Here is a 57,671-nt window from a genome sequence, read left to right on the forward strand (position 1 = left end):
AACGCCCAATGCATTGGGGACAGGAACTGCATGAAGAACATAATTTTTATCAGATTAGCAATGAACTTTACCGAAGTGAACAGCCAAGCGATGAACTGATGCCCTTATTAAAACAATATGCCATTAATGTGGTGATCAACCTGCGTTCACGCGATAAAGATACGGATATTTTGTCAAATGAAGACCTCAAGCTTAAACATGTTCCCATTCATACCTGGGCTATGAATCGCGAGGATTTGCTGAATGTGATGCAGTTAATCCAGCAGGCGCGACAAAATAATGAAAAAATACTTTTACACTGTTATCACGGTTCAGACCGTACCGGTGCCAGTGTGGCCATGTACCGGATTATTTTTCAGAACTGGAGTATTGAAGACGCAGTACGGGAAATGAAGCATGGCGGTTATGACTTTCATTCCATTTGGCGCAATATTGAAAAATTATTTACCCCTGAAAATGTAAAATGGATTCGCGAGCAACTCGCGAATCCATCTACAGAAACTTCGGTTAAGTAAGAGAGTTAACGCTTATCTAGCGGCACCCAATCATTCACCCAAGCTGATTTCATATTCAGGCTGGCATCAGACGCGATTTTCTTACGCAGTGCGTCTGCTGTTTCACGGTCTTTAGATGGACCGACCATGATACGCATACCTTTAGATGTCTGGCTCTTAGTGACCTTGTAGCCTTTGGCTCGCAGTTTGGCCGCAATGGCATCAGCATTGGCTTCATTGGCAGCCAGGGCCACCTGCACCATCCACTGCTTATCACTTTCACCTTCAAGGAGTTTACGGGCTTTTTCAGCTTCAGCCTTTTTCTTGGCCTCTTCTGCTTTATGTTTCTCTTCAGCTTTACGCTTTTCTTCTGCCTTACGTTTTTCCTCAGCAGCTTTATGCTCAGCTTCTTTTTTCTTCTCAGCCGCTTTGTGCTCTTCCTCGGCCTTACGTTTTGCTTCAGCTGCCTTATGCGCTTCTTCAGCTTTACGTTTCTCTTCTAGCTTACGTTTTTCTTCTGCAGCCTTCTGCTCTGCCTGTTTCTTGGCAGTATCAGCTGAAGTTTGGGCTTTTTGCTGCTCAAGCTTCTGCTGTTCTAACTTTTTTTGTGCAGCAGCCTTGTCTTCAGCCAGACGTTTTTGCTTTGTCTGTTCATCTTCTGCCAGCTCAGGCGGAATATTGTCTGAACTTTGCTGTCCCATACGATGGGCATTCAAAGCGGCATATTCTTCTGCCGCACGACGTGCTGCATCTGCCTCAGCCTGCTGTTGCATGGCTAAAAATTCAGCTGCACGAGCTTCCTGTTCAGCTACTGCTTTTTCGCGGTCACGACGCTGCTGTTCCAGCAGACGTTTTTCTGTTTCCACATCGACTGTTAAAGAACCTAATGAATTGTTGACTGTATCTTTTGATTCTACTTCTGCAGCCAGTGCCGGGTTTTGCTGACGATCCTGATGAATTTCATTTTGGCCTTTCAGGAGTAATGCTGCCAATAAAACACCACCACCTAGTAAAACAACGCCACCCATCCAGCGTTGTTTGTTATTCATTGACATTCTTCCAAATACTCCCATACCGCTTCTAAGGTATGAAATGATCCACATACCAAAATCAGCTGATTATTCTCTGTTTCATCCAGCGCTGATTTAAAAGCTAATTTTACATTGTCAAATTGTTCTATCAATTCACCTTGCAATGCATCAGTCAAAAGTGTGACCTCTGCCGCACGTGGTACAGATAATGGTGCAATTTTCCACAAATGAACAGTGTCTTTCAACAACTTGACGACAGAATTTATATCTTTATCTGCCAGCATGGAAAATACACAAATGACTTCTTTATATTTCTTTTTGTAATTTAAATAATTGCGTAATTGTTTTAACAGGAACTCTACCCCATGCGGGTTATGTCCAGCGTCAAAAATTACGGTCTTATTCTGAATTTCTCGGACTTCAAAGCGTCCCGGCAATTTAGCTGCCTGAATTCCTTCTGCAATCGCTGTCTGGTTGACTTCCAGACCACTCAGCAAGATCGCTGCAACCGCTGTCGAAATATTATCCAGAGCCAGTGAACCTGTCGGCAATTTTAAAGTCATACCTGACGATGCAAATGCCCAGGTTTTGCCATCTTCAAAAGCTTCAGAGAAATAATCACGGTTAACTGCATATAACGGCGCATTGCATTCAGCAGCTTTATCCAGAATGGCTTGCGGAATATCTTGCTGACCGCCAAAAATCACGGGAATACTCGGACGGATAATGCCAGCTTTTTCAAAGGCAATTTTTTCGATGGTATCACCAAGCCAGTCAGTATGATCCAATCCGATATTGGTGATGACCGCAACATCCGGATTAACCACATTGACCACATCCAGACGACCGCCTAGTCCCACTTCCAGCACCCACACATCACACAGTTCATTTTTAAAAATCACAAATGCAGCAAGTGTGGTTGCTTCAAAGAATGACAGGCTTAAATCGCATTCGCGACGTGCCCGATCGACTTCAACAAAAGCATCAATCAGCAACTGGTCTTCGACTTCAACCCCGCGTAATTTCACCCGTTCATTGAAGCGATATACGTGAGGAGACTGATACAGTCCGACCTTAAAACCCTGAGCATTAAGAATGGCAGCCAGAGTCGTGGTCGTTGAACCTTTACCATTGGTTCCGGCAACCGTCAGGACTTTAGCCTCCGGATTGATCACCCCCAGCTTTTCAGCCACAGGAATGACACGTTCCAGACCTAAATCAATTCCCGTAACGTGAACATGGCTCCAATAATCGAGCCATGTATCAAGTGAATCAGTTGCTAATGGTGCTGTATTCAAGGCAGGTTCATCAATTTCGTGATAATACGATAAACTGTATCACGTAATGCATGACGGTGAACAATCTGATCGATTACACCATGATCAAGCAAATATTCAGCGCGCTGGAACGGTTCGTCCAGTTTTTCACGCACGGTCTGCTCGATCACACGTTTACCCGCAAAACCAATCATCGCTTTCGGTTCAGCCAGATGCACATCACCCAGCATGGCTAAAGATGCAGTTACACCGCCGTAGACTGGATGGGTCAATACCACCACATAAGGCAGACCTGCTTCTTTCAAACGCTGAATCGCTGCTGAAGTACGTGCCATTTGCATCAAAGACAGCATGCCTTCCTGCATACGCGCGCCACCAGAAGCTGCAAAACAGATCAAAGGCTGATGTGTTTCAATCGCACGCTCTGCTGCCTGCACAAAACGGTCACCCACTACGGTACCCATAGAGCCGCCCATGAAGTCGAATTCAAATGCGGTTGCAATCATTGGCACGCCTTTCAGCAGACCTTGCATCACGATCAATGCTTCAGTTTCACCTGTTTTCTTTTGTGCTTCCGACATACGCTCTGGATAAGCTTTGCTGTCGACAAATTTCAGTGGATCTTTGGCAGTAAATTCCTGACCCATTTCAGTCTGTACCTGATCAAAGAACCAGTTCAGACGGTCACGTGCTTTCATTTTCAGATGTTCATCGCATTGTGGACAAACATAAGCATTAAATGACATTGCAGTACGTGTCACCAAAGCATGACATTCAGGGCACTCAATTGTTGGCTCTGTGAATGTCGCTTTTAGGGTGGTTTGCTCATCAGGTACATGAATGCCCGGAACAATACGCTCCGTCCATGGGGTCGATGGGCTCAGAATTTTGCCTGATTTCACTTGTTGACTCATACTATAACTCATCGAGCGCTGCTCGAAGCTCCTTGACTTTATTCACCGTCGCAATAACGGCTTGTTCTGGCGCGAGGGTTGCAAACTGTTTTACAAACGCACTTCCCACAATAACTGCATCGGCAGCAACACCCATCGCTTTCGCAGATGCAGCATCACTAATACCAAAACCAACGCCTACAGGAACATCTGTCTCTGTCTTAATTTTCTGAATACGTGCAGCGGCTTCAGATACATCCAATGTCGCAGCACCCGTCACACCTTTTAACGACACGTAGTAAATAAAGCCACTGGCCTGTTTTACTACATGCTGAATACGCTCATCAGTTGAGGTCGGAGCCAACAGGAAAATCTGATCCATTTCATATTTTTCCAGCACTTGACCCAGATCTTGAGCTTCTTCAGGAGGAAGATCGACCAGAAGCACGCCGTCGACACCGCATTCATAGGCATAAGCCACAAACTTTTCATAGCCAATGACTTCAACCGGATTGAGATAACCCATGAGTACCACTGGTGTTTCGCGGTCTTTCAAGCGAAATTCTTTCACCATGTGCAGTGCATCTAGGGTATTGGTGCCACCGGCCAGCGCGCGTTCAGCGGCCAGAGCAATCACCGGACCATCTGCCATTGGATCTGAAAAAGGAAGACCCAATTCAATCACGTCGACGCCAGCGTCCACCATCTGGTGCAGCAAAGGTACGGTTACCTCTGGATGCGGGTCACCAGCCATAACATAAGAAACTAAAGCTTTACGCTGTTGAGATTTAAGTTGTCCAAATCGTGTGGCTAAACGTGACATAGGGCTGAGCTTTCCTTAAGGTGTTTCAAACTTGAGACATTGACTATGTAGAAATACAAGACATCGCATTGTAACGCTATTTTTTGTACATTGAACAGTGTGCAACATCGACCTCTGGCATTTCAGTTCCTGTGCGAGGATTTCAGAACAACCCGAAGGAATCTATTTACGATTATTTTGATTTTTTTCTCAATGATCAAAGATGCCTAATTTTGGCATTCCCTAAAATGTTGAATATTTAGATAAACTTATTTTTATCATGGAAAAATTAATAAAAATGCAGATGTTAGCGCATTCGTTTAAAGTTTTCTGAAATTGCAAAACCTGTTTTATACTAGCCCCATTCTCTTATTTTTTTATCTCCTATGCAGACTGACTCTGAAGGTACAGTGCAGGCACGCGCCATTGCACTGTTGCCGCTTATTGTATTTTTAACCATCTTTTTAGGTAGCGGGATCTATCATTCTCTGATCGGAACTGAATTTGCGTTTTATCAGATTAAAGCGCCTGTTGCTGCCCTGCCCGCGATTATCTTGGCTGCATTAGTATATCGCGGCAAACTCAACCAGGGTATTGAAGAATTTCTTAAAGGTGCCAGCCATCCTAACCTGATTCTGATGTTCATGGTGTTTATGCTGGCCGGTGCTTTTGCCAGTGTAAGCAGTGCGATTGGCAGTGTTGATGCCACTGTACAAATGGGCCTGTCTGTTATTCCTCCGAGTTTTGTCTTACCGATGCTTTTTGTGATTTCGGCATTTATTGCGACAGCGATGGGTACCTCAATGGGAACTATTGCCGCCTGTGCACCGATTGCCTTTGGCTTTGCACAAGTAACCGGGATTCCGGTGGTTTATGCGATTGGCGCCGTAGTCGGTGGAGCAATGTTCGGTGATAACCTGTCCATGATTTCAGATACTACCATCGCTGCAACCAGCAGCCAGAAAGTTCAGTTACGTGACAAATTCAGAGTCAATGTCTGGATTGCTGTACCGGCTTCCATCGTTACGATTTTGATCTATATCTTCAATGCTGGCAGTTCTAGTCCAGTAGAATACAAGGACTTTAACTGGATCCTAGTCCTGCCTTATATTGCGGTCTTTTTACTAGCTTTTAGCCGTCTGCATGTTCTGGCTGTTTTAACCATTGGTGTCGTGTTATCGGGTTTATTTGGGCTATTTGCTACGCCAGATTTCAATATCCTCAAGCTGAACACTTCCATTTATGACGGCTTTGTTGGCATGTTTGAAGTGGCACTGTTATCCATGTTCCTGGGTGGCCTGTCTGCGATCATGCAACGTGAAGGTGGTTTACGCTGGCTGATCGAACGCATCTACGCGCTGACTCGCTTATTTAAAGTAGGCCGTCAACGTGCCGGTGAAATCGGGATCAGTTTCTTGGTGGTATTTTCCAACCTGTTTGTGGCAAATAACACTGTCGCGATTATTCTGGCTGGTGATATGGCCCGTGAAGTGGCGAAAGAATACGAGGTTGATCCAAAACGTGCTGCAGCCCTGATGGATATTTTCTCCTGTGTGGTACAAGGTCTGATTCCTTATGGCGCACAATTATTACTGGCTTGCTCAATTACTAAACTTTCTCCAGTCGAACTAATCGGGGGCGTGTATTACTGCTGGATTCTGGCAATATTTGCAGTGACCGCGATTGCTTTCCGGTACCCTAAATTAAAAACAGCTTAAATTAAGTCATGAGATAAAGCGGCCAATGATGGCCGTTTTTTTATGCCTGATCCTATTTTAACTGTTTTCTATATTGCAATAACGTCCTGCCTGTTGCCGCTTTATAAGCACGCGCCAAAGCCGACTGGTCAGAATAATCCAGTTGCTGGGCAATCTCGGTCAGGCTTAGGGGCTGATGCAATAAACTTTCACAGCGCTTGATCCTTTCCTGTTCCAACAGTTTTTTAAAAGATATGCCCTGTTCATTTAGCTGGCGTTGCAAAGTGCGGGTTGATACAAACAGTTGCTCGGCCAGCTGTTCAATTTTAATGGCCTGCTGTCTGCTTCTTAGATGCTCCGCGACCACTTTTTGGGCCTGAGTTAAAATACTTTCTACAGGCGGTTTGGCTGCAATCGCTTCTTCAGCCTGACGAATCAATAACTGTAATAGCATGGGATCGGCCTGTTCCGATTTCAGGTTCAGTCCTTGTATATCCAGTTCAAAGCCATAATCCTGCTGTGAAAACTGCACTTCCGCAGCATAGAATTTTTGATAGTGAATTCGGGCAATTTCTGGCGCATGGGCAAAGCGCACCCGACGCAAGAGCAAAGGATGATCCTGCAAAATAAAACGTCCCAATTGCACCATGGCTGCGATGGTCAGCTCATTCAGCAGGTTATAACGCTCATCCTGATAGATCCAATACAATTCAATACTCTGCGCATGCTGTCTTAGTTGTAATGGGACAAATTCACTCCCATCAATGACCAGTCGCTGAAAACGCATGATGTAGCCGATGATTTCAGGAATACTGCTGCTTTTGGAAACCATATAGCCCAACACACCAAAATGTTCTGGCCGAATACATTGCACAATTTCAAAAATTAACTGTGGACACGCTAGCTGTTTTTGGGTTCTTAACATGATGCTATTGAGAAAATCCAACGGAACTTGCGCATCAAAAGGCTGATCAATCAGTCCAATAAGCTGAGGTCGTAGATCTGCAAGAAACTCGGCGGTTAAAGGCTCTATATTTAAGCTACGCAAATAGGTGGCCCATAGTTGGATATAACCATTGGAGATTTTGATGTCCTGCATGAGCGCGCCCCTGTCTCTGCTGCGAATATATATTTTATTTTTCTTTGGCGTAAAATGTATAAAAATTGGCCATATCTGTCAAAACAATTTGTGCAATTCTGAACATACTGTCAGCATCTCCAGAAAAAGAATGAAAGCAGATGAACGCACCTTTAAAATCTTCCATACAGCCTGTGGTACGCAGCAATCTTGATTTTAAGCTGAGTGAAATTCCGCGTTACTGGTTTGGTGGCGATCCATTCCTGACCCGTATGTTTGATGCACTGAGTCTGACCTTTCCTGATGGTGAGCGTTATTTCATTCAGAGTGTGCGTCTGTTCCGCGACCAGATTAAAGATCCAGATCTGCAAAAACGGGTAGCTGATTTTATCCGTCAGGAAGCACAACATGGTATTGCCCATGACAAGATGAATAACCTGATGCGGGAACAAGGCATGCCGGTCGATCAGTTTATTCAGCGTCTGAACTACATGATGAACTATGACTTGAAGAACCGTTCGCCTGAGTACAATATTGCAGTCACTGCAGCAGCGGAACATTTGACCGCGCTCATGGCTGAAACTTTTTATGGGCAAAAAGATACTTTAAGAAATGCCCATCCTTTTGTTCGTGCCATGTTTGCCTGGCATGCGATTGAGGAAATGGAACATCGTGATGTTGCTTTTGATGTCATGAAAGATGTGGCAAAAACGCCAGAATGGCTGCGTCAATATACCCTGCTCATCACGACTTTTCTGATGTTTGGTTTTACCATTTACCGTGCCAATGTCATGCTCAAACATGATGGCTTTAGCCCGCTGCAACGCTTGCAAATGAATATCCGTGGCTTACCTTGGTTCTTTGGTAAAAAAGGCACTTTGACTCGTATAGGTAAACAGTATCGTGACTGGTTTAAAAAGGATTTCCATCCATCCCAGCACCCAGTGATTGCTCAATATGATGTTTGGGTAAAAACGCTGGCAGAAACCGGTGACCCGATTCAGGCAGGAGAAGCCTTCTGGCAAGCTGCAGAAGATTAAACCTAGAAATCAAAAAGCCTTCAAAATCGAAGGCTTTTTTAGATTTAGAAGTTGGAAAAATGAATTACCATTTGGCATAGTGCTGTTCTAAAAGTCCATATTCATTGACCAGTACAATATCTTGGCCATCCTGCCGGATAGTCCCTGATACTTTTGCCTGCCACTGGCTAAACTGGCTGCCGACCAGACGCAGATTCAGATTTTCATAACGGCGCCAGCCTGTGTGTACATTCAGGTTCAAGCAGCCATCTAATGACTGGATGTTCCAGCGTTCGTCAGATTCCTGCTGAAACAACACATCCGCCACAGGATAAATTTTGCCATTTACCCACAAACAGTTTTCATTACCAAAGCTTTCATTAACACCGGAAGCGAGATTGATCCCGATACGGTTATGATTGGCATCCCAGAAATTACAAGATAGCCAGAACCAGGCAGTTTCAGGACGCAAAAAGCCACAGGTATCATCCAGAGAGGCGAAGGTGCGCTCATTAAACTGGATGGTTTCACCCTGCTTATTTACGAAATAACCTTCACAACCCAAAGTGGTCAATTTCTGGGTATAGGTCCAGCCATTGATTCCGGTCGGACTGCACATACTCAGCGGATCTGTACCTGCACAGAAAATTCGGGCACTAAGCTTGATTTCACCATATTTGGTCACATGGATATAACGCACCCCATTGGCATGCTGGATATCAATCTGAAAGGGAGATTTGTGAAAATAACTATGATTAAATAATGGCTGTTCGTCTAGCACCGTATTGCGCGAGAAGAAATTGATCGCATTCCATTCCTGCACTTCGTTGGTACTATGGTTATAGATGTAGAAAAAACTGTGCCCAGCCCAAGCGATATCAGCAATCGCAAGGCCAATCGTATAATGTTCGTGTTGAATACTACAGAATTTAAATTTTTTATATTTTAGTTGCTTACGCCATCCCTTGAGTACATCACCATAGGGATTTTTGTACTGGTACGCATTGTAATCAATACTTTTTGGAATTTCTTTGAAACGTCCGTAACGTGGTTGTCCATTTTCCTGAATTAAATCCATTAAGACATTCCATCTCAATCAAAAACTATTTTTGCTTGAAGCTATTATGCCGATTATTGAGATTTGATAAAGAATTTTTTAAAACCGTTCGTCAGCTCTTCCGGCCAATTCTGCTTAAAATAACCATTTTAATTTTCTAAATGAGAAACTGATTTTTTGCTGTTTTATCCAAAACTTGAATAATTTTTATCCTATTTTGAACCAGATTGCTTCTTCCTATTACTCTCTAAAAATTTTCTTATCTATAAAAATAAAAAAATCGTGCTGAATAATTCAACACGATTTTTTCTTAATCCACCCTGCCCTCCTTTTAGAAAGAAGGGTTTTCTCCCCTCTTTGAAAAAGAGGGGCTAGGGGGAGATTTTACATCTCGACCATTTCTACACCATCAATACGGGCAACGGTCATCAAGTCTTTATCACCACGACCAGAAACGGTCGCAATAATGATTTGATCCTTGTCCATGGTTGGTGCAAGTTTAGTGACATAAGCCATCGCATGTGAACTTTCAAGCGCAGGAATAATCCCTTCGATCTTGGTTAGATCACGGAAACCTTGTAACGCTTCCTGGTCATTGATCGGCACGTAGTTCACGCGTTCCATATCTTTCAGGAAGCTGTGTTCCGGACCTACACCCGGATAATCCAGACCAGCAGAAATTGAATGCGTTTCAATGATCTGACCTTCTTTATCAGACATCAGATACGTACGGTTACCATGCAGTACACCGACGTGACCCGCATTCAGTGGTGCAGAGTGCTTGCCAGTTTCGATTCCTAAACCTGCAGCTTCAACACCATACATTTTCACATCCTGGTCGTTCAGGAATGGATAGAACAAGCCCATCGCATTTGAACCACCCCCCACACAAGCAACCAATGCATCTGGAAGGCGACCTGCCTGTTCCTGAATCTGACGGCGTGCTTCACGGCCAATAATGGACTGGAAATCACGAACCAATTGTGGATATGGGTGCGGACCTGCCACCGTACCAATCACATAATAAGTTGAGTCAACGTTGGTAACCCAGTCACGCATCGCTTCGTTCATGGCATCTTTTAATGTTTTAGAGCCACTTTCTACAGGGACAACTGTTGCACCTAGCAAACGCATACGGTAAACGTTCATCGCCTGACGTTTCACGTCTTCAGCACCCATGAACACCACACATTCAAGACCTAAACGCGCTGCGATGGTTGCAGTTGCTACACCATGCTGACCGGCACCTGTTTCCGCAATAATGCGTTTTTTGCCTGAAAGTTTAGCCAGTAAAGCCTGACCAATCGTATTGTTTACTTTATGCGAGCCGGTATGGTTCAGATCTTCACGCTTTAAGTAAATTTGCGCACCACCCAACTCTTTCGACCATCGCTCAGCATGATATAAAGGACTAGGACGACCTACGTAGTAGGCTAGATCACGGTCGAATTCTGCCAGAAACTGTTTATCATCTTTCATGCGGAAATAAAGCTTTTCCAGATCTTGTAAAGCCGCCATCAGAGTTTCTGACACAAAACGCCCGCCATGGATACCGAAATGTCCACGCTCATCCGGGAATTGGGTATAGTCAATCACGGGCTTGTTGTGATTAGTACTTTGCTGATCCACGATGGACTCCTTGCATAAAGCGTTCTATGAGTTGTTGGTCTTTTATACCTTTTGCGGATTCGACACCACCACTAACATCAACAGCATAAGCCTGTGTGGTGTGAATTGCCTCCTCGATATTGTCCGGGTTTAAACCCCCAGCCAGGATCAAGGGAATATCTAATTGAGGAAAGGTGCTCCAGTCAAAGCTGTATCCGGTGCCACCTTTTAAATCAGGATGCCAAGCGTCTAACAGTACTGCGCTGGCTCCTGCTGCCTGATAACGTTGAATTTCAGCGACTACGTCCAGATCAGGTTTGACCTGAATCGCTTTGTACCAGCGACGTCCAACTTGCTGGGCAATGGCCTGACATTGTTCAGGGCTTTCATCACCATGAAACTGTAGAATATCCAGCGGAACAGTTTTTAAAATATCCTGGATTTCATATGCCGTACTATTAACAAATAAGCCAACCACTTGAATATAAGCTGGCACTGCTTTGACCAGCGCTTCAGCCTGTGCCTGAGTCACGCTACGTGGACTCGGTGGATAGAACACGAATCCAATGGCATCACAGCCGGCATCAGCAACAGCCTGGACGTCTTCAACTCGGGTAATTCCACAGATTTTGGCACGGGTTCGCATATAATGTTGGCTCTGATTTACCAAGATATCAAGTAATCTATAAGATTGGGGTGAATCATTGTAATGCAAATCATCGATCTTGCGTAAAGTTCATACGGATTATTCTTGTTCTTGATTGTTTAAATCCTAAGCAAACTTTATACTTGCCACAATTTGCAACGAGTCAAGGCCTTAAGGCTTTAGGGAAGTTGGTGCAAATCCAACACTGCCCCCGCAACGGTAAAAAATGAAAAGCTTGTCTTTATAAATCTTCAGGATTTACACCACTGCATCAATATGTGGGAAGGTGGATAAATAAGTATGAGTTTCAATACTACATTTAAGTCCGGATACCTGCTTGTTGTGTTCTTTAACTCAATCATTCACGGGGAGTGAATGTATGGAGCACATCTTATGTCTATTCCATTTCAGCCTGCTGCCTTAGCAGGTTCTATCGCGTTTGCTTTGGGTTTTTCCTCATCAGTTCATGCTGCCGAGCAAAAAGTTGCACAAGCAGCTTTAGATACCATTGTGGTGACCGCTACCCGATCTGAAGAAAAAATTGAAAATGTGCCAGCGCGAATTTCAGTGATTGAACCTGCGACTCTTGAGCAATCCCCTATTGCCTCATTACCAAATTTATTGAAAAAAGAGGCTGCTTTAAACGTTGCTCAGCTAGGCGGTTATGGACAACAATCCTCTATTTTTATGCGAGGTACAAGTTCTTCACATACACTCGTTCTGCGTGATGGCATGCGATTGAATACCGCTTTAAGCAGTTCAGCCTCCTTACCTTTTATTGATACGACTGACATCAAGCAAATTGAAATTCTGAAGGGTCCAGCATCAGTTTTATATGGTACAGATGCCATTGGCGGCGTCATTCATATGATTTCTAAAACACCTGAGCAATCAGGTGCGTTTATTACAGGTGAAATTGGCGAGAATAAAACTTACAAATCACTCGTAGGTGCCGATTTAGCGGAAGATGGTTTTTATGCCCAAATCCGTGGTCAACGCCTGGAAACTGACGGAAAATCTGTTCTAGATGATGAAGATAAAAATTATCCCTTTGATCAAAAAGGTTTCAGCACAAAATTTGGCGTCAACAAAGACCAATATGGTTTATCTCTTGATTACAGCCAAAATAAAGGCACAAGTGATTACAATGCAGGTAGCCTGACTTCACAAGATTTTGAAAATGAAATGGTTAACCTGAGAGGACGAATTAACCTAGGTTCACAATTAGAACTCAATGCCCGCTTATCGCAGTTTGACGATCAATTAGATCAAAATGCTGCGAATTATCTAGGTCAGGTCGATTATTCATATAGTACCACTCAAGAAGCAGAATTGTATGCCAAACTCAATTTAAATGATCAGCATCATATTTTACTAGGGACAACGCATAGCAACCTTGATGGTGATGTTCTTTCTTATGGAGTTGCCTATAAAGGCGATGTTTCCTCTCAAGGATATTACACACAGCATCAATATCAATCAGATAAACTCAATACTCAACTCGGCATCCGTGTTGAAGATAACGAGAAATATGGCTCTCATACTGTAGGGCAAGCTGCTGCACGTTATGCAATATCACCTCAACTCAGCGTCTATACGAATATTGGTTCAGCTTTTCGTTCACCAAACTTAAATGAGCTGTACAGTGGTGAATCTGCAAATCCAAATTTAAAAGCCGAAGAAAGTCTATCTTATGAAATTGGCTTCGACCAGGCCCTCACTCAAAACTCATCTATTTCATTTTCCGTGTATCAAAACGAAGTGGATAACATGATCCAAAAAGTTGATGGCAAGTTAAATAACATCAGCGAAGCAACGCTTCGTGGTGGCGAGCTGGCATGGAACTGGAAACAAGACGATTGGTTCATTGATACTGCTTTTGCGTATGTACAAGCTAAAGATAGCAAAACGGATATTGAGTTGGCTAAACGACCACGTCAAACCCTCACTCTGACCACAGGCTTGGAAAATGAAATTTATGGGATGAGTGCTTCTCTTATTGCCCGTTCCAAGTCAAAAAGTTGGAGTGATTCAGACCATAATCCAGGCTATGCGACCGTCGATTTAAATGCTTACTGGAATATCAATCCACATGTCAAAGTATTTACCAACATAGAAAATGTCGGTGATGTTCGTCATAAGATCGAATACAACTGGAATAATTATTATGTTGATGAAGGCCGACTCGCTTCTGCCGGTGTGACTTTTAAATACTAAGCTCTAAACAGCAAAAAAACTTTAAAACAGCGCAGTTTATGGATAATGTTATGACCGACATTATCCTTTTTTATTATCTTCATTAAAAATCCAAGGAACACATATGGGCCACCGTTTAAGTAAAATCTACACGCGTACAGGCGATTCGGGTACTACAGGGCTTGGTGATGGCTCACGCGTTGCCAAAGATGACTTGCGTATTACCGCGCTGGGTGATGTCGATGAACTGAATGCCGTGATTGGCGTATTACGTGCACAAATTTCAGCAAGTAACATTGAAGATCAAGCCGCTTGGGATAAATCTTTAAGCCTGATCCAGCACTGGCTATTTGATCTGGGTGGTGAAGTGTGTATTCCAGGTTTTAATCTGGTGCAACCGGTATCAATTGAGTTTTTAGAAAATGATATCGACCGCATGAATGAAGCGTTGCCGATGTTAAAAGACTTTATTCTGCCTGCCGGAACGCTGGCGTGCAGCTTTGCCCATCAGGCGCGTGCAGTCTGCCGTCGCGCAGAACGCAGCGTGATGTCAGTTCACTCACGCGACCAGAATATTCAGGCGACTTCCCTGCAGCTATTAAATCGCCTATCTGACTGGCTGTTTGTGGCTTCACGCACCTTGCAACGTACTGAAGGCGGTTCTGAGGTGTTATGGCAAAAAAATATCAACGAGACCATTGATCAATAAATCCACTAAAATGTATTAAATTGCACGGAAAATTCTGCGCCAACGGTATTTGCAACAAAGTGTTTCAGGCGCAGAATATTGCAATACTCCTGTCACAACTCTTCATCATTATGTTTTCATCTTCACTTTTTCAGGTTATCGCAGCATGCGCATAATCGGACATCGCGGTGCGCGTGGGGAAGCGCCTGAAAATACACTAGGCGGTTTTCAATATATTCAGGATATCGGGATTCGCGCAGTAGAATTTGACGTACGCCAGCTTAAAGATAATGCCCTGATCATCATGCATGATGATAACTTTGTACGAACTACCGGTTTGCAAAAACCCCTCTACGAATGTAACCGTCAGGATCTCAGTCAATATAATCACGCAGTGAAATGGTCAGAATGGAACAAGGTCGAAGCGACTCCCATGCTGGATCAGACCCTAACCGTGATTCATAACTTTGATCATATTGAAGTTGAAGTCAAAAGTGTAGCGAGCCAGGCAGATGCTGAAAAAATTACGCTTGAGCTTGAACAGCAGTTACAGGGTTATAAGCATTCAGTCGTGATTACCAGCTTTGATCCTAAAATTCATCAGGCTTTGCAACAGCAAAATTCCAGTTTAAAACGCGGCCTTCTAATTGAAACAGATGTGAAATATCAGGCGATTGATCAAGCTTTAGAACTTGGCTGTTGTCAAATTGGCTGGATGAATGAACTGGCTAGCAAAGATATTATTCAAGCCACACAAGCTGCCGAACTCACCATCAGCGTCTGGACCGTAAATGATGTTAATCGTGCCAGAGAATTACGCGACTGGGGTATTCAGGGTCTCATTACCGATTATCCGAAGTTAATGATGCAACATCTTTAAATAACCCAAAATGCAAGATTCTATACATAGATCATTTTTCTTTAAACCTTGAAAAACAATTTAAAGAAAAATCCATGACTGTAATCTTGTTTAACTTTAAATGACGGGATTGTTTACAAATTTATTTCTCTCCAATCTAGTAGAAAAAATGAACATTCATTTGACTCATTTTCAGAAAATAAATTTGATTAAAAGCTTCAAAAACCTCAGTGATTTACTCGGAAATCAGAGCCTGTCTAGCCCGCGAAAATGGTAGTTTCCCTCCTACTTATTCTGTTACCGATAAGTACAGTACAACCGTACAATAATGCTAGTGATGCCCTAGGGGGCATGCTAATATGAATGAATTAACCGCTGTTAAAATAAACAATAGCGGCCTCTGCTTTTTGTTATACCTTCCCAGGTTCCAGGAGTGCTGTTGGAGATGAATGCTCCCCTACCTCAAGCCCCAATTAACTGGGTCGCTGTGTTTGCTCTGGTAGTTTTACCCATTGTAGCTGTTATCGCGATTCCGTTATATGCGTATCACCATGATTTTAGCCTTGCCGCTTGGATCAGTATGTTTGTTTTGCTCGGCGTTAGCAGCCTGGGGATTACAGCGGGCTATCATCGTCTTTGGGCACATCGTGCTTATGAAGCGACTTTACCTTTAAAAATCATTTTAATGATCATGGGTACCTTTGCGGTGCAGAACAGTATTCTGTACTGGGGTTCAGGTCACCGTACCCATCACCGTCATGTCGATGACGTGGAAAAAGACCCATATTCAATTAATAACGGCTTCTGGTATGCACACCTGGGCTGGATGCTGCGTGACTATCCTGCTGCAGAGCCAAACTATAAGAATGCACCAGACCTGCAAAACGACAAAGTCGTTATGTTCCAGCACAAATACTATGTGCCTCTAGTAATTGCAGTACATGCTGCAATCCTGTTGCCAATCGGCTGGGCTGTAGGCGATGTCTGGGGTGTATTGTTATTGGGTGGTCTGGTTCGTTTAATCCTGAGCCATCACGTGACCTTCTTCATCAACTCACTCTGCCATATGTGGGGTTCACGTCCTTATACGGATGAAAATACTGCACGTGACAACTTCTGGTTAGCGATTGCAACTTGGGGTGAGGGTTATCATAACTATCATCACATTTTCCAGTACGATTACCGTAATGGCGTGAAATGGTGGCAATATGACCCAACCAAATGGTTAATCTGGACTTGTTCTAAACTGTGCCTTGCGAAAAATTTACGGCGTATTCCAAGCTTTAATATTAAAAAAGCTGAACTGGCAATGAAGTTTAAATATGCCGAGCAGGATCTGGCGGTATATGGTCATAATGTCAATGAAGACATTATCAATGTGAAAAGTAAGATTGCTCAAGAATATGAAGCCTTTACTCAGACATTAAATGACTGGGCCAAACTGAAAGAACAGGAAATTCAGGTGAAAAAGGCTGCTGTGGCAGAAAAGATTCACCAGATGGATGACAAGCTTAAATTTGAATTCCAACTGGTTGAACAGCGTCTTTCTCATCATCGTGAAACACTGAATCTGTTAGTGCGTAATTTGAAAAAAGCGCCTGTCTCTTAATAAGACTTGAATTCTCAAAAAAGCTCCTGAAATCAGGGGCTTTTTTTTATTTCTGCCTGTCTTATCTATACTTCCCTTTTACAACAGTTTTAAACAGAGATCTTTGTTATATTGCTTTTATTGCCTAAATATTTTGACTGCTATGTATTTTAATTCTCGATATCAGACTCTCCCTCCTCGCCTTTACCATCATCAGCCTCCGCTACCTTTAAAAGGTGCTAAAGCGGGACATTTTAATGCTGCGCTTGCTGATCATTTGCAATGGTCTGAGGAAGATAAAGCACAATGGGTCGAAATCTGTAGTGGTCAAAAAACCTTTGCCGAATTTGAACCTTTGGCCATGGTGTATGCCGGCCATCAGTTTGGTCAATGGGCAGGTCAATTGGGTGATGGACGCGGTTTATTAATCGCTCAGATTCTGGATAAAGATCATCAGACCATTGACCTGCATTTAAAAGGTGCTGGTGCAACGCCTTATTCACGTATGGGAGATGGTCGTGCAGTGTTACGCTCGGTAATTCGGGAATATCTGGCCGGACACGCCTTAAATGCGCTAGGTGTAGAATCTAGTAATGCGGTTGGCTTTACCTCTTCCGCTCAAGGCGTACAGCGTGAAAAACTGGAACCGGGTGCAATGCTATTACGTACGTCTGACTGTCATATCCGTTTAGGACATTTTGAATGGATCAATCAGTATCAGCCAGACTTGCTGCCTGTATTCACACAAAAATGTATGGAATGGCATTACCCGCAATGTCTACAAGCAGAACAGCCTATTCTGGCATTTGCTACTCAAGTCATTCAGCGTACTGCAGTCATGATCGCCAAATGGCAACTGGTTGGATTTGCGCATGGTGTCATGAACACCGACAACCTGAATATTACCGGTTCAACGCTAGACTTTGGTCCTTATGGGTTTATGGAGCGGTTCCGTCCCAACTGGATTAATAACCACTCGGATTATCAGGGTCGTTATACTTATCAGCAGCAACCAAGCATCGGCCACTGGAACTTGTGGATGTGGCTGAATAACCTGATTCCATTATGTCCTGAAAACTATGATGAAGAACAATGGAAACAGGATCTGGCCCGATGTCTGGAACATTATGAACCGACTTTCCTGGAACATTATAAGCATGGCCTAAACCAGAAAATGGGCTTACCGAGTTTTCACAAAGACAGTTTTGACTGCGCTATGGCTTTTCTCAGAATCTTGCAAAGTGAGCAACTCGACTATACGCAAAACTTTATTCGCCTGCAGAATCATGAATATGAAGCAATCAAGGATGAGTGTTTGGATCGCCGTCAGTTTGAAGCATTCCTGACTCAATATGAAGCGATCCGTGACCATCAGGATATTGAAGAATTAGATGCCGCCATGCAGCTCGTCAATCCACACTATATCCTGCGCAATCACATGGCACAGAAAGCAATTGAACTGGCTGAGCGGGATGACTTTTCCGAAGTCGATCGCCTGTTTAAATTATTGAGTCAGCCCTATTTAAAACAGCCAGATCTGGAACACCCTGAAGATCTAGGGCCATTACCGAGTGATGTACCTGAAGTCATGGTAAGTTGTTCATCTTAATTTATTCACAAGACGACCAAAAACTGTGGATAATTTAAGCATTATCCACAGTTTTATTTTGATTTATTCGTAACTTATGACCTTACATCAAATCTTAGCACAGATAGCGATAAGTTTACCTGAAGTCACTGTGACTCAGCCTTTCGGTGAAGGTTGTGATGTATTCAAGGTGCTAGATAAAGTCTTTATGCTTCAGTTCTATCTTCAAGGCAAAGCTGTCATTAATTTAAAAGTAGCGCCTGATTATGGTGCTATGCTGCGAGATACTTATTCTTATATCCATGCGGGCTGGCATATGAATAAACAGCACTGGATTTCAGTGTATGAAGATAATGAACTGGATGAATCTCTGGTTGAGGATCTAGTACAGAATTCTTATGAGTTAGTAATATTGAAATTAAAGAAAGCAGAAAAAGTACGGATTGACTTATTACGAACATTAGAAAAATAAGTGCAGATACCACCGATGACTAAGATCAAACCAATAACATTAAAGACAAAGCGTTTAATTCTTCGCTCCTACCACTGTGGTGATGAAATCAATTTATTTCAAAACTATTTTAGCGATCTAGCAGCATCAAAATATTTGCAAAGACATCCACATCGGAATCAAACTCAAACTCGACAAACTTTAGAAAGCTGGGCGGGACAAAAGTGAGAAGACTCAGATCCTGAGTTTATGTGGATTATTGCAGATCATTTAATTCAGCAACCTATGGGTATTTTGATCTTTATACAAAGGCATGATATTGGAGAAATTCTCTTCGGGCTTGGAACTCCTTATCAAGGACAAGGTTTTATGTGTAAAGCGATGACTTCGGTAATCCAATTTCTAAAATAAAGCCAAAAACTCACGAAAATTGAAACCTTTTGCGCTACTGAACATTTAGCGTCAAGACAAGTATTAGAAAAAACAGGTTTTCATAAACAGCAACTGCTTCATGCTTGGACCATCTTTCCTTTATTAGGAAATGACCTTAAAGACTGTATTCAGTATATTCTGCCACTAAGATCAAAATAAACCTTAACTCATCTAAAAGCTTTAGATATTGCGACAATATGAAAAAAGCCCAATCATTTCTGGTCGGGCTTCTTCTGATTGGAGATTTTAGGCTTAAGCATTCCTTTTATTCAGAAACTTAAACACGCCAAACAATACCGCAATCCACACCGGCAACATCAACACTGACAACATAAAGCCTTGCGTCCACATGATGTATAAAATCATCAGCATAAAAGCTAAAACAAAATAGTTACTAAACGGCGCAAAGATCGCTGGGAATCTGGTTTGAATCCTCTTTCGTTTGATGGTTTGTCTAAATTTCAAATGAATCAAACTGATCATCATCCAGTTCAATACCGCAGCTGCTACTACAATATAAATCAGGTAACTCAAAGCTTTTTCAGGCACAAAGTAATTCAGGATCACACAGCCAAAGATCAAAAATGCTGAGAACAATACCGCAGCCACAGGCACACCATGTTTATTTACGCTCTTAAATAATTGTGGTGCATTCCCTTGTTGAGCCAGCCCCATCAACATACGGCTATTGGCATACATGCCACTATTACAGACTGAAAGTGAGGCAGTTAAAATAATAAAATTCAGTAAATGTGCAGCCCATTCAATCCCCATCTGGCTGAAAATCATTACAAATGGACTATGATCTAAATCGCCTAAATTCAGCTGATTCCATGGTACAAGTGAAAGTAATACGGCAAGCGAGCAGATATAAAATAAAAATACCCGAATCACAGTTTGATTCACGGCACGTGGAATGTTCTTGTCAGGATTTTCGGTTTCTGCCGCTGCCATACTAATCAGCTCAATACCACCAAAAGCAAACATCATAAAGGCGAGCATATAAAACAGCCCATCAAAGCCATTCGGAAAAAATCCACCATGAATCCATAAATTGCTGATCGAAGCGGTTGAAGTTGCATCGGCAGTGAGGAGTAAATATATGCCAAAGATAATCATTGCAATGATAGCTAAGACTTTAATCATCGATAGCCAGAATTCAGACTCACCATAAATTTTGACATTGGCCAGATTGGCAAGGGTTACCGCCAAAAAGAAAATGAGTACAGATACCCAGGCTGGAATATGTGGCCACCAGTAATTGATATATTTGCCAATGGCGGTCAGCTCTGTCATTGCGACCAGAATATATAAAATCCAGTAATTCCAGCCGGTTAAAAAGCCTGGAAATTTACCCCAGTATTTAAATGCAAAATAACTGAATGAACCAGTCACAGGCTCATGTACAATCATCTCGCCTAACTGGCGCATAATCAGGAATGCAATCAAACCACCAATCAAATAGCCCAGAATAATGGAAGGTCCTGCGGACTGAATAATTTGTGCGGACCCCAAGAATAATCCGGTTCCAATGGCCCCGCCCATAGCAATCAGCTGGATATGACGATTCTTTAAACGGCGCTGTAGTTGCGGTGTTTCACTCTCCAAGACACGCTCTCATGATGAATAAAAAACCGAATTGTAGCTGGTCTCCAACTAATCAACCAATACATAAATTTAAGTTATTAATTATTAAACTTTTATTTTTTTCGTATCTACTAAGATGAAAAGAAATATAAATAATTGATTTCATAATAGATGCTAGGGCGTGTCCTCATTTGGCTTTACACCAAATAAACATGCAAGCAATGTAAATCATAGACTGGTAATTTCGTGCAAGCTTATCAAATCGGGTTGCAATCGCTCGGAAATGCTTCAATCTCGCAAAAGCATTTTCAACTAAATGTCTTAATTTATATAGATATTTATCAAATTCCTTATTCGATTTCTTACTGTTTGATCTCAATGGAATAATGGGAATCATATTCTTGTTCTTGGCACATATTCTAATGTGCTCAGCATCATACCCCTTGTCAGCAATAAGATAAGTTGCCTCGCCTACAATATCAATCAGTTGTTTTGCAACTTGACTGTCGTGGACGTCACCCCCAGTGATTTTAAAATCAATCGGTAATCCATTCGCGTCGGTTGCAAGATGTATTTTTGTTGTTCGTCCACCGCGTGATTGTCCAATTGCTCTTTCGAAACCATGCCGAGCTCCACTTGCATGTTGATGCACGCGTAGGTAGCTTCCATCAATGAATACCCATTCCTGATCCAGAATGCCTCGTAATCTAAAAAAAATTTATCCCATAATCCCTTACTTGCCCAGCGATTAAAGCGATTGTAAGCAGTTTGCCAAGGGCAAAGTTCTTGAGGAATATCACGCCATGTCGCACCCGTACGTAGTTTCCATAAGATGGCTTCCATGATATTTCTACTATTTTTTGAACAGTAACAACCGTGTAATCGCATAGTATCTTGAATTTGCTGCCAGATATCATCGGTAAGAAGAGTACGTGCCATTGAAAATATAGAAATAAAAATAACTCAAAGGAGGATTTTAAGTATTTAAAACCAATTCTTCAAATGAGGACACGCCCTAGTTAAAAGCTATTTTATATATTAAAACTCCATACCTTCATAAATAGAAATGGCTCTTTTTTGATGAATTATTGCGTTGCATTAAACGCCTCATGGTAGACCACTTCTCCATGTGGAATAGATCCATTAAATGCAATGACTTGAAAATATTCTGGTGGAACATCCTTGAGGTAAAGTTCTGAAAAAGCCTTAAACCCGAAACGACCATAATATTGAGGATCACCGAGCACTACACATCCTTCACCACCCAAATTTTGCAAGCGATCTAAAACTGCCTGCATAAGTAGAGCTCCAATTCCCTGTCCTTGCTTTGCAGGTAATACCGAAATTGGGCCAAGACCGTACCAGCCAGTTTCACCTGAAGAGATACTAACAGGTGAAATAGCCACATGGCCTACCAGCTGATTATTTTCAAGTGCAACTAAAGAAATCGTTAACTGCCCATGCTTACGTAAAGCATTGACAATAAATTGTTCAGTATGACTTGAATGGTCAGCATTTTGAAAAGCCGCTCGGGTCAATTCAGTAATGGCTGGAATATCTTCTAGCTGTTCATCCCGAATGATGATTTTCATTATTTTGGCTCTCTTATATTGATTATTTTCAGAAATAAAAAAAGCGAACAAACCAAGAAATCTATCCGCTTTTCTTTAACTAATTTGAATATTAGTCCTCAGGATATTCAAAACGATACCCTACACCATAAACAGCCTGAATCCACTCATGACGGTTTCCGGTTTCTGCCGCATCTGAAATTTTACGACGCAGGTTTTTGATATGACTATCAATCACACGGTCTGCCACGTCAAAACTGTCCGGATTGATATGATCTAGTAATTGTGCTCGTGAATACACTTGGCCGACATGCTCCAGGAACAGCTCCAGCAAACGGAATTCAGTCGGGGTCAAGTTCAAGGCTTTTTGCTGATACCAGATACGCTGTTGTGATTTATCCATACGGAATAAATCATTGCTTTCCGGCTCAGCTTTACGGTCTAAACGGCGTAATACGGCCTGTACACGGGCAACCAGTTCTTTTGGACTAAATGGCTTACAGATATAGTCATCCGCGCCCATATTCAGGCCCAGTACACGGTCAATTTCTTCAGTACGCGCAGTCACCATAATGATCGGCAAGTCTGACTGTTCACGCACTTTACGGCAAATGGTCAGACCATCCATACGCGGCACCATCAAGTCCAAGATCATCAGGCTTGGTTTACGCTGGGTAAAACTATTATATGCTTCTTGCCCATCATGAAACACGCTGACTTCAAAACCAGCAGCCTCTAGATAATCTCGCACCAACAGGGCAAGTTCGACTTCGTCTTCAACCAGCATGATATGTTTCATGAATATATTTTCCTTTATGGTTTCAATTGTTTAGGAAAACTTAGTTTGCATCGTAAACCACCTAATGGTGAATGTGCAAAGCTTAAGCTACCACCCATAGCCTGAGTAATTTTATAAGATAAGGCCAGACCTAAGCCTGTCCCACCGGTGGCACGAGTACGCGAATCATCGACACGATAGAAACGTTCACCAATGCGAGTCAGCTGCTCATCAGTCAGACCGAATGGACTGTCATCGACATATAAGGTCCATTCTTTCTCATTCTGTTCGGTATGAATATGTACCTGGCCACCGGCTTCTGTATAACGAATACTGTTGCTGAGCAGGTTGGCTACGATCTGCTTGAAACGGTCCAGATCCAGATCAACTTCAGCACCATCACCTTCAACAGTCACTTTCAGGTCAGCCTGTTCAAATTTAGGCTGAAAGTTCATTAATTCCTGCTGCACCACATCCCACGGATTAACAGTTGCATAATAAAACTGTAATTGCTGGGCATCCGCTTGTGCTAGAGCTGCCAGATCCTGAGTCAGTTTTTTCAGGCTGGTTACCTGTGCCAACATCGATGCAAAATGCTCTGGTGTCGGTTTACGGATTCCATCCTGCATCGCTTCAATCTGTGCCTGCAAGACTGCCAGCGGAGTTTTCAGCTCATGTGAAGTATCGGCCACCCACTGACGGCGTGAAGTTTCATGCTGATCCAGAATCACTGCCAGTTGATTCAGTTCATTAGACAGATCACCCAGCTCATCATTACGTTTCACTTTTACCTGATGCTGATAATTACCACGAGTCAATTCACGTGTTCCGTTCAACAAACGCTGAATCGGTTTTTTAAAATAAGTTGCCAGCAATAATGCAGCAATCAGACTGGCTAGAATACTTAAACCATAAACTAAAAATAGGTAACGTTTCTGATTACTAAAGAAATTAATACTTAAAGCATCATCTTGGTCTAAAACCGGTTTCAAACCCAAATAACCGACCACCTGATTTTCAACCATGATCGGACGATAGGAAATCTGCTCATCTGATGCTTCGCCTACTACAAAACGACGTTTGGCGTCATAGAGTGACAGGCGTGAACTCAGACCCAGACGGTCTGGCATCTGGATGAACTGCTTCTTGCCAGTAGGCTGCTGGACTGGCTGTTGACCGCCATTATTGTCTTTACGGTCAGTTCTAAACAGGTTCTGATTGGAGCTAAGTGGAAATCTTAAACCTTCAAAGGGCTGGAATTGTGATGGCAAGTTAGACGCCAGAATACGCAATTCTTCTTCATTGACTGAGCGCGGTGTCAGATTTGGCTCGACCATACTTGAAGGCGCTACAGTAGCTAAAGTTTGCTCCTGAAAGTAACGCTGCTGCAAGGCAATATCATACTGACGGCGCAACCACCAGCGCGATAAACGGTCATAATCATCCGGTGCAGCTTCACCTTCGATTTGCAGAATCTGCGCCTGAATGGCGTTACCCCAGTCTTCATATACCGTATAAACATCAGCCAGATTCTCGATCACATGATCCAGCTTCTGCATTTCTACATCCGCCACATAGCGGGTAAAGTTGCGCTGCATATTCAGATGCAATACGCCCAGACTCACCGTGGTAATTACCAGGGTGGTCAATAAAACAGTCAAAAACAGACGTAATGCAATCGGAATACGGCGAACCTTCAAAGTAAAAATCTCAGTTTTTCTTCTCTATATTCATTATTGTAGCGAACACAGACTTAAAAAACTCTCCATTGTTTCTTCATCTTTATTATTTAATCTTTACTCATCAAAAAAATCAGCTCTTGTATGGGGTAAAAACATGAAAGCAATGACAAAAATCGCCTTAATCAGTGCCAGTGTTTTATCGATGGGTGCATTGACTGCCTGTCAATCGACTAGCAACGTGAATGAGCAGAAAGATCATTCTCGCATGATGAAACATCATGAAGGTCAAAAACAGCATCGTCTTACTCCAGAGCAACGCGAGCAGTTCAAAGCCGCTCGTGCAGAACGCATGCAATTGCATAAACAGATTCAACAGGCCTGTGACGGCAAAGCTGCAGGCAGTGCAGTCCAAATCAAGGCGGGTGATAAAACCGTTGATGGTCAATGCAAGATTTCTTTCAAACCCGACCATAAAGGCATGAAAGCTCAACGTGGTGAATTCCGTGGCATGCGCGGTGAACATCGTCCGATGCGTGATGAATTCCGAGGTGGTATGAACCGTGGAGAAGCATTAACGGATAGTCAACGTGCAGAAATGGTTAAACAGTATGATCAGCGTTTATCAGAACGTCAGGCTTTACAAACTGCGTTTGCCAACGCTTGTAAAGGTCAAACCCACGGCAAGGCAGTTCAAGTGAAAGCGGGTGCTCAAACTATTGATGGTCAATGTATCGTGCACTTCCAGCCGAATGCACCCATCAAGATGACTAAAACTGCATCTTGATCTTCTTCTACGTTTCTTATTCCTTCAAATTCAGGCACCTTCGGGTGCCTTTTTTTATGGCTGACTCCTCAGTCCTCTTTTGACCATTCATATTTTGCTAATTCCTACAAAAGTCTTTGCAGTCAATATGTTTACTGTTCTGTGCAGATTAATCTTTGACTTTATAGTCACCAAGAAAGCCGCCTGAAAGCTTGTATGGCCGGGCAAGATGTTGCACGATTAGATTCATAGCAATACGTGTCACTGAAGGCACGTTTCAATTAATTTAGGATGATAACGCTGGTCTAAACCAGTATTGAGGAAACCGATATGCCACAATACAAAGCGCCCTTACGTGACATGCAATTCGTTCTACACGAATTATTAAATGTTGAAGAACATTACGCAAAACTTCCTGCGTTTCAAGAAAACGTAAGCCGTGAGTTGGTTGATCAGTACCTAGAAGCTGCAGCTGACTTCTGTGAAAATGAATTATCTCCTCTAAATCAAGTAGGCGACCGTGAAGGCTGTACCTGGAATGACGGCGTTGTAACAACACCGACTGGCTTTAAAGAAGCGTACCAGAAATACATCGAGCTAGGCTTCCCTTCTCTTTCTGCGGAAGAGCAATACGGCGGTCAAGGCTTACCAAATTCTTTAGGTATCACTATTTCTGAAATGGTGGGTACTGCGAACTGGGCTTGGGGTATGTACCCTGGTCTGTCTCATGGTGCAGTTCGTACTTTAGAACACCACGGTTCTCAAGAACAAAAAGACGCTTATCTGCCTAAACTGGTTTCAGGTGAATGGACAGGTACAATGTGTCTGACTGAATCTCATGCAGGTTCTGACCTCGGCATCATCCGTACTAAAGCTGAGCCACAAGCTGATGGTAGCTATGCAATCTCTGGCGAGAAAATCTTTATCTCTGCTGGTGAACATGACATGGCAGAGAACATCATCCACATCGTACTTGCTCGTCTGCCTGGCGCGCCTAAAGGTACTAAAGGTATTTCTCTGTTCATCGTACCAAAATTCAACCTGAATGCTGACGGTTCAATCGGCGAGCGTAACGGTGTACGTTGTGGTTCAATCGAACACAAAATGGGGATCCATGGTAACGCAACTTGTGTCATCAACTTCGATAACGCAAAAGGCTTCCTGATCGGTCCTGAAAACCGTGGTCTGAACTGCATGTTCACGTTCATGAACACTGCACGTATCGGTACTGCTGTACAAGGTCTGTCTGCATCTGAGGCAGCGTTCCAAGGCGCTTTAACTTATGCTAAAGACCGTCTGGCAATGCGCTCTCTTTCTGGTCCTAAGGCACCTGAAAAAGAAGCAGATCCAATTATCGTTCACCCAGCTGTACGTAACATGCTTTTAACTCAAAAAGCATTTGCTGAAGGTGGTCGTGCACTGGTTTACCTGTTGGCTCAATATGCTGATGTGGTTGAACAAGGTACTTCTGAAGAAGAACGCAAGTTCGCTGACAATATCCTGTCACTATTAACTCCAATCGCGAAAGCATTCCTGACTGAAACCGGTTCAGAAGCTGCGAAACATGGTGTTCAAGTCTTCGGTGGTCATGGCTTTATCTCTGAGCATGGCATGGAACAAATCGTACGTGATACACGTATTGCCTGCCTGTACGAAGGTACCACTGAAATTCAAGCACTGGATCTGTTAGGCCGTAAAGTACTGGGTACTCAAGGTGCGATGTTGAAAGACTTCACCAAGATCATCCACAAATTTGCGGAAGCGAACAAAGACAATTCTGCAATGAAAGAATTTGTTGAACCGCTTGCGGCATTGAACAAAGAATGGGGCGACCTGACCATGCAGATTGGTATGCGTGCGATGCAAAATCCTGAAGAAGTGGGTGCAGCTGCAGTAGATTACCTGTACTTCTCTGGTTATGTAACACTGGCTTACCTGTGGGCTCGTATGGCACTGGTTGCTCAAGAGACTCTTGCTGCAGGTACCACTGATGCTGACTTCTACAATGCTAAATTGACGACTGCACGCTTCTACTTCAAGAAAATCCTGCCACGTGTTCGTTCACACGTTGACGTGATTGCAACTGGTGTAGAACCGCTTATGTCTTTAGATGCTGAACATTTCGCATTCTAAGCTGATGCAGTTTTAAATGCATAATAAGAAAAAGGACGGTCATCTTCAGGCAGTCCTTTTTCTTTATAAAGAGTTACAGAATTAACCTTTAGTTGTCTAACATTCAGATTTTTAATGCTTTAGACTGAGCCAAAACAATCCAATTAAACAATAAAACAGGTGACATACTATGCCAATTTATAACGCGCCACTTGCTGACATGAAATTCATCCTGAATGATGTTTTCAATGCAGAACAGTTCTGGCAGGCGAATGAAAATCTTGCCCACTTGGATACTGCCACAGCAGAAGCCATTCTTGAAGAAATGGCTAAGTTTGCGCAAAACGTCATGCTTCCTCTGAACCGTACCGGCGATGAAGAAGGCGCAAAATATGAAAATGGCAATGTCACCACACCAGCTGGCTTTAAAGAAGCATTCAAACAATATGCTGAAGGCGGCTGGATCGGTCTGGGTGCAGATGCAGAATGGGGCGGCCAAGAAATGCCGAAAATGCTCACCGTACTTTCTGATGAAATGCTGTTTGCAACTAACCCATCTTTCATGCTCTACCCACTTCTTTCTGTGGGTGCAGGTATGGCTTTAAACAGCTATGCATCTCAAGAGCAAAAAGAAACCTATCTTCCTAAAATTTACTCTGGCGAATGGTCAGGCACCATGTGCTTAACTGAGCCACATGCCGGTACTGATCTGGGTATTATCAAAACCAAAGCTGAACGTAATGAAGATGGTACCTATAGCATTACCGGTACCAAAATCTTTATCACTGGTGGTGATCACGATCTTGCTGAAAATATCATTCACCTGGTACTGGCAAAAACACCTGATGCGCCTGCCGGCTCTCGTGGTATTTCCCTGTTCATCGTACCGAAGTTCCTGGTCAATGAAGATGGTTCAATTGGCGAACGTAACCCGGTAGGTCCAGGTTCAATCGAACACAAAATGGGGATCAAGGCCTCTGCAACTTGCGTAATGAACTTTGACGGTGCCAAAGGTTATCTAGTTGGTAAAGAAAACGAAGGTCTGGCAGCCATGTTCGTGATGATGAACTACGAACGTCTGTCTATGGGCATCCAAGGTCTAGGCGCCTCAGAATTTGCTTATCAAAATGCTGCACAATACGCGACAGATCGTTTACAGGGTCGTAGTGCACTTGGTGCTCAATCACCGGCTAAACCGGCAGACAGCATTTTAGTACATGGTGATGTACGTCGTATGTTGTTGAATGTTCGTGCGAATAACGAAGCATCTCGTGCTTTTGCGGTGTATGTCGGTCAGCAACTGGATATCACCAAGTTCTCGACTGATCCTGAAGCCGTGAAAAAAGCCAATGACCGTGTTGCGCTGTTGACACCAATTGCAAAAGCTTACCTGACGGATACTGCATTCCAGGCAACCCTAGATGCACAAATGGTCTTTGGTGGACATGGTTATATCCGTGAATGGGGTATGGAACAATGTATCCGTGACCTGCGTATCTCACAGATCTACGAAGGAACCAACGGCGTTCAGTCTCAAGATTTAATCGGCCGTAAAACCATTAAATGTGGCGGTGCGTACATCGGCGAATACATCGAAGAAATTCGCGACTTTGCGAACCAGTTAGATGCAGACCTGAATTTCATTAAAGATGCAACTTTAGATGCAGCTACTGAAGTAGAATCATTGACTCAGTTCGTGCTTGAAGCTGCTGGCGAAAATGCAGAATTCCCGAATGCTGCAGCAGTCGATTATCTACATGCAGTAGGCCTATTGAGCTTCTCTTATATGTTTGCGCGCATTGCCAATGCAGCAAAAGACAAAGATGGCGATTTCTACCAAAATAAACTTGCGCTTGCGCGTTACTTCACGCAACGCATCTTGCCTGAACTAGCACTGCGTATCACTAAAGTGAAAGCTGGTTGCGAAGTAGTGATGAATTTCTCTGAAGATTACTTCACGACTCAAGCTTAATCTTGACGTGAATCCATATAAAAAGCCCTGCATCTGCAGGGCTTTTTATACACTATACTTTTTCAATCAAGATCGTATCTGGTTGCGTCGTTATTTTAGGATTGAAATGCTTATTTACTATTTTAATTCCCCCTTGCGACTCTAGAGATTCACACAGTTCAAGTACCTTCTGCATCTCTTCAGCCTTGATCCCCGCGCCTAGGATTAATTTTTTTCCTGCTTCTAATTGACTAATTTTTTTTTGAATTTTGTCCAACATTTTTTTTCTCCTATTTATTCAATGTAGTTCTCATACAATATAACAAGTTAGTGCAAAAAAAGTACAAAAGTTCAAATAATTTCACTTTTATTTTATTTTTCTCTTTTTGTGCATGATCTTTGCTAGTTCTTTCCTGTTCATATATTATTTCACATGAAAAATAAGGAGGAGAACATGAGTAAATCTGAATCTAAAGTAAAAAGAATAGAAACTCTCCTCGACCGTTTTGGCAACCTTGCTGTTGAAAGTTTCCATTATCTTGCGCTGTTCATTATTGGCTGTATGGTGATCTGGTCCGCAGGTCATACCGTATTTGACATTTTAACCGTCAAACAGTTTGCCACCATTGACGATATTCTTTTGCTGTTTATCTATCTGGAACTTGGTGCCATGGTCGGCATCTATTTCAAGACCAATCATATGCCGGTTCGGTTCCTGATTTATATTGCAATTACTGCCCTGACCCGTTTACTGATTTCTGATATTCAACATACGCACAAAGCCAGCATGGATCAGGTTATTATTACCGGTTCAATTCTGATTCTGGCTTTTGCCATCCTGGTGGTCCGTTATGCGTCCTGGACCTATCCGTCCGTCATTCGCGACAAGCATAGCGAAAAGCCCTTACCAGAAGGTAAAACTCCACGACCTGAGGATGATGAGTTGGCATAGTCATAGAAAAGTCCCCCTTTGCAAAAGGTGAGAAGCACTGCTTCGCAAGAGGGTAATTAATCACCTCTCCTAACAAGAGAGGGAGTTTCTTTTAACGATTATTCATCAACACATAACGTCCATTTTCATAAATCCAGTAACTTCCGCGTGGTGGTGCAGGTAATCCCAAGCGCTGCCAGTCAGTAATGACTGTATATCTCGAACTTTCAATGTGAACTACATTCGGATCACCATTCACCCAGCTATAGCTATTGGAATTCTGGTAAATCGTGGTCGGTGCCTGATACTGGATATTGAACCCACTTTGGCTCTGGGCAGGAGGATAATATCCGCCATGGGATGGACGTTGCGGATAATAAGGCCGCTGCGAATGAGGCGGTTGTGGTGCATAATGAGGACGTGATGGAGGACGATGCTGGGGTTTAGAACGATCAACACCGGTATAGCCTACCCAGGCATTATCCGCCCAAGCGGGCACTGCAATACAGAACAGAAATGAAGCCAGCAATGCACCTGAAGCTAATATTTTCATAAGTGCGTCCTCCAAAGATTTCTGCCCATATTTTAACCAAAACCCATGCAGAAAATATGGATAAATCTCCTGCAGCTGCAAAGTTTTGTAATTGATTCCATGACTTTAATAGGCTTGCGTGATGAGCGCTGAAGTGCGTATGCTAATATCACTTTTTTAATGCTTTGAGTTGCATACTGTGTCTGATTTAAATTTCGATCGTTTATATGAATATTTTTGCAAGGTGCCCAGTGTTCAAAAAGGACTGATTGATAGCTATGGCTCGGATGGGAAACAGGCCTGGTGGTTTAAATTTCAGATCAACGTTGATCATCCTTTAGCATGGCAAACTGTGCAGGAACTGGGTCATGTCCTGAACTATATTTCTAAGAATGAGCGCCTGCCGACTCAGTTTCTTCCAGTTTCTCCACCGCCGTATATGAATGGTGTAGCCAAAGATTTCCTGTCTTGGGTGATCCAGTGCAATCATGCTGACTTCCCACCAGATGTGGTATGTGACTGGTTAGAAGCACGTTTACCAAATCCGGTGGATGATGAAGCACAATGGAAAATCAAGACGGATATTTCTGAACTGGATGAGCTGACAGATAAAGAACTGGATCAACTGGTTCCGCCGAATCCGGAATCAAAAAGCTAATACTAGAAATCTCCCTAAATCCCTCTTTGATAAAGAGGGACTTTCCTCTCTTTTTTAAAGGGAGGTTAGGAGGGATTTAAAATCAAAACGTCGACCAGCCACTCCATTCCATAAAACGATAGAGCCAGTATTTCCAGAATGACTCTTCAGCATATTGAGCATAGTCCACGCTCATGGAACGGCCATTCAAATTAGACCAGGCCGTATTGAAATACTGCTGCGCATCGCTAAAGACTTCCGCCTGAGGCTGACCCACCACACGCAGATTGGTTTCCAGATTATAATTTTTCAGGTTACGTGCCGTGAAATTGGCAGAACCTAAAATCATTTCAGCTTGCTGGGCACCGGATTTCATCAGAATTTTGTTGTGACATTGCTCGCCTTGAGTATTACACCAGCGTACCGGAATACCAGCTTTATGCAGTTCTGAAGCTACCTGCCGGTTAGGAATGCCATTTTTTTCACGACCAAATGCATCTTTATTTGGATCAAGTAAAACCCGAAGTTTTACACCGCGCTCATGCGCTGCAATCAACCCTTTCACAATCTTACGTTCTGACAGATAGAACATGGCCAGATCAATCTGCTCATCTGCTTTCGCCGTTTCAAGCAGCTTTAGAACTCCCTCATAAATGGCTTTTTCAGTCAACACCTGAACTTGAGGCTGGGTTTTTTCCGCTTCAAACTCACCTGCAATCACAGCCGGCATATTGGCTTGAGACATGATCCCGACCGCCTGTTCTGTCGCAAGAATATCAATCGCTGTTCTGCCCCAGACCAGTAGACCAATATTGGAGTGCCGTGAACTGCCATCATGTGGGTTCATTGAGGTAACCAGTGCTTTCCAGCCCTGATCTGTATCCACGACCAGTGTTTTACGATGATTGGCTTTGAAATTAAACAAGTCAAAATAACTTCGTAAGGTCACTTTTTCTGGACCAAATGGATTCGGCAACCAGCCTTTTTCCGGATTATTGCCAATCCCCTGACAGCACAGATACCAGAACCCTGACCAGCTTGGATTAGAAGCACGCAGTGGTGTCAGATTGGTTTCGATTACATCTACTCCCGCCTGACGCAGTTCACGATAATGCTGTGCTGTAATTCCACCATAGACAGAATTAATCGGATCGGTAATAAATTTGATTTCGACTTCAGGCTGCATCAATCGCTTGTTGAGTAAGGCCTCTGTGAGCTGTTTGCTGAGTGCCTGATGTTCCTGTTTGGAAGCACCGGTCTGCTGATTAAACAGAAACATATCCAGCACGATCAGGGATTTTGCTTCCTCAACCATCTTCAGCATTTCATTAAAAATCTGATGGTCCAGTTGTTGCTTGCCCTGTGCATCCAGATAAGTCTGATCGACCAGAAATTTCACCTGTGCATGGCGCAGCTTACCTGTATAATTCAGCCCTTCAGGTAACGGTTTATAAGTATGATAAATTGCTGAAGCTAGATAACTGGCCATCAGCACACCAATGATCAAGGCCGCATAACGGCGGTTTGACCAGTTCAGTTTATTGTGAATTCGTTGAAAGATACGCATAAGAAAAAACCTAACCCAATATACTCAGGCTAGGTTTAATCTGATGATTTTTCAAGTCTATTTCAGTGACAGTACTTGGATTCAGTCAGTTATTTCATCTGAATTCTAGAAATCATATTGTACGCCGACTGTGAAATTACGTCCGACTTGCGGAATATTCGACAGGAATGAGCTATGTGAATAGACCTGATCATCGAGCAGGTTATTGGCTTTAAAATAAACCCGATAGACATTTTTATCGGCAATAGTATTGGCATAGCTTAGGCCGACATTGACCATGTTATAGCCTTGGGTTTCATCTTCATAACTGGCCGTTTTGTCCTGATTAAAGACATGATAATACTCTGCCATTCCTGACCAGCCATCGGCAAAGTCTGCTTCAACCTTGGTTCCTAAGCGTCCTGCTGGAATACGGGGTGCATTTTCACCCTCAATTTTACCCCGTACGTAATCACCGAACACGCCTAGCTTATATGTATCATTTAATGCATAAGTAGCTTCTGCTTCAGCCCCATAGAAACGGGCTTTATCTTGGGTATATTCTACCCCACGCAAATTTCCATTTCTGGCGGTTGTCGCACCGTAGATATAGTCATCAAACCAGTTATGGTAAATATGCGCATGATAATCCAGCTTATCACCTTCATATTCGAAACCTAGTTCCAGGTTATTCGAGCTTTCTTTTTCCAGATCAGGATTACCGACTTCATAGGTATTGGTGGCAAAATGCAGGCCATTGGCATACAACTCTTGCGCCAGTGGTAAACGTTGCTGATGTGAACCTACAATGGATAACTTATAGTTCGGGGCAAATTCCCAATTCGCAGCAGCAGAAGCAGAGACGCCCGTGCCTGAATAATTTTTCTGTTCAGATTCAACCTGTACTTTCTGATGATCAACACGTGCACCCAATTCGACATGCACATCGCCGAGTTGTTTATGCTCTAAGGCAAACAGACTGTATTTTTCAGTTTTGGTATCTGGCATGACCACACTTGAACCATGGACATGATGTTCTTCATCATCCTCGTCACCATCTTCATGATGATCATGTTCTGTAGCAGCCAGATTGATTTTCTGCTGGCTATATTGGGTGCCAATTACGCCCTCCCAACCAGCAACCGGAACATGGACTAGTTCTAGACGGCCATCGTAGCCTTTGCTTTTGAAATTACTGATGACTTCATTTTCTTCCAGCTCATCATGCTCATAATCAGTAAAGCTGGCATGGGCACGTAACTTGTCAAAACCAGCAAAAGGCTGTTCCAGTTCAGTACGTACTTCATAACGTTCAGATTTCAGATCTACCCATGGTCCGCCATGCTCTTCTTCATGCTCTGCGGTAGCACCCAGCTCTGGACAGCCATGGAAATGATCACCATGTAATACACAGCCATGATATTCATGACTATGCCCCGGCAAGCCATATTCATCCTGACGGTTACTATAAGATAGCCCCACAAAACCACGATCATGAATCCATGATCCACCAATATTCACGGTCTGGCCTTCAGCAAAGGTATTACCTACACGACGTTCTTTGTGAAAATGTGAATGATCGCCATGAGATTCTTTTACTACATAATCAGGCGCAATATAGTCATTGGCTTTGTGTTTAGTACCTTCGACACGCAGGGCAAAATTTTCACCGACTGCAGCCGTCACGCCTGCACTTGCCAGTTTTTCATCACTGCCCGAGTTGTAACGTAGTCCAGCAGTTCCTTCCAGACCGTCTTCCGGCATTTGGGTTGGGATTTTCTGGTCAGTGACATTGACCAGACCACCGACGGTTCCCGCGCTATAAAGCAAAGTTGATGGGCCACGAATCACTTCGACCTGTTTGGCCAGAATCGGATCAACCGTCACCGCATGGTCAGGAGATAAGGTCGATACATCAGCCGTTTCTGAAGCATGCTGCAAAACTTTGACACGAGGACCATCTTGTCCTCGAATTACCGGACGGCTCGCTCCGGTTCCATACTGATTTGAATACACCCCAAGTTCATCTGCCAGCGCATCACCAATAGTCGTCGCACGTTCAGATAAAGCTTTCTGATCCACTATTAGATCAGCAACTGCAAAATCTGCCGCAGTTTGTACCAATGGATGAGCTTGTACCTGAATGGTATCCATGGTTTGTACAGGAATAGAAGAAGATGGCTGTTCAGCAAATACCGTAGGCGCAACTACAGCAAAAATTGAGAGTGTTATTAGATTCTTAGAAAAGGACATGACCCAAGCTCAAATTCAGCAATTTAGAATATTGTTATAATATAACATTTCATTTCTTTTGCAATCCTTTACGATAATCAATGAGATATTTTATTAGAATGTCGTTTGAATATTTTTTATTGCAGTAAAATCCTATTTTTATGCCCTTTACTTTATCTCATGCTGTACTCGCTCCGCCTATTTCATATTTAACTGACAACCGGCTCCCTGTTGCTGCGTTGGCGATTGGTAGTATGGTCCCAGACCTGTACCGTCTTTTTACCCATAAAAATTCTAATATTACTCATTTATGGTCTTCGCTGATTCACCCTGATTTATGGATTGGTCTTATTTTTTGTGCGGTCTGGTATTTGATTTATCGCCCAGTGATTTATCGTTTTATTGGCATACAGCATGACTTAAATATTCATAACTTATTTTCAGCGTTCAGATTTATTTGCGCTATGTGTATTGCAGTGGTGATTGGGACAGCCACTCATATTATTTGGGATGGTCTGACCCATGCAGATTTTCGAACCTTTGCCTTTTATGACATTCTCAGCCAGCAGTATCAAATTTTAGGACGAACTTATCCACTACACCGGATTTTGCAGATTGGTACTTCTGCTCTTGCGCTACCTTTTATTCTGTGGATGAGTCTGCATTACTATAAAACTCATCGGCAATATCTAAGCGTCAGTCACAAGATTCTCATCTTTTGCTGGGGTCTATTCGGTCTATCTACGCTCACAGGTTTATTTTCGACATGGGACTATATGCGCTACATTCCGGATGAGGTCTGGCAATCTGATCTGTATTATTTTACCGGCCGCTCTATCAATGAATTTACCCAGGGCTTTTTAATCACTTTTAGTCTGGGCTGTCTGCTATTTCTATTTCTGGATCGTGATCGGCGTATGGGTTAGGAAAATCTCCAGCTTTCTGCTTATTCACTTTAAAATGATACTGTTTTTGCCTCAAGTTCTTGTGACAACATGCCCAAAGAGGCATAATCCTACCTTTGCTAAAGGCGGTACGCTGTTTACGTATACGCTTCCTTAACCCATATAGTTGGATTTTTAACGCTATGATGCGAACTCATTACTGCGGTTCTTTAACCGAAGCTCAAATTGACCAGACCGTAACATTATGCGGTTGGGTACACCGTCGCCGTGACCACGGTGGTGTCATCTTCCTTGACATGCGTGACCGTGACGGTCTTGTTCAAGTGGTTATCGACCCAGATACACCTGAAGCGTTTGCAACAGCAGACAAAGCACGTTCTGAATACGTATTAAAAATTACAGGCCGTGTACGTCGCCGTTATGCGGGTACTGAAAATGCCAACATGGTGAGTGGTCAAATCGAAGTATTGGGTAAAGAAATCGAAGTTCTTGCTCAGTCTGAAACTCCTCCATTCCCATTAAATGACGAAAATACAAGCATTTCTGAAGAAATTCGTTTGAAATATCGTTTCTTGGACATCCGTCGTCCTGAAATGATCGATCGTTTACGTTTCCGTTCTAAAGTGACCAACCTGATTCGTAACTATTTAGACGATCACGGTTTCCTGGACGTTGAAACTCCGATCTTGACTCGTGCGACTCCTGAAGGTGCGCGTGACTACTTAGTTCCAAGCCGTGTATCTAATGGTAGCTTCTATGCTCTTCCACAATCACCACAGCTGTTCAAACAGTTGTTGATGGTAGGTGGTGTAGATCGTTACTACCAGATCGCTAAATGTTTCCGTGATGAAGACTTACGTGCGGATCGTCAACCTGAATTCACTCAAATCGACATCGAAACATCGTTCATGAGCGATGACGATATTATGGATTTGATGGAAGGCATGACTGTTAAGATGTTCGACGAACTTCTTGGCATCAAATTCGACAAATTCCAACGTATGCCTTATTCAGAAGCAATGCGTGACTACGCTTCTGACAAACCAGACTTACGTATTCCTTTGAAACTTGTTGACGTTGCAGACTTGATGCAAGACGTCGAGTTCAAAGTATTCGCAGGTCCTGCGAAAGATCCTAAAGGCCGTATCGTTGCGCTTCGCGTACCCGGTGCGGGCTCACTGCCACGTAGTGCAATCGACGAATATACTAAATTCGTTGGTATCTACGGTGCGAAAGGTCTGGCTTACATCAAAGTTAATGAACTTGAAAAAGGCATCGAAGGTCTTCAATCACCTATCGTTAAATTCATCGAGCCTATCGTGCTGGATCTATTGAAACGTGTTGGTGCTGAAAATGGCGATATCGTCTTCTTCGGTGCAGACAAAGCCAAAGTTGTGAATGATGCAATGGGCGCACTTCGTGTGAAAATTGGTCATGACATGAACCTTGCAACTTGCGAATGGGCTCCGCTTTGGGTGGTTGACTTCCCAATGTTCGAAGAAACTGATGATGGCAAATGGACTTCTGTTCACCATCCGTTCACGCTTCCTAAATCAAGCGTTGAAGATGTGAAGAATAATCCAGGCGAAGCATTGTCTGTTGCTTATGATATGGTATTGAATGGTACTGAAATCGGTGGTGGTTCACTGCGTATTTATACTTTAGAAATGCAAAAAGCGATCTTTGAAGCGCTGGGTATTTCTGAAGAAGAAGCAGAAGAAAAATTCAGCTTCTTATTAAATGCATTGAAATTCGGTGCGCCTCCTCACGGTGGTTTGGCATTTGGTCTGGATCGTCTGGTAATGTTGATGACTGGTGCTTCTTCAATCCGTGACGTGATTGCATTCCCGAAAACCAAAACTGCTGAATGTCCATTGACTCAAGCACCTGCACCAGTTGAATCAACTCAACTGCGTGATTTGGGTATTCGCTTACGTGAAAAACCAAAAGCTGAATCTCAAGAATAATTTCTTGATGATTTAAATAAAAAAGCCCTGCTAGAACAGGGCTTTTTTATTGCATTGAGAAGCCTGCACGACAGTGGCATAATAGCTTCAGTTTCTATTTTTAGGTAATTTGGCAATGGCGATGCGTCCTGCTGTTCGTAACCGTGGCATCATGCTGATCGTGTTTTCAGTCGTACAATGGCTATTCATGCGCTATATCCTTGCAAACAACCTGTTTAACCTGGACACCAATGACCGTATTGTGTACTTCTGTCTGAGCAGTATTTTAGGTGCACTTGTCATTTTTGTAGGCCTGATTTATATGGTGCTTAAAGGCAATCCTGATCAAGAATCTTAATCAGGCAAGCTGCATATTATGTACGCATTACTCAAGAATTTCTCCAAACTCCCGTTAAGATTCATTCAAAATTTGGCGAAAAGTGTTGGATCACTTCTCTATATCACGAATTCATCGATTCGCCGTACTACAGAAATTAATTTAGGAATTGCCTATCCTGAACTGTCAGCATCGGAACGCACACGACTGGCAAAACAAAGTGTCCAAAGCCAATGCATGACCTATGCCGAGTCAGTTAAAATTTGGGGTTCTGAACCTGAGTTTGCATTAAAACAAATCCGGAATATTCATCATCCAGAGATTTTTATTGATGCACTAAAAAATCCGAATGGAACTTTGGCAGTCGTTCCTCATTTTGGTACTTGGGAGTTACTTAATGCCTGGGTGAATCAACACACCAGTCCAGTTATCATGTATAAACCGAGCAAAAATCCTGATGTCGATCGGTTTATGCTCGAAGCACGGCAGCGTTTAAATGCTACCCTTGTTCCGACTGATGAAACGGGAGTACGGGCTTTATTCAAGCATTTAAAACAGGGTGGATTCGCTGCCATTCTTCCTGACCATGTACCCAAAGAAAGTGGTGGTATTTACTCACCTTTTTATGGACAGAATGCTCTATCTTCTACCCTGCTCTCTAAATTGGCTGCAAAAACCCAATGCTCTGTGATTGGTCTAAGTTGTTTACGTCATGATGATCTAAACGGCTTTGATATTCATGTAACTGAGTTATCAATTGATATTCTCTCTAAAGACTTACAGCTTTCTGTAGATACCTTAAACAAGGAAATGGAGCGAATGATTAACATTGCTCCAGAGCAGTATTTGTGGGGATATAAACGGTTTAGGAAGTTGGAAAATGACAAAAGTTTATATTACTCATAGTAAAAATTAGCTACTTAAATTAAAACTTAAAAATTAGGTTTAAAATGAAAGATCAGAAAAAAATTCTTTTTATTATTGATCATCTTAAAGGTGGTGGTGCAGAAATTATGACTCTTAATCTTGCAAAAAAACTGCAAGAGAGAGGCTATGAAATAAACATCATAACCTTAATTAATATAAATAATTATAAAGAAAAGACTAAGAGTTTCAATATTCAATCTATTGATTTTCCTACTAAATTTGTTGGTGGGAAGTTATTAATAGACAAAAAATTAGAATCTAGTAAGAAAGAACAACTCCAGTCTCTTATTGATGAAATAAAACCTGAAGCTGTTATATTAACTATTTGGTATGCATATTTAAGCATATCATTTATTAATCATCCAAATATATGGATATGGTCACAAGCAGACATTCTTCCTGAATTTAATAAAACTTCAAATCCGATTAAAATATTAAGAAATATATATAAGAAGAGAAAATTTATTAATAAATTTAAGGAAGTGTTTTCAAACAAAAATTTTATCGTACTTAATAAAGATTTAAAATTGAAATATTCTCAAATTTTAGAGAATTCTAATATAAATGTTATTTATAATGGATTAAATTTAAAAGATACAATACAATCTGAAAAGAAAGAAAAAGTATGGGATATTTGCTATGTTGGTCGTTTATCACCTTCCAAACAAATTGAACATGCTTTATTTGCTCTAAAAAATTCTCATATTATTAAAAATATGATTATTATTGGTGATGGAGCAAGAAAAGACAAACTTTTAAAATTAGTCAATCAACTAAATATTAGCGATCGTGTTCATTTTACTGGCTGGGTGGATGAGCCTATCGAGTATATTAAAAAGAGTAAAATATTAGTTCTCCCTTCTCAGACAGAAGGCTTCGGTCTTGTTATTGGAGAAGCTCTATTAAATGGCACTCATGTAGTTGCATATAATTGCAGCGAAGGAGTATCACATCAATTTTTTACCCCTGATATGCAACGCGGTCTAGTACAACCAAATAATCGTGCAGAATTAAAAAATTCTATCGAAGATATATTAGAAAATCCATACCAAATTCCCCCAAACTTATCAAAACGTTACGATATTAAAGAGATGGCTGATAAATTTATTAAGTTAATCGATTAACCGTATATATTCCGCAACAGCATAACTTTGGGTAAAAGATGGATTCAAATTTGTTGAATAATTATCTACCTCTTTTAATGCTTGATTGATTTTAAGCGAAAGTTCAAAAATATTGCCTACAGCAACGAGATTATTAGCTTGTAAAATTTCATTGGGACCTGAAGGGCAATCAGTACTTATAACGGGAATACCCAAAGCTAAAGCTTCTAAAATTACTAAACCCAACCCTTCAAAATCAGACGACAAAACCATAAATTTTGCATGCTTAATATATGGATAGGGATTTTTTTTGAAGCCTGTAAAAATAACCTTGCCTTCTATCCCTAAATCTTTAACCAATTTTTTAGAAGTTTCTAATAGTTCACCAGTCCCGACCAAAACCAGCTTTTCTTGAACATTGGCTTTTGCATAAGCTTTAATTAAAATATCATGTCGTTTCTGTTGCTTAAACTTTCCAACATTTACAATATATGGTTTTTCAATATCAGGAATATATTCATTTGCTGTTGAAACCACTTGTTCCACATCAATCGGATTATAAATTGTAGTAATCCGACTTTTTGAGCCAAATACTTTAATAAAGTCTTTTTCGACACCCTTACTTACTGCTACACAAGGCTTGGCTAAATAAACTTTATCCAACTGTTTTTTCATTCCCTCTAATCTTTCACCATATTCTAAACTCGTCGTGTTATGAATGACTAAATGAACATTCGGTAACTGACTTTTTGATAATATAAAATCAACAGGAAATAAGTTTGATAGGACAAGATCAGGGATCCCAATATTTTTAATAACAAACCGATCAAATGCTTTTGCTGCAAAACTGGCACGCATAAATTTAGGAATTGCACGATACTTTTGATAATCAAAAAAGTGAAGTTTTACGCCCTCAGGAATCGGTAAATCAATAATATTTTTAAAATAAACAATATGTGCTTCATGACCTGCATCAATTAGGCCCTTTGCCAAGGTTAAAGCAAAACGTTCAGCGCCATTTCCCTGTAAAGTAAAAATGGCTAATACGATTGTTTTTTTCATGAAGCACTAATCCTGAATAAATTTTTCTTGATCTAGATTGATCAATCTTTTTTCTGCCTTTCCCATGACCTGCAAATATCGTATAGCCATAGTTATTTGTCCCGCTAACCGCCTTTTTTTAAACTTGTATTTTTCTTTGATAGAGATGAATTCAGGTTTAAAGTGTTCAGAGCGCCCAATGGTCGAATCAAAACTCTCTTGTTGTAAGAGACCATAAGCGCCAAGCTGGTCTTCTTGAATAATCACTGCAGGTTCAACTTGCAAACACTGTAACTCATAAGCCGAAAATATAAATCCATCTGCAATTGCTGGTGCTGTTTGCGCCAAACGATTTAATAATTTTTGCGCGCCACTCGGGTAGAGGATATAACCTGCTGCTCCAGTACGATCTTGATATAATTCATATAATTTGACCTGAGTAGAACCTAAGATACACACGGGTGTCCGACTAATAATTTTTTTACGACTTCTTACTTCTAGATTAATTAAGTCCACATCTGAAAATTGATGCTGTTCAATTTCGTTTAAAATTTCTTTTGTATTGGAAGCCAATACGGCATCATCTTCAAGAATTAAACAGGGCTGATTCCTTTTTATTACTTCTTCCCAGGCTTTTTGGTGACTGAGAAAGCACGCTACCTCAACTTTACGCAAAGGCCTTTGCCAGCCAAAACCAAATTTTTGGTATTGTTCTTCACTCAGATCAGCAACTGAAAATGCTTCTAATATTTCAAAATCCAGTCCTAATTTCCCAAATTGTCTTTTTTGAAAATCACGACGATCCTGTGAACTTTTTAAATTGATAATTAAAGTATTCACAATTACCACCACCTGGTTTTTTCACGCGTATGACGCTGCTTAAAACGGGAATAGACATTATTATTTTGCTCAAGCTGAAGCCGATCAAAAATTTCCAGTACAATTTGCCCAAGTGGATGAATATCGCAGATCTGTTCCAAACGCCAGCGCATATTCCGTAAAGTATCATCTGTGCCTACCGAAAATGCAGATGTACCGTCAAATAGTGCATAACGCTGGTTTTGTAATAAATGCTGATGTTGCTGATTTACTACTAAAGACTGATCACATAAAAAACGCTCAGTTTCCTGTAGTTTTAAAGTATTAATAAGAACCACAGCATTCATAAGAATCGCTTTTAAAGTAATATCTTCATCAAAATCAATAAAAGTATCACATGCTGAAATTAGCCAGCGGATATTTAGCGACTGTATAAGAAAATCCCGTTCAGTCATCCATAATGCTTTAAATTTCGCATAATTATTTTGAGTATCAACCTCACGGCGAATCAAGACAATCAGACTGGCATGGTAATAATTTAATTTAGGCTGCCCAATAAATTCTGATTGCAGCTGTTCGATATGTTCATTGAGATCTTTGGCTGAACCATGCGTATAATTCGGAGTATCGCCCGCGATCATTTCAGTTTTTAATTGCTCAATATCAATATCATCGAATTGGGCATAAACCTTGTCAGCACCAAAGCGACGCTGATGTCGGCTAAATGAAAACCATTGTTCAAACTTACTTTTCTTTCTTACAGGCATGTTTAAACCATTTAATTTGAATTACTGCCAAGCATCCTTGATCCACTGGGATGGCAACACATACCGATACCATTTACCCCCACCACCATTAATGGCATCAGGTGGGTTAATCTCCCCATGGAAAATAATAATTTTTACGCCCTCAGGCTTTACTGGCGGCTTGAAATAAGCCATTGGAATTTTTTGTAGGCAATGGTATTTATAACTTTTGCACCAGCTATCCGGCCAATAGCTAAGTTTCCTCTTCTGGTCTACATACCAAGACAGATAAGCCTGCTCATTACGGAATTTTTGACGGATTTCATCAAAGTGTTCGCGGAAATAGGCCAACAGACCTGGAAAAGCTCCGAGCTTAAAGCGATAAACTGAACTATTCCCAGTAATACGCCATGGTCGTTTCCAGTCATGGATAATCAGAAAGTCACCCGGATGCGTAAAGAATTCATCAATATTATCGACAATGACAACATCCAGATCTAAAAATAAAGCATTGCCTTTCAAACCATAGAGATCAGGTTCAAAGGTAGATAGCTTGTTCCAGCCACGCTCAGGCGCACCTTCAGGCAATGCCAAAGGTGGAATAGGAAAGCATTGCACATTTGGATCAATCCCTTCAGTACGGTCAGTTAAACACACCATTTGAAAATCAACGGTAGTGTGTCGCTTCACCATATTGTAAAGGCGATTGACATATTCAGACCCATATTTTGTGCCCCATTTCATACAGATCACAATATTTTGCTCAGGTGATTGTTTACCCTGAGTCTTAAGGTCATTTTGCTTTGCGTTCATGCACCCATCATCCACCTATGCAATATCAGTATCATACCATTACTGGTACTGACTGAACCTATTGCTTTTCATTTCCGCACAGTTTACCGTAAATCTTATGAAAAAATATAATCTTCATTTTTTCATCACAAGAATTGAATATTTTTCCAGCAGCTTAGATCGAAATAAAGTTCATATTTGAATGATAAATATAGAACAACACTAATTTTAGTCGTTCATTACGCTTATTAGTTTATTTTTACAGTAAATATATAACTTTCCAAAATATGAAACTCGTCATTTTTCTGCAATTTATTGACTTCTCTACCTAACAACTTAATAGTTTTAGTATTTTTCCTAAGATTCAATAAAAATAAAAAAGGACTCAAACGAGTCCTTTTTTATTTACTAAACCTCTTGCGAAAGTATCGTTTTACCTAATTTTTGAATTGGCTAAAACCTTATAAAATGTAGCTTTAGGCTGTTTAAATTTTGACTAACGCAAGAAGTCTACTAATTCACTTATTTTACATAAGTTAACCAGTGTGCATATTTAGGGTCTTTACCCTGAACCGCATCAAAATAAGCTTTCTGGATTTGAGTTGTGATTGGACCACGTACGCCTTCACCAATTTGACGGTCATCATATTCACGGATTGGTGTGACTTCAGCAGCAGTACCAGTGAAGAAAGCCTCATCTGCGATATAGAATTCGTCACGGGTAATACGGCGTTCTACCACTTCATAGCCAAGATCTTTAGCAATGGTAATAATCGATTGACGAGTGATACCGTCTAGCGCGCCACCAGCGATGTCTGGAGTGTGAATTACGCCATCACGTACCAGGAATACGTTCTCGCCTGAACCTTGGCATACATAGCCTTGCGGATCAAGCAGCATTGCTTCGTCATAACCTGAATGTGCCACTTCTTGGTGAGCAAGAATCGACAATGTGTAATTACCAGATGCTTTTGCTTTACACATCGTCACGTTTGGATGATGGTGTGTGAATGATGAAGTTTTTACGCGAATACCTTTCGCCATCGCATCATCACCAAGGTAAGCACCCCAGCTCCATGCTGCAACTACAGCATGAATAGTATTGTCAGTTGCGGCAATACCCAATTTTTCAGAGCCAATAAAAATAATTGGACGTAAATAGCAAGATGCCAATTTATTTTCACGAACCACATCAATTTGCGCTTGTTCTAAAGCTGCGTGATCAAATGGAACTTTCATTTGATAAATTTTTGCAGAATTGAGCAAACGTTTGGTGTGTTCTTTCAGACGGAAAATAGCCGTTCCATTCGGGGTTTCATAAGCACGGACACCTTCAAACACACCCATGCTGTAATGCAAAGTATGTGTTAATACGTGAGTTTTCGCCTCACGCCAGTCTACTAGTTGTCCATCTTGCCAAATAAAACCATCACGATCAGCCAAATTCATGCCACAAACTCCAATTTTTCACAATTATTCACTATCCAGTGCAAATAATGCACTTGGATCAATCAGTCTTTGCCATAACTTGCAAACGGTCTTTCGGGTATCGTGCCAGTCGCTTGCAGACACTTGCATGGATTGATTTGCAAGGGCTAAGCGGTGGCTCTCGGCGCGTTCACGGAGATAAGCTTGAATCAGAGCAGTCGCATCGTCGCTGGATAAGCAACCTGATTTTGCGGCATCCTCAAGGATTCTTACATTGTCGGAGTAATGGGCGAGATCTTTATTCGTCCCACTCCAAGCTAACACCGCATACTGTGCCATAAATTCGATATCAACGATACCACCTGCATCTTGTTTTAAATGAAAAATCCCATCTTTTTTTTGCTCTTTGGAAGAACCCAGATGATCTTTCATTTTCTGACGCATTTTCAGAACTTCACTACGTACATGACAGATATCCCGTTTCTGGGTAAGAATCTTACAGCGTAGTGCTTCAAATGTCTCTCTCAGGCTATCTTCCCCGGCAATGGAACGTGCGCGTACCAAGGCCTGATGTTCCCACAGCCATGCATTTTTCAACTGATATTGCTCAAATGCTTTCAGGCTAGTGACCAGCAGCCCTGCTTCTCCAGAAGGACGTAGACGAGTATCGACTTCATAGACACGCCCATCCAGTGTTTGTGTGGTCATGAGCGACATAAACTTCTGTGCCACACGCATGGCAAACTCAAAACCGCTAATCGGCTTGAGACCGTCCGTATCTGCCTGCTCACCCATATAATGAATGAAGACTAGATCCAGATCCGAACCATAACCCAACTCAATGCCACCGACTTTGCCATAGCCAATGACGGCAAAAGCCGTATGTTCTATTGAGCAGCGCTGCCCTTCTGCATCCAGCGGAAAACCATGTCGTTTGGCCACAATCTGATAGGCCAGATGCAGCGCAGCATTCACCGAGACTTCTGCAATATCTGTTAAGGCATCCGAGACTTTCATTAAAGGACTTTCTGCCAGTACATCACTGGCAGCTACCGCAAGGACATTGGATTTTTTAAACAGGCGCAGCACTCGCATCTGGTCTTCGACTTGGTCAATTTCAATTCTGAGCAATTGCTGACGCAGGCTGTCTTCCAGATCCTGACGTTTAGGCAATTCGAAATCCATCGACAGGAACTCATCCAGCAATACCGGATAATGGGTAAGTTCCTCACAGATCCAGGGGCTGACAGTCGCCATCTTGACCAAACGCTGTAAAGCACCTTTACTTTCAATCAGCATCACCAGATACACCGTACGACGCATGACTGATTCAACCAATGGCATCAGGCGAACCAGTGCAACTTGCGGTTTATCTGATTCTAGAATCGCCTCTATCAGATAAGGCCAAAACGTTTTTAAACGTTGAATGGCTTTAGCTGGCAATTTTTTTAAGGCATGACCATGCCAGAATTCATGCACCAGATTTTTTGCATGATCATCCAAGACTTCATTCAGCTGTTGTTCCAACTGAGAAAAACTTTTGCCTTGAGGCTCTGGTCCATTTTCCTTGATCAAGTGCTCAAACTGGTAAATCACTTTAGCGCGTTTTTGATCCAGCACTTCCATAAAGGCGGACCAGTCTGCAAAGCCTAAAGTATCCACAATACGTTGACGTAAATCTGGCTCAGTCGGCAAACATTGGGTTTGTTGATCATGCAGCGCCTGAATAGCATGCTCTACCCGACGAAGGAATAAATAGGCATCTTCGAGATCAGTCACCGCCTGTTCATCCAGAAGTTCAGCCTCATCCAGATGATTCAAGCTGACCAGACATTGCCGATCTTGCAGCTCTAACTTGGCTCCGCCATAAATCAGCTGAAAAACCTGCACGATAAATTCAACCTCACGGATCCCGCCTGCCCCAAGCTTGATATCGTCTTCAATATTGCGGCGCTGTACTTCACGCTCAATCATTGCTTTCATTTCACGCATCGCTTCGAAAGCACTGTAATCGACATATTTACGGAAGACGAAAGGACGGGTCATATCCAGCAGTTCATCACCTTCTGGACTCGGATTGACGATGCGGGCTTTGATCCAGGCATAACGTTCCCATTCGCGGCCATGCTGGCTGAGATATTTTTCTAGTGCGGCATGACTGATGGCTAAAGCAGAACCATCACCCCAAGGGCGCAAGCGCATATCGACACGAAATACAAAACCTTCAGCAGTGATATGATCCAGCAGATAGATTAACTTTTGTCCCCATAGGATACAGAACTGCTGAACGTCAATGCATTTACGCCCATCCGTTTCACCCTGTTCATCAAAGGCAAAAATCAGGTCGATATCACTGGAAAGGTTGAGTTCCTGAGCGCCCAGTTTGCCCATCGCAATAATAATAAGATCTTGAACTTTACCGTTATAACCAACTGGCTGACCATATTTGGCGACTAGAGGAATACGGGCAAACTCTTTGGCAGCGCAAATGCAGGCATCGGCGAAATCAGACAGCTCGCGAGTCAGCGTGATGACATTGGTAAGTTGATTGGCATCCTGCCAGATCCAGCGAAACATCAGACGAGCACGTAGAATACGTAAACTACGCATCCACATGGTTTCATCACTGATATTTAATAAATTGGCCTGAATTAAGTTTTGAATCTGTTCAGTGCCGAGTGATCCCTGAAACTGATCAATTGCATAATCCTGATTCAATAGATCTTGATGATTGGCCAATACCTGTTCTGCATACTGACTGGCTCTTAAGGTTTTCTGCAATTGTACCGCGTCCATCACTCGGTGATTCCCTCAAAACTTTTATTTAGTTATAGCAGGAGTTCAGGCCGAGTGGGAACGGTTTTAAAAGAAATTTATGATTTTCAGGACTTTTCAGTATGCAGATCTTCAAGTACCAATGCCTGATGATCATTGGTCACTTTAGGTAAATACACAATAAAGGTGGTTCCAGCGCCTTCTTTAGAATCTACGGCAATCTGTCCATGGTTCAGATCTACAAAACGCTTACATAGTACCAGACCTAGACCTGCGCCTTTCTCATTGTCTGTGCCTTTTAAGCTCACCGTGAGATTTGGTCTAAACAGATTTTCCATCTGTTCTTCAGTCATACCGAGACCAGCATCCTGAACAGTGATCTTGACTTGCTCACCTTCCATTTCAGCAGCCAGAATCACCTGTCCACCCTGATCCACTGGAGTAAATTTCAGAGCATTCGATACCAGGTTCTGCAAGACCGAAGTAATCATGTTGATATCAGCATGTACCTTGATATCTTCAGGAACCTGGTCAATCAGCTCAATATTCTTTTTCAGCGCCAGACTTTTCAGTACATCACAGACAATTTTAGTAGACTGTTTTAATTCATAATTAATCGGATGATAAACAAAACGTCCACCCTCTGCCATCGCCCAGGTCAACAGACTTTCTAACAAGTTATACGTCGATTGAGCCGTATCATATAAATAATCAGAAATACTCTGGATACTGGATTCATCCAGAGTGTCACGTTCCTGCGCCAATACTTCCGAGAAGCCTAACAGGCCATGGAAAGGTGCACGCAGGTCATGAGCAATAATCTGGAAGAATTTGGTTTTACTAAAGTTTTGTGCACATTGTTGTTCGTATAACTCTTTTAGTTCAGTATGCTCTTCATTCAGTTTGACTCGCTTGACTAAAGTTTCAGCAAATTGCTGAACAATAATAATATCTTCCTGATCAAACCCTTCAGTCTGATCATCAAAGAAAACCACCTGCCCTAAAGACTGCCCTTGAGCTGATTTTAAATTAAATGCCACCAGCCGCTGATGGGCGACACCAAGGCTTTTTACGTAATCTGATAATTCTGCATATGCAGGATGATTTTGATCGATCACATCCATTTCTTGTAAATATTTAGGGATGTCCACATTCTGTGGTACGTGTAAACCGCGAAAACCGAGCGGACAGCTGTGCCAGATATAGGGTTCCGTATGGAATCCGATGATACAGGTCTTGGCGCCGAGTACTTTACGCGCGACTTTACAGAAGGTGTCTAATAAATTGTCAGAGGTATAGACACCTAAAATGAGAGATATACGGCACGAGCTTAACTGCTCCGTATTCTGACCGATCTCTAGCAGTTTTAGTTCCATGTCTGCCTCTCTGGATGTTATGGAATAGAGAATAAAAATTACAACCGACTAAATTGATACAATCAATAACAAAGATTCTATATTTACTCAACGTTAAAATCTCATTTATGGACCAAAGGATTTGTTAACTTATTTCTCTAAAGATACATTCATTGTTTCAATGCATTGATATTTAAATATTAAGAATTACTTGAGAAAATATTCTCCTTATAAAAAATTACATATAATTATTTGAAATTCCTGAATTCATTTCAAATTGTTTCGATATCACCTTAATATCCAAATTATACGAAGATAAAAACAGCTCACTTTTCTTCTGATCTTCAGGTAAATAAAAGCCTTTGAATTTTCAAATATATAGATACTACCTATTGTCACTTTCTAGAAAAGTAGAGCGCTGATAATATTAACTTTGACCTAAATCTATTTCTACCTTTTAAATATTCTTAACAATCATAAAATATTGAGAAATTTAAATAGTTTATTTATGCACTAAAACCTATTTCTTAAGTAATCAAAAATATTAAAAGTTTACATTTTTTTACAGTTAACAATGACTTATAGGAACATTCTTGAATTCTTATAAAAAATTAAAATTAATTAGAGTGAATAAAAAAGCGACAAAATGTCGCTTTTCTTTAATTCAGATTACAATCAGTTATCTGAAATCAGGGCAACTTGCTGCACATAGTTAAACAGCTTTTGCTTTGAGGCTGCCACTTCTTCTTCCGGTGCCTGATTTTTTAGATCACGATGCACACGTAAATAATGCTGACGTAAGGTATGACGCTCTGTCGCATTATAGGTTTTGGTAAATTCGTTAATCGCAGGATCACCATCTTTCACGATACGGTCAACCCAACGCTGCAATTGTGCTGTCTTTTTCAAACCCTGTTTCGGAGTCAGATAAGACAGAATCACGGTTTCATTTTCATTACGGAGTAATTTACCAATACGTGAAAATTGACGACGGCGTGCTTCATGTGAACTGATTTGCTGGACATCCAGCAAAGCTTCAATCAGACGCTCTTCAACGGGTAAATTTTTAATTTGTTTCGCACTCAGTTCTGCCAACTGTGCGCCTAAAGCAGCCATACGCTGAACTGCTTTTTTCTGTTCGGTTTTACTTGCGCGTCCCTCTAAAGATTCAAAGTCTTCTTCAGTTAAACTGCTCGGTCGACGTGCCACGATTAATCTGCCTCATAAAATTTTGCCGCAAACAGTGCCTGAATTTCAGATAAAGCCTTTTCCTCATCTGCACCTTCAATCACTAAGCGTAAAGTTGTTCCTTTGCCCGCACCAAGCATCAGCAAGGACATAATATTTTTGGCATCAACCAATTTGTCCGACTTGCCAATCTGGATACTGGAACGAAATTTGGTGGTAACTTCAATGAGTTTACCTGACGCACGCGCATGTAAACCTAGTTTATTAATTACGTCAACAGTCGTATCAATCATGACCAGTGCTTCATTTCTCGGTGGAGGACTTGAATAGACCATTTTGCCTCAAGCGCTTTTTTTAGTCTATCCACAATATAAACAGAACGATGTTGGCCGCCAGTACAACCAATTGAGATGGTCATATAATGACGATGACCCTCAGCAAAGGTCGGCAGCCATTTGTCTAAAAAGTGATAAATATCCTGAAACATGTCTTCGACCTGATCACTTTTCTCCAGGAATTCCTGTACTGATTGATCGAGGCCTGAGTATTTGCGCAGTTCGAGTTCCCAATGCGGATTCGGCAAATGACGGACATCAAAAACATAATCAGCATCCAAAGGAATTCCATGCTTATAGCCAAAAGATTGCAGAATCACAATCAGGTTATCGGTCTGCCCCAGCTTGTACAGCAAGGTATGTTTCAGATCATGCACGCTTTTATCGGTGGTATCGATATGCACTGTGGAACGGAGTTGGATCGGCATTAGCAGGACTTTTTCTTCCTGAATACACTGATGCAGGCTCTTAAAACGAGCAGCCAAAGGATGCGGACGGCGTGATGCACTGAAACGGGCAATCAGCTCCTGATCCTGCGTGGTCAGATAGATGACATCTACCGTACCATGCTGTTGCAACTGTTCAAATACATGGTCGAATTCCTGCAAATCTGCACGGGTACTACGTACATCCACCCCAAGCGCTAACTGTTCCAGATTATTTTCACAATCCAGCTTCGCCACAATTTCAGGAAGTAAGGCCAAAGGCAGATTATCAATACAGTAATAACCCAAGTCTTCAAGTACCTGCAATGCAGAAGATTTACCTGAGCCAGATTGTCCTGTCATAATTAAAATGCGCTTCATGCCTTACGATCCTTTTACTTATCCAGCTGCGTATTTGATCTGCAGATTATCAATCAGACGAGTTTTTCCTAATTTTGCCGCGATCAGAATCACGACATCCTGATTAAACTCATCAATTTTCTGTAATTCCGGTGTACGGGCTTCTACATAGTCCACTACCAGACCTGCATCTGTCAAAGTTTGGCGGATACCTGCCAGTGCTTCCTCCAAAGTTTTACCTGCATGTAACTGCTGCTCAGCAGTTTTCAGACTTTGAAAAATAACCGGTGCTGTCGCACGTTCCTGCTCGCTTAGATAGCCATTGCGTGAACTGAGTGCCAGACCATCTTCAGCACGGGCAATTGGTACACCAATCACTTCCAGCGGAATATTGAGGTCTTGAACAAACTGACGAATCACAGCCAGTTGCTGATAGTCTTTCTGACCAAAGAAGGCATAGTTGGGCTGAACAATATTAAATAATTTAGTCACCACGACCGCTACACCATCAAAATGACCTGGACGCTGTAAGCCGCACAGGTCATTGGTGATACCAGACACACTGATATTGGTTAGACGTGGCTTGTTACCATACATCTGCTCTACCGTTGGGGCAAAGACAATGTCACAACCTACATCTGCCAGTAACTGCTGATCCTGTTCTAAAGTACGTGGATAATTATCAAAATCTTCATTTGGTCCAAACTGGATCGGATTAACGAAAATACTCACAACAACGACATCACACAGTTTACGCGCCTCACGCACCAGATTCAGATGCCCCTGATGCAGGTTACCCATGGTCGGGACAAAACCAATAATTTTACGCGCAGAACGTGCAGGATTGAGCGAAGCAGATAATCCTTGGATGGTTGTTTCTGTTTTCATGTTACAACTCGACTTGGAATGTTTGTTCAGGTGCTGGGAATGAACCATCTAACACAGCCGCATGATAGGCCTTAAATGCATCCAGAATTGCAGTCGCACCAGACTGTTCTTTCATAAAGTTACGTACAAATTTTGCGGTGTGGCCAAAGGTCAGACCGAGCATGTCCTGAACGACCAGTACCTGACCATCAGTGGCTGCCCCTGCTCCAATGCCAATCACCGGAATATGCGGGAATAGTTCAGTAATTTCCTGACCCAATTGTGCAGGCACACATTCCAGTAACAACACTGCTGCACCGGCTTCAACCACCGCCTTACAGTCAGCAATCAGTTGATCGGCCGCTTCACGGGTACGAGCCTGTAGCTTATAGCCACCAAAGACATGCACCGACTGTGGAGTGAGACCCAAGTGAACACAGACTGGAATCCCGTTACGGGTTAGAATCTGAACGGTTTCCGCCAACCAGGTACCACCTTCCATCTTGACCATTTGTGCACCGGCTTGCATCACCGTTTTTGAGCTTTGTAACGCATCATTCAGAGTGGCATAACTCATAAATGGCAGATCAGTCATAATCAGTGCATGCTTATTGCCACGGCGAACCGCTGCGGTATGGTAAGCCATATCTTCTACAGTCACAGGCAAGGTTGAATCACGACCCTGAATCGACATACCCAAAGAGTCGCCAATCAGAATACTGTCAACTTCAGCAATTTCCATGGCTTTGGCCATACTGGCATCATAGCAAGTCAGGCAAGAAAATTTGCGTCCTTCCGCTTTATATCGTCTTAAATCACTGAGACTGATCATGAAGATGTTCCTCTATTATTGAAGTTCTCTCGAACATGCCAATAATTAAAAATTAAATATTTGCCCAATTCGTGCGATCAAAAACCCTTAAGGTTGATTGCTTGACGATGTCCAGGTCTTTTAATGTATTTCCATTGAGCTGCAAGTTGGCATCAATATCCAGTAATGGCACCAATACAAAATCACGTTCCAGCACGCCCACATGCGGTACGGTTAACCGTTCATTTTGAATCTGCTCATCACCGTAAATGAGCAGATCCAGATCCAAGGTACGCTCACCCCAATGGCGTAGACGTACACGCCCAGCCTCCTGTTCGAAGGTTTGCAAACGATCCAGCAGATCCAGCGGTGCTAGATCCGTAATTAACTGTACGACAGCATTAAAATAATTGGGCTGATCTTGTGGCCCCATAGGTGGGCTTTGATATAGATGCGAGGTTTTGACCTGTCCCAGACTTGCCAGCTTTTGCACGGCTTCAGCCAGAATCTGGCGTGAATCGCCCAGGTTACTTCCTAAACCGATATAGGTCACTGTCATTGTGTAGGCCCAAAAATAACCTGGCTTAAATCACGCTGCACCCGTTTACGCTTGGTAATTGGATGGTCTGCACCAATGTCACCGCTGGCACCGGCCGCCACATGAGAAACCGGTTTGCTACGCTCATTCTCAAATTTGGCTTTACGCGCACGACGGCTACGTGGTTCCGGCTCATTCACCAGAGGTTCAATCTCGGTTACTACATCTTGTGCAGCCAGACGCTGTTCCAGATGTTCTTCCTGAGAAGCCTTGCGACGGCTCTTGGCACGCTGACGATTATATTGGGCAATGGCACGCTCTTTTTCATCGCTGCTCATTTGCTGATAGGCTTCCCACCAACTTCCCATGCCCTGTGCAGTTTCATCGCCTGATTTTTCACGCAGCAACAAAAAGTCAAAGCTGGCACGGAAACGTGCATGACCTGATAATGCTTCAATTTGCTGTGGTTTTGGATTGAGCAAGCGGGTTTGCATTTCCCAGACTTCACGAATGAAAGTTTCCGCAAAGCGTGGAATCACGGTACGAGTGGCCTGACGTTTCAGTACATCCAGTCCTGCCTGCGCACGTGCTTCCGCCGGCACTACACCTTTGGACAGATAGAAATCACAGCGCTCCAGGAACGGTTGCCACAACAATACCGCATAGAAGAAAGCCGGGTTGATGGTCTTGCCAATTGAAATACGCTGATCGGTATTTTTCGCTGCCAGTTCAATAAATGCAGTAATGTTTGGTTTGATATCCGCAAACAGCTGACGCCAGATGCCAAAATCGATCAGCATTGGCATCACACGATTCAGATGTCCCATAGTGAATAGCTTTTGCGATTCATCATAGAGACGGTGTGGAGACACATCACGTAGAAGCTGGGTCATTTCCGGAGTGAAAATATCCAGAATGGCTTCATCAATACTGAAATTGAGTTTGGCTGCAAAACGTAAAGTTCGCAGCATCCGAACCGGATCTTCCTCAAATCTTAAAGTCGGATCACCCAGTAAACGCAGTGTTTTATGTTTAATATCATCTACTGCATTGCAAAAATCCAGCACGATACCTTTGCGTGGCTGATAATACATGGCATTGATTGAAAAATCTCGACGAGCAAAATCCTGCTCAATGGTGCCCCAGTTATTATCGCGCAGGATCATCCCTGCTGCAGAGGTCACCGCTTTTTTAGGAGGCGCACGGAAAGTTGCCACTTCAACCAGTTCACGGCCCGAATAGACATGCGCCAGCTCGAAACGTCGTCCGATAATCCGACAACGCCGTCCGAACACTTCTTTAACCTGAGCTGGTGTAGCATTGGTCACTGCATCGAAATCTTTGGGATTTAAACCCAGCATCAGATCCCGGACACCACCACCTACGATATAAGCTTCATAGCCTGCCTTAGTTAAGGCATCAATCACATCGAGAATATAAGAAGGTAATTGAGCGGTTGATAAACCACATTTTGACGCGCGCAAAGTTTGCAAAAGACGCTGTCTCCTACGTCTGAACGTAAAATTCTAAGATGACGCTAATCATATCGCTTACACCGCTAAAGGGCAATTTGATTATGTCATTCTCATGGTTCAGATGGATGGCTTATTTACGCTAAATTCAGCAGGGTTACAAAGCCAGTCTATCCTTGTTTTTGGCAAATAAGGCCGGCCCGATTCCTTTGACCTGTTGAATATCTTCAATTGTTTTAAATTTACCGTTTTTCTGCCGGTATTCAATGATCGCTTCCGCTTTCTTCTGCCCGATGCCATTTAACTGCTGTAACTGCTCGATACTGGCCTGATTCAAGCTAATTTTATCAGTAGCTGAAGAGGCGGATAATGCAGGTTTAGCCAGATAATGATTGTTTTCAGAAACGGGGGTAGCAGCAGCAATTTTCTTCTTCAGGCGTGCATCATGCTGCTGCTGACGTACTTTCCATTCTGCATAATCGGTTGCAGTTGCATGTACTGTTTCAATTGAAGTATAGGCCAGCCAAATGCCTAGCAGGACAGTATTAATCCATGCCGGACCTATGCGATGTTGTACTTTGTTCATGAGCGGCTCTTTGTTTTAATTCTAATTTGGCCTGTTCCCAGAGCTGATCCAATTCAGCCAATGACAGGCTTTCCAGGTTGAGTTGCTGTTGTTCTGCCTGATCTTCCATCAGGGCAAAGCGGGTCCGGAATTTATGGATTGTGCCCAATAATGCCATCTCGCTTGAGACACCAAGTTTACGACCAACATTCACCAGTGAAAATAAGCAGTCGCCAAATTCTTCGAGTATTTCATCGGAATTTTGTCCAGCAACGGCTTCTTTTAGCTCATCCAGTTCTTCTTCCAGCTTGCCATAGGCACCCGCGACATCTGGAAAATCAAAGCCGATTTTGGCGACATTTTTCTGGATCTCATCCGCCTGTTGCAGTGCGGGTGCATGCTTAACCTCATCCAAACGTGAACGTGGCTTACCCTGTTTTTCTTTCTGCTTGATTTCTTTCCAGAGCACCGAGACATCTTCAGGGCTCAGCTGTGCAAACTGTTCCGCCTGAAACACATGCGGATGACGACGGATCAGTTTATCGGTAATCGCCTGCACCACATCCTGAAAATCAAAAGCGCCCTGCTCGCTATACATTTGTGACTGAAATACGACCTGTAAGAGCAAATCACCCAGTTCATCCCGCACCTCATCAGCTTGGCCAGAACGCACCGCTGCTTCAACTTCATAGGCTTCCTCAATCGCATATTTGGTCAGAGATTCGGGAGTTTGCTGCCGATCCCATGGACATTTTTCACGTAACTCACGCATGACTTGGAGTAATTGTTCCACTGTAAAACCTCTTCTTTACCAAATAGCCGCATTATTTTGCCTGTTTCTTCCTATGCTCAAGAAAAAAAGACAATAAGGAGATCAAGCACATGCACAGTATATTGATTAGTGGTGCAGCACAAGGAATTGGTGCCGCGACAGCTAAGCTATTTTACCAGCAAGGTTATAAAGTCGGAATTTATGATATTAATCATGAACAGGCAGAACAATTGGCCCAGCAACTCGGTGAACATGCCAAAGCCGGCTTTCTGGATGTAACCGATTATACTTCATGGGAAAGAGCCTTATCTGAATTCGCATCCTGGGCCGGTGAAATCAATATTCTGGTAAATAACGCCGGAATTTTATATTCCGGTCCTTTTGAAGAAACCAATATTACAGATCACCATCGTACCCTTGACGTGAATATCAAAGGCG

General features: G+C 42.4%; 52 protein-coding genes, 1 pseudogene and 1 riboswitch (2 of these 54 cut by a window edge). Of the genes and pseudogenes, 20 read left to right on the forward strand and 33 right to left on the reverse strand.

The genetic code is table 11. The features are described 5' to 3' along the window. On the forward strand, positions 1-515 hold the 3' portion of the coding sequence (locus tag ACWM1W_RS12730) for a dual specificity protein phosphatase family protein (protein ID WP_034169945.1). The gene continues 76 nt to the left of window position 1, outside the view; only the last 515 of its 591 coding nucleotides appear in the window; the start codon falls outside the window, past its left edge; it ends in the stop codon at positions 513-515. Between the two features lie 5 nt (positions 516-520). Here the strand turns inward: ACWM1W_RS12730 and ACWM1W_RS12735 are convergent, their stop codons facing one another. From ACWM1W_RS12735 to trpA, 4 genes are read right to left on the reverse strand one after another with little or no spacing between them, the layout of a single operon-like run. Next, the gene (locus ACWM1W_RS12735; protein ID WP_375726203.1) at positions 521-1,549 is read right to left on the reverse strand and encodes an SPOR domain-containing protein; all 1,029 of its coding nucleotides are present in this window, start codon (positions 1,547-1,549) and stop codon (positions 521-523) included. After that, a complete protein-coding gene (gene folC / locus ACWM1W_RS12740; protein WP_375726204.1) occupies positions 1,540-2,823 on the reverse strand; it encodes a bifunctional tetrahydrofolate synthase/dihydrofolate synthase in 1,284 nt (427 codons plus the stop codon). The genes ACWM1W_RS12735 and folC overlap by 10 nt, the downstream gene beginning before the upstream one ends. Continuing rightward, positions 2,820-3,716, reverse strand: coding sequence for an acetyl-CoA carboxylase, carboxyltransferase subunit beta (accD, locus tag ACWM1W_RS12745; RefSeq protein ID WP_034169942.1), 897 nt, complete (start codon positions 3,714-3,716; stop codon positions 2,820-2,822). Before accD ends, folC begins: the two co-directional genes overlap by 4 nt. A 1-nt stretch (position 3,717) precedes the next feature. Next, positions 3,718-4,518 carry a tryptophan synthase subunit alpha gene (gene trpA, locus ACWM1W_RS12750; protein ID WP_375726205.1) on the reverse strand — a complete coding sequence of 267 codons (801 nt, stop codon included), beginning with the start codon at positions 4,516-4,518 and terminating at the stop codon, positions 3,718-3,720. Positions 4,519-4,883: 365 nt separating this feature from the next. On the opposite strand from trpA, the gene ACWM1W_RS12755 reads away from it, so the two are divergent. Next, positions 4,884-6,215, forward strand: a complete 1,332-nt coding sequence (locus ACWM1W_RS12755) for a Na+/H+ antiporter NhaC family protein (protein ID WP_375726206.1) — start codon at positions 4,884-4,886, stop codon at positions 6,213-6,215. Positions 6,216-6,267: 52 nt separating this feature from the next. On the opposite strand, the gene ACWM1W_RS12760 is transcribed toward ACWM1W_RS12755, so the two are convergent. Beyond that, the gene (locus ACWM1W_RS12760) at positions 6,268-7,293 is read right to left on the reverse strand and encodes a helix-turn-helix transcriptional regulator (RefSeq protein WP_375726207.1); all 1,026 of its coding nucleotides are present in this window, start codon (positions 7,291-7,293) and stop codon (positions 6,268-6,270) included. Positions 7,294-7,433: 140 nt separating this feature from the next. Between ACWM1W_RS12760 and ACWM1W_RS12765 the strand changes: the two genes are divergently transcribed. Next, a complete protein-coding gene (locus ACWM1W_RS12765; RefSeq protein WP_034169939.1) occupies positions 7,434-8,312 on the forward strand; it encodes a metal-dependent hydrolase in 879 nt (292 codons plus the stop codon). A 64-nt stretch (positions 8,313-8,376) separates the two neighbouring features. On the opposite strand, the gene ACWM1W_RS12770 is transcribed toward ACWM1W_RS12765, so the two are convergent. From ACWM1W_RS12770 to ACWM1W_RS12780, 3 genes are all read right to left on the reverse strand, one after another. Further along, on the reverse strand, positions 8,377-9,369 hold the full coding sequence (locus ACWM1W_RS12770; protein WP_005232041.1) for a DUF2804 domain-containing protein: 993 nt from the start codon (positions 9,367-9,369) through the stop codon (positions 8,377-8,379). A 363-nt stretch (positions 9,370-9,732) separates the two neighbouring features. Further along, entirely contained in the window at positions 9,733-10,977 is a 1,245-nt protein-coding gene (gene trpB / locus ACWM1W_RS12775) for a tryptophan synthase subunit beta (RefSeq protein ID WP_175966713.1), read from the reverse strand. Beyond that, the gene (locus ACWM1W_RS12780; RefSeq protein ID WP_312086522.1) at positions 10,958-11,602 is read right to left on the reverse strand and encodes a phosphoribosylanthranilate isomerase; all 645 of its coding nucleotides are present in this window, start codon (positions 11,600-11,602) and stop codon (positions 10,958-10,960) included. Before ACWM1W_RS12780 ends, trpB begins: the two co-directional genes overlap by 20 nt. 143 nt (positions 11,603-11,745) lie before the next feature. Further along, positions 11,746-11,957, forward strand: a riboswitch (cobalamin riboswitch). A gap of 38 nt (positions 11,958-11,995) precedes the next feature. On the opposite strand from ACWM1W_RS12780, the gene ACWM1W_RS12785 reads away from it, so the two are divergent. The 6 genes from ACWM1W_RS12785 to ACWM1W_RS12810 all read left to right on the forward strand — a co-directional run bounded on the left by ACWM1W_RS12785 (position 11,996) and on the right by ACWM1W_RS12810 (position 18,993). Further along, positions 11,996-13,819 (forward strand): TonB-dependent receptor plug domain-containing protein, encoded by a 1,824-nt coding sequence (locus tag ACWM1W_RS12785; RefSeq protein WP_375726208.1) that lies wholly within the window; start codon positions 11,996-11,998, stop codon positions 13,817-13,819. Positions 13,820-13,922: 103 nt separating this feature from the next. Continuing rightward, complete coding sequence (locus ACWM1W_RS12790) at positions 13,923-14,507, forward strand: cob(I)yrinic acid a,c-diamide adenosyltransferase (RefSeq protein WP_375726209.1); 585 nt, start codon at positions 13,923-13,925, stop codon at positions 14,505-14,507. Positions 14,508-14,652: 145 nt separating this feature from the next. Beyond that, a complete protein-coding gene (locus tag ACWM1W_RS12795) occupies positions 14,653-15,366 on the forward strand; it encodes a glycerophosphodiester phosphodiesterase (protein ID WP_286964650.1) in 714 nt (237 codons plus the stop codon). Between the two features lie 424 nt (positions 15,367-15,790). After that, positions 15,791-16,954, forward strand: a complete 1,164-nt coding sequence (locus ACWM1W_RS12800) for an acyl-CoA desaturase (RefSeq protein WP_375726210.1) — start codon at positions 15,791-15,793, stop codon at positions 16,952-16,954. Between the two features lie 142 nt (positions 16,955-17,096). Next, positions 17,097-18,542: a protein adenylyltransferase SelO gene (locus ACWM1W_RS12805; protein ID WP_375726211.1), complete on the forward strand. Its 1,446-nt coding sequence runs from the start codon at positions 17,097-17,099 to the stop codon at positions 18,540-18,542. Between the two features lie 76 nt (positions 18,543-18,618). Then, positions 18,619-18,993: an MmcQ/YjbR family DNA-binding protein gene (locus tag ACWM1W_RS12810; RefSeq protein WP_375726212.1), complete on the forward strand. Its 375-nt coding sequence runs from the start codon at positions 18,619-18,621 to the stop codon at positions 18,991-18,993. 663 nt (positions 18,994-19,656) lie between these two features. On the opposite strand, the gene ACWM1W_RS12815 is transcribed toward ACWM1W_RS12810, so the two are convergent. The 5 genes from ACWM1W_RS12815 to baeS form a co-directional block, all read right to left on the reverse strand. Beyond that, positions 19,657-21,012 carry an amino acid permease gene (locus ACWM1W_RS12815; protein ID WP_448765153.1) on the reverse strand — a complete coding sequence of 452 codons (1,356 nt, stop codon included), beginning with the start codon at positions 21,010-21,012 and terminating at the stop codon, positions 19,657-19,659. Between the two features lie 166 nt (positions 21,013-21,178). Next, positions 21,179-21,930 (reverse strand): IS5 family transposase gene (locus ACWM1W_RS12820; RefSeq protein ID WP_375726226.1). Its coding sequence is split into 2 segments (ribosomal slippage): positions 21,179-21,696 and positions 21,696-21,930, totalling 753 coding nucleotides; the frame shifts between segments, so codons are not numbered across the junction. 146 nt (positions 21,931-22,076) lie between these two features. Next, entirely contained in the window at positions 22,077-22,583 is a 507-nt protein-coding gene (locus ACWM1W_RS12825; protein ID WP_313399854.1) for a GNAT family N-acetyltransferase, read from the reverse strand. Between the two features lie 91 nt (positions 22,584-22,674). Next, entirely contained in the window at positions 22,675-23,361 is a 687-nt protein-coding gene (locus tag ACWM1W_RS12830; protein WP_034704234.1) for a response regulator, read from the reverse strand. Between the two features lie 14 nt (positions 23,362-23,375). Beyond that, positions 23,376-25,040 (reverse strand): sensor histidine kinase efflux regulator BaeS, encoded by a 1,665-nt coding sequence (gene baeS, locus ACWM1W_RS12835; protein WP_375726225.1) that lies wholly within the window; start codon positions 25,038-25,040, stop codon positions 23,376-23,378. A 136-nt stretch (positions 25,041-25,176) separates the two neighbouring features. Between baeS and ACWM1W_RS12840 the strand changes: the two genes are divergently transcribed. The 3 genes from ACWM1W_RS12840 to ACWM1W_RS12850 all read left to right on the forward strand — a co-directional run bounded on the left by ACWM1W_RS12840 (position 25,177) and on the right by ACWM1W_RS12850 (position 29,869). Next, the gene (locus ACWM1W_RS12840) at positions 25,177-25,806 is read left to right on the forward strand and encodes a hypothetical protein (RefSeq protein ID WP_375726224.1); all 630 of its coding nucleotides are present in this window, start codon (positions 25,177-25,179) and stop codon (positions 25,804-25,806) included. Positions 25,807-26,115: 309 nt separating this feature from the next. Then, on the forward strand, positions 26,116-27,918 hold the full coding sequence (locus ACWM1W_RS12845; protein WP_312086547.1) for an acyl-CoA dehydrogenase C-terminal domain-containing protein: 1,803 nt from the start codon (positions 26,116-26,118) through the stop codon (positions 27,916-27,918). Positions 27,919-28,087: 169 nt separating this feature from the next. After that, complete coding sequence (locus ACWM1W_RS12850; protein WP_004782156.1) at positions 28,088-29,869, forward strand: acyl-CoA dehydrogenase C-terminal domain-containing protein; 1,782 nt, start codon at positions 28,088-28,090, stop codon at positions 29,867-29,869. A gap of 52 nt (positions 29,870-29,921) precedes the next feature. On the opposite strand, the gene ACWM1W_RS12855 is transcribed toward ACWM1W_RS12850, so the two are convergent. Further along, on the reverse strand, positions 29,922-30,128 hold the full coding sequence (locus tag ACWM1W_RS12855) for a hypothetical protein (RefSeq protein WP_375726223.1): 207 nt from the start codon (positions 30,126-30,128) through the stop codon (positions 29,922-29,924). 174 nt (positions 30,129-30,302) lie between these two features. On the opposite strand from ACWM1W_RS12855, the gene ACWM1W_RS12860 reads away from it, so the two are divergent. Further along, the gene (locus ACWM1W_RS12860; protein ID WP_005232065.1) at positions 30,303-30,800 is read left to right on the forward strand and encodes a phosphate-starvation-inducible protein PsiE; all 498 of its coding nucleotides are present in this window, start codon (positions 30,303-30,305) and stop codon (positions 30,798-30,800) included. Between the two features lie 91 nt (positions 30,801-30,891). On the opposite strand, the gene ACWM1W_RS12865 is transcribed toward ACWM1W_RS12860, so the two are convergent. Continuing rightward, positions 30,892-31,332, reverse strand: a complete 441-nt coding sequence (locus ACWM1W_RS12865; protein ID WP_375726222.1) for an RcnB family protein — start codon at positions 31,330-31,332, stop codon at positions 30,892-30,894. 178 nt (positions 31,333-31,510) lie between these two features. Here ACWM1W_RS12865 and ACWM1W_RS12870 point away from each other — a divergent pair, with 178 nt between their 5' ends. Then, a complete protein-coding gene (locus ACWM1W_RS12870) occupies positions 31,511-31,969 on the forward strand; it encodes a hypothetical protein (RefSeq protein WP_004782151.1) in 459 nt (152 codons plus the stop codon). A gap of 82 nt (positions 31,970-32,051) precedes the next feature. On the opposite strand, the gene ACWM1W_RS12875 is transcribed toward ACWM1W_RS12870, so the two are convergent. Both ACWM1W_RS12875 and znuD read right to left on the reverse strand, forming a co-directional pair. Beyond that, the gene (locus ACWM1W_RS12875; protein ID WP_375726221.1) at positions 32,052-33,515 is read right to left on the reverse strand and encodes a phospholipase D family protein; all 1,464 of its coding nucleotides are present in this window, start codon (positions 33,513-33,515) and stop codon (positions 32,052-32,054) included. Positions 33,516-33,620: 105 nt separating this feature from the next. Continuing rightward, positions 33,621-35,747 (reverse strand): zinc piracy TonB-dependent receptor ZnuD, encoded by a 2,127-nt coding sequence (gene znuD, locus ACWM1W_RS12880; protein ID WP_375726220.1) that lies wholly within the window; start codon positions 35,745-35,747, stop codon positions 33,621-33,623. Positions 35,748-35,887: 140 nt separating this feature from the next. On the opposite strand from znuD, the gene ACWM1W_RS12885 reads away from it, so the two are divergent. From ACWM1W_RS12885 to ACWM1W_RS12905, 5 genes are all read left to right on the forward strand, one after another. Beyond that, complete coding sequence (locus tag ACWM1W_RS12885; RefSeq protein ID WP_448765151.1) at positions 35,888-36,652, forward strand: DUF4184 family protein; 765 nt, start codon at positions 35,888-35,890, stop codon at positions 36,650-36,652. Positions 36,653-36,813: 161 nt separating this feature from the next. Beyond that, positions 36,814-38,598, forward strand: a complete 1,785-nt coding sequence (gene aspS, locus ACWM1W_RS12890) for an aspartate--tRNA ligase (RefSeq protein ID WP_034704264.1) — start codon at positions 36,814-36,816, stop codon at positions 38,596-38,598. Positions 38,599-38,713: 115 nt separating this feature from the next. Further along, on the forward strand, positions 38,714-38,935 hold the full coding sequence (locus ACWM1W_RS12895; RefSeq protein ID WP_005232078.1) for a hypothetical protein: 222 nt from the start codon (positions 38,714-38,716) through the stop codon (positions 38,933-38,935). 18 nt (positions 38,936-38,953) lie between these two features. After that, complete coding sequence (locus ACWM1W_RS12900) at positions 38,954-39,820, forward strand: lysophospholipid acyltransferase family protein (RefSeq protein WP_448765150.1); 867 nt, start codon at positions 38,954-38,956, stop codon at positions 39,818-39,820. 44 nt (positions 39,821-39,864) lie between these two features. Continuing rightward, the gene (locus ACWM1W_RS12905) at positions 39,865-40,965 is read left to right on the forward strand and encodes a glycosyltransferase (protein WP_179990719.1); all 1,101 of its coding nucleotides are present in this window, start codon (positions 39,865-39,867) and stop codon (positions 40,963-40,965) included. Here ACWM1W_RS12905 and ACWM1W_RS12910 read toward each other — a convergent pair. From ACWM1W_RS12910 to mazG, 16 genes are all read right to left on the reverse strand, one after another. Further along, a complete protein-coding gene (locus ACWM1W_RS12910; protein WP_005232088.1) occupies positions 40,954-42,006 on the reverse strand; it encodes a glycosyltransferase in 1,053 nt (350 codons plus the stop codon). The genes ACWM1W_RS12905 and ACWM1W_RS12910 overlap by 12 nt on opposite strands. A gap of 6 nt (positions 42,007-42,012) precedes the next feature. Then, on the reverse strand, positions 42,013-42,825 hold the full coding sequence (locus tag ACWM1W_RS12915; protein ID WP_005232090.1) for a glycosyltransferase family 25 protein: 813 nt from the start codon (positions 42,823-42,825) through the stop codon (positions 42,013-42,015). Positions 42,826-42,827: 2 nt separating this feature from the next. Next, a complete protein-coding gene (locus ACWM1W_RS12920; protein ID WP_005232091.1) occupies positions 42,828-43,571 on the reverse strand; it encodes a hypothetical protein in 744 nt (247 codons plus the stop codon). A 21-nt stretch (positions 43,572-43,592) separates the two neighbouring features. Next, entirely contained in the window at positions 43,593-44,363 is a 771-nt protein-coding gene (locus ACWM1W_RS12925; protein WP_005232093.1) for a hypothetical protein, read from the reverse strand. A 501-nt stretch (positions 44,364-44,864) separates the two neighbouring features. Then, on the reverse strand, positions 44,865-45,791 hold the full coding sequence (locus tag ACWM1W_RS12930; RefSeq protein WP_005232095.1) for a branched-chain amino acid transaminase: 927 nt from the start codon (positions 45,789-45,791) through the stop codon (positions 44,865-44,867). A gap of 24 nt (positions 45,792-45,815) precedes the next feature. After that, on the reverse strand, positions 45,816-48,566 hold the full coding sequence (gene glnE, locus ACWM1W_RS12935; protein ID WP_448765149.1) for a bifunctional [glutamate--ammonia ligase]-adenylyl-L-tyrosine phosphorylase/[glutamate--ammonia-ligase] adenylyltransferase: 2,751 nt from the start codon (positions 48,564-48,566) through the stop codon (positions 45,816-45,818). 86 nt (positions 48,567-48,652) lie between these two features. Further along, positions 48,653-49,921, reverse strand: a complete 1,269-nt coding sequence (locus tag ACWM1W_RS12940; protein WP_005232098.1) for a sensor histidine kinase — start codon at positions 49,919-49,921, stop codon at positions 48,653-48,655. A 654-nt stretch (positions 49,922-50,575) separates the two neighbouring features. Then, on the reverse strand, positions 50,576-51,109 hold the full coding sequence (gene yjgA / locus ACWM1W_RS12945; protein WP_005232100.1) for a ribosome biogenesis factor YjgA: 534 nt from the start codon (positions 51,107-51,109) through the stop codon (positions 50,576-50,578). A gap of 2 nt (positions 51,110-51,111) precedes the next feature. Further along, positions 51,112-51,381: an HPr family phosphocarrier protein gene (locus ACWM1W_RS12950; RefSeq protein ID WP_034169914.1), complete on the reverse strand. Its 270-nt coding sequence runs from the start codon at positions 51,379-51,381 to the stop codon at positions 51,112-51,114. Next, positions 51,378-52,229 carry an RNase adapter RapZ gene (gene rapZ / locus ACWM1W_RS12955; RefSeq protein ID WP_005232102.1) on the reverse strand — a complete coding sequence of 284 codons (852 nt, stop codon included), beginning with the start codon at positions 52,227-52,229 and terminating at the stop codon, positions 51,378-51,380. The genes ACWM1W_RS12950 and rapZ overlap by 4 nt, the downstream gene beginning before the upstream one ends. An 18-nt stretch (positions 52,230-52,247) precedes the next feature. Further along, positions 52,248-53,096 carry a pantoate--beta-alanine ligase gene (panC, locus tag ACWM1W_RS12960; RefSeq protein ID WP_005232104.1) on the reverse strand — a complete coding sequence of 283 codons (849 nt, stop codon included), beginning with the start codon at positions 53,094-53,096 and terminating at the stop codon, positions 52,248-52,250. 1 nt (position 53,097) lies between these two features. Beyond that, positions 53,098-53,907 (reverse strand): 3-methyl-2-oxobutanoate hydroxymethyltransferase, encoded by an 810-nt coding sequence (panB, locus tag ACWM1W_RS12965; RefSeq protein ID WP_005232106.1) that lies wholly within the window; start codon positions 53,905-53,907, stop codon positions 53,098-53,100. Between the two features lie 52 nt (positions 53,908-53,959). After that, positions 53,960-54,445 carry a 2-amino-4-hydroxy-6-hydroxymethyldihydropteridine diphosphokinase gene (gene folK, locus ACWM1W_RS12970; protein WP_005232107.1) on the reverse strand — a complete coding sequence of 162 codons (486 nt, stop codon included), beginning with the start codon at positions 54,443-54,445 and terminating at the stop codon, positions 53,960-53,962. Continuing rightward, positions 54,442-55,917 (reverse strand): polynucleotide adenylyltransferase PcnB, encoded by a 1,476-nt coding sequence (gene pcnB / locus ACWM1W_RS12975; protein ID WP_448765148.1) that lies wholly within the window; start codon positions 55,915-55,917, stop codon positions 54,442-54,444. Before pcnB ends, folK begins: the two co-directional genes overlap by 4 nt. A gap of 136 nt (positions 55,918-56,053) precedes the next feature. Continuing rightward, positions 56,054-56,482 carry a ComEA family DNA-binding protein gene (locus ACWM1W_RS12980; protein WP_005232111.1) on the reverse strand — a complete coding sequence of 143 codons (429 nt, stop codon included), beginning with the start codon at positions 56,480-56,482 and terminating at the stop codon, positions 56,054-56,056. Next, entirely contained in the window at positions 56,442-57,254 is an 813-nt protein-coding gene (gene mazG, locus ACWM1W_RS12985) for a nucleoside triphosphate pyrophosphohydrolase (protein ID WP_005232113.1), read from the reverse strand. Before mazG ends, ACWM1W_RS12980 begins: the two co-directional genes overlap by 41 nt. 89 nt (positions 57,255-57,343) lie before the next feature. Here mazG and ACWM1W_RS12990 point away from each other — a divergent pair. Continuing rightward, positions 57,344-57,671, forward strand: a pseudogene (locus ACWM1W_RS12990) (SDR family oxidoreductase); it runs 448 nt beyond the window's last position.

The organism is Acinetobacter sp. TW_SC_4 (assembly GCF_054861205.1).

Coding starts and splice junctions, on each gene's coding strand:
- ACWM1W_RS12735 (WP_375726203.1), bottom strand. CDS start 1,549: ATGTCAATGAATAACAAACAACGCTGGATGGGTGGCGTTGTTTTACTA.
- accD (WP_034169942.1), bottom strand. CDS start 3,716: ATGAGTCAACAAGTGAAATCAGGCAAAATTCTGAGCCCATCGACCCCA.
- trpA (WP_375726205.1), bottom strand. CDS start 4,518: ATGTCACGTTTAGCCACACGATTTGGACAACTTAAATCTCAACAGCGT.
- ACWM1W_RS12755 (WP_375726206.1), top strand. CDS start 4,884: ATGCAGACTGACTCTGAAGGTACAGTGCAGGCACGCGCCATTGCACTG.
- ACWM1W_RS12760 (WP_375726207.1), bottom strand. CDS start 7,293: ATGCAGGACATCAAAATCTCCAATGGTTATATCCAACTATGGGCCACC.
- ACWM1W_RS12765 (WP_034169939.1), top strand. CDS start 7,434: ATGAACGCACCTTTAAAATCTTCCATACAGCCTGTGGTACGCAGCAAT.
- ACWM1W_RS12770 (WP_005232041.1), bottom strand. CDS start 9,369: ATGGATTTAATTCAGGAAAATGGACAACCACGTTACGGACGTTTCAAA.
- ACWM1W_RS12780 (WP_312086522.1), bottom strand. CDS start 11,602: ATGCGAACCCGTGCCAAAATCTGTGGAATTACCCGAGTTGAAGACGTC.
- ACWM1W_RS12785 (WP_375726208.1), top strand. CDS start 11,996: ATGTCTATTCCATTTCAGCCTGCTGCCTTAGCAGGTTCTATCGCGTTT.
- ACWM1W_RS12790 (WP_375726209.1), top strand. CDS start 13,923: ATGGGCCACCGTTTAAGTAAAATCTACACGCGTACAGGCGATTCGGGT.
- ACWM1W_RS12795 (WP_286964650.1), top strand. CDS start 14,653: ATGCGCATAATCGGACATCGCGGTGCGCGTGGGGAAGCGCCTGAAAAT.
- ACWM1W_RS12800 (WP_375726210.1), top strand. CDS start 15,791: ATGAATGCTCCCCTACCTCAAGCCCCAATTAACTGGGTCGCTGTGTTT.
- ACWM1W_RS12805 (WP_375726211.1), top strand. CDS start 17,097: ATGTATTTTAATTCTCGATATCAGACTCTCCCTCCTCGCCTTTACCAT.
- ACWM1W_RS12810 (WP_375726212.1), top strand. CDS start 18,619: ATGACCTTACATCAAATCTTAGCACAGATAGCGATAAGTTTACCTGAA.
- ACWM1W_RS12825 (WP_313399854.1), bottom strand. CDS start 22,583: ATGAAAATCATCATTCGGGATGAACAGCTAGAAGATATTCCAGCCATT.
- ACWM1W_RS12830 (WP_034704234.1), bottom strand. CDS start 23,361: ATGAAACATATCATGCTGGTTGAAGACGAAGTCGAACTTGCCCTGTTG.
- ACWM1W_RS12840 (WP_375726224.1), top strand. CDS start 25,177: ATGAAAGCAATGACAAAAATCGCCTTAATCAGTGCCAGTGTTTTATCG.
- ACWM1W_RS12845 (WP_312086547.1), top strand. CDS start 26,116: ATGCCACAATACAAAGCGCCCTTACGTGACATGCAATTCGTTCTACAC.
- ACWM1W_RS12850 (WP_004782156.1), top strand. CDS start 28,088: ATGCCAATTTATAACGCGCCACTTGCTGACATGAAATTCATCCTGAAT.
- ACWM1W_RS12855 (WP_375726223.1), bottom strand. CDS start 30,128: ATGTTGGACAAAATTCAAAAAAAAATTAGTCAATTAGAAGCAGGAAAA.
- ACWM1W_RS12860 (WP_005232065.1), top strand. CDS start 30,303: ATGAGTAAATCTGAATCTAAAGTAAAAAGAATAGAAACTCTCCTCGAC.
- ACWM1W_RS12865 (WP_375726222.1), bottom strand. CDS start 31,332: ATGAAAATATTAGCTTCAGGTGCATTGCTGGCTTCATTTCTGTTCTGT.
- ACWM1W_RS12875 (WP_375726221.1), bottom strand. CDS start 33,515: ATGCGTATCTTTCAACGAATTCACAATAAACTGAACTGGTCAAACCGC.
- znuD (WP_375726220.1), bottom strand. CDS start 35,747: ATGTCCTTTTCTAAGAATCTAATAACACTCTCAATTTTTGCTGTAGTT.
- ACWM1W_RS12885 (WP_448765151.1), top strand. CDS start 35,888: ATGCCCTTTACTTTATCTCATGCTGTACTCGCTCCGCCTATTTCATAT.
- aspS (WP_034704264.1), top strand. CDS start 36,814: ATGATGCGAACTCATTACTGCGGTTCTTTAACCGAAGCTCAAATTGAC.
- ACWM1W_RS12895 (WP_005232078.1), top strand. CDS start 38,714: ATGGCGATGCGTCCTGCTGTTCGTAACCGTGGCATCATGCTGATCGTG.
- ACWM1W_RS12900 (WP_448765150.1), top strand. CDS start 38,954: ATGTACGCATTACTCAAGAATTTCTCCAAACTCCCGTTAAGATTCATT.
- ACWM1W_RS12905 (WP_179990719.1), top strand. CDS start 39,865: ATGAAAGATCAGAAAAAAATTCTTTTTATTATTGATCATCTTAAAGGT.
- ACWM1W_RS12910 (WP_005232088.1), bottom strand. CDS start 42,006: ATGAAAAAAACAATCGTATTAGCCATTTTTACTTTACAGGGAAATGGC.
- ACWM1W_RS12920 (WP_005232091.1), bottom strand. CDS start 43,571: ATGCCTGTAAGAAAGAAAAGTAAGTTTGAACAATGGTTTTCATTTAGC.
- ACWM1W_RS12925 (WP_005232093.1), bottom strand. CDS start 44,363: ATGAACGCAAAGCAAAATGACCTTAAGACTCAGGGTAAACAATCACCT.
- ACWM1W_RS12930 (WP_005232095.1), bottom strand. CDS start 45,791: ATGAATTTGGCTGATCGTGATGGTTTTATTTGGCAAGATGGACAACTA.
- glnE (WP_448765149.1), bottom strand. CDS start 48,566: ATGGACGCGGTACAATTGCAGAAAACCTTAAGAGCCAGTCAGTATGCA.
- ACWM1W_RS12940 (WP_005232098.1), bottom strand. CDS start 49,921: ATGGAACTAAAACTGCTAGAGATCGGTCAGAATACGGAGCAGTTAAGC.
- ACWM1W_RS12950 (WP_034169914.1), bottom strand. CDS start 51,381: ATGATTGATACGACTGTTGACGTAATTAATAAACTAGGTTTACATGCG.
- rapZ (WP_005232102.1), bottom strand. CDS start 52,229: ATGAAGCGCATTTTAATTATGACAGGACAATCTGGCTCAGGTAAATCT.
- panC (WP_005232104.1), bottom strand. CDS start 53,096: ATGAAAACAGAAACAACCATCCAAGGATTATCTGCTTCGCTCAATCCT.
- panB (WP_005232106.1), bottom strand. CDS start 53,907: ATGATCAGTCTCAGTGATTTAAGACGATATAAAGCGGAAGGACGCAAA.
- folK (WP_005232107.1), bottom strand. CDS start 54,445: ATGACAGTGACCTATATCGGTTTAGGAAGTAACCTGGGCGATTCACGC.
- ACWM1W_RS12980 (WP_005232111.1), bottom strand. CDS start 56,482: ATGAACAAAGTACAACATCGCATAGGTCCGGCATGGATTAATACTGTC.